69 protein-coding genes and 1 tRNA gene (2 of these 70 only partly in view) are annotated in these 53,512 nt (G+C 62.2%); 20 read left to right on the forward strand and 50 right to left on the reverse strand.

Annotated elements, in window-relative coordinates; genetic code table 11:
- Window positions 1-125, reverse strand: partial view of a glutaminase A gene (gene glsA, locus EP376_RS16685; protein ID WP_127656751.1) — the 5' end (the start) only. The gene continues 1,717 nt to the left of window position 1, outside the view; the window shows 125 of its 1,842 coding nt (coding positions 1-125); it begins with the start codon at window positions 123-125; its stop codon lies off the left edge, out of view.
- 393 nt (window positions 126-518) lie between these two features.
- Here glsA and EP376_RS16690 point away from each other — a divergent pair, with 393 nt between their 5' ends.
- Window positions 519-1,817, forward strand: a complete 1,299-nt coding sequence (locus EP376_RS16690; protein WP_127656752.1) for an OmpA family protein — start codon at window positions 519-521, stop codon at window positions 1,815-1,817.
- 14 nt (window positions 1,818-1,831) lie between these two features.
- Here EP376_RS16690 and EP376_RS16695 read toward each other — a convergent pair whose 3' ends face one another.
- The 5 genes from EP376_RS16695 to pyk all read right to left on the reverse strand — a co-directional run bounded on the left by EP376_RS16695 (window position 1,832) and on the right by pyk (window position 5,089).
- A complete protein-coding gene (locus tag EP376_RS16695; RefSeq protein ID WP_127656753.1) occupies window positions 1,832-2,551 on the reverse strand; it encodes a gamma-glutamylcyclotransferase in 720 nt (239 codons plus the stop codon).
- 132 nt (window positions 2,552-2,683) lie between these two features.
- Window positions 2,684-3,046 (reverse strand): 50S ribosomal protein L20, encoded by a 363-nt coding sequence (gene rplT / locus EP376_RS16700; RefSeq protein WP_127656754.1) that lies wholly within the window; start codon window positions 3,044-3,046, stop codon window positions 2,684-2,686.
- Window positions 3,047-3,059: 13 nt separating this feature from the next.
- A complete protein-coding gene (rpmI, locus tag EP376_RS16705) occupies window positions 3,060-3,260 on the reverse strand; it encodes a 50S ribosomal protein L35 (protein WP_127656755.1) in 201 nt (66 codons plus the stop codon).
- A 122-nt stretch (window positions 3,261-3,382) separates the two neighbouring features.
- The gene (locus EP376_RS16710; RefSeq protein ID WP_127656756.1) at window positions 3,383-3,607 is read right to left on the reverse strand and encodes a hypothetical protein; all 225 of its coding nucleotides are present in this window, start codon (window positions 3,605-3,607) and stop codon (window positions 3,383-3,385) included.
- Between the two features lie 33 nt (window positions 3,608-3,640).
- Window positions 3,641-5,089, reverse strand: coding sequence for a pyruvate kinase (pyk, locus tag EP376_RS16715; protein WP_127656757.1), 1,449 nt, complete (start codon window positions 5,087-5,089; stop codon window positions 3,641-3,643).
- 135 nt (window positions 5,090-5,224) lie between these two features.
- Between pyk and EP376_RS16720 the strand changes: the two genes are divergently transcribed.
- From EP376_RS16720 to EP376_RS16730, 3 genes are read left to right on the forward strand one after another with little or no spacing between them, the layout of a single operon-like run.
- Window positions 5,225-5,968, forward strand: coding sequence for an N-formylglutamate amidohydrolase (locus EP376_RS16720; protein ID WP_127656758.1), 744 nt, complete (start codon window positions 5,225-5,227; stop codon window positions 5,966-5,968).
- Complete coding sequence (locus tag EP376_RS16725) at window positions 5,965-6,618, forward strand: HAD family hydrolase (protein ID WP_164744959.1); 654 nt, start codon at window positions 5,965-5,967, stop codon at window positions 6,616-6,618. The genes EP376_RS16720 and EP376_RS16725 overlap by 4 nt, the downstream gene beginning before the upstream one ends.
- 12 nt (window positions 6,619-6,630) lie before the next feature.
- Window positions 6,631-6,951 (forward strand): DUF1244 domain-containing protein, encoded by a 321-nt coding sequence (locus EP376_RS16730; protein ID WP_238928887.1) that lies wholly within the window; start codon window positions 6,631-6,633, stop codon window positions 6,949-6,951.
- 85 nt (window positions 6,952-7,036) lie between these two features.
- Here the strand turns inward: EP376_RS16730 and EP376_RS16735 are convergent, their stop codons facing one another.
- The 4 genes from EP376_RS16735 to dgcN all read right to left on the reverse strand — a co-directional run bounded on the left by EP376_RS16735 (window position 7,037) and on the right by dgcN (window position 12,095).
- Window positions 7,037-8,812: a M10 family metallopeptidase C-terminal domain-containing protein gene (locus tag EP376_RS16735; RefSeq protein WP_164744960.1), complete on the reverse strand. Its 1,776-nt coding sequence runs from the start codon at window positions 8,810-8,812 to the stop codon at window positions 7,037-7,039.
- Window positions 8,813-9,133: 321 nt separating this feature from the next.
- Window positions 9,134-9,997, reverse strand: coding sequence for a D-amino-acid transaminase (locus EP376_RS16740; RefSeq protein ID WP_240652475.1), 864 nt, complete (start codon window positions 9,995-9,997; stop codon window positions 9,134-9,136).
- Between the two features lie 118 nt (window positions 9,998-10,115).
- A complete protein-coding gene (gene dgcA / locus EP376_RS16745) occupies window positions 10,116-11,081 on the reverse strand; it encodes an N-acetyl-D-Glu racemase DgcA (RefSeq protein WP_127656762.1) in 966 nt (321 codons plus the stop codon).
- 12 nt (window positions 11,082-11,093) lie between these two features.
- A complete protein-coding gene (gene dgcN / locus EP376_RS16750; protein WP_127656763.1) occupies window positions 11,094-12,095 on the reverse strand; it encodes an N-acetyltransferase DgcN in 1,002 nt (333 codons plus the stop codon).
- Between the two features lie 268 nt (window positions 12,096-12,363).
- Here dgcN and EP376_RS16755 point away from each other — a divergent pair, with 268 nt between their 5' ends.
- Complete coding sequence (locus EP376_RS16755) at window positions 12,364-13,326, forward strand: L-malyl-CoA/beta-methylmalyl-CoA lyase (RefSeq protein ID WP_127656764.1); 963 nt, start codon at window positions 12,364-12,366, stop codon at window positions 13,324-13,326.
- A 46-nt stretch (window positions 13,327-13,372) separates the two neighbouring features.
- Here EP376_RS16755 and EP376_RS16760 read toward each other — a convergent pair whose 3' ends face one another.
- Complete coding sequence (locus EP376_RS16760) at window positions 13,373-14,608, reverse strand: DEAD/DEAH box helicase (protein ID WP_127656765.1); 1,236 nt, start codon at window positions 14,606-14,608, stop codon at window positions 13,373-13,375.
- 429 nt (window positions 14,609-15,037) lie between these two features.
- On the opposite strand from EP376_RS16760, the gene EP376_RS16765 reads away from it, so the two are divergent.
- Complete coding sequence (locus EP376_RS16765; protein WP_127656766.1) at window positions 15,038-15,847, forward strand: division plane positioning ATPase MipZ; 810 nt, start codon at window positions 15,038-15,040, stop codon at window positions 15,845-15,847.
- 5 nt (window positions 15,848-15,852) lie between these two features.
- Here EP376_RS16765 and EP376_RS16770 read toward each other — a convergent pair whose 3' ends face one another.
- From EP376_RS16770 to EP376_RS16790, 5 genes are all read right to left on the reverse strand, one after another.
- Window positions 15,853-16,218 (reverse strand): hypothetical protein, encoded by a 366-nt coding sequence (locus tag EP376_RS16770; RefSeq protein WP_127656767.1) that lies wholly within the window; start codon window positions 16,216-16,218, stop codon window positions 15,853-15,855.
- Between the two features lie 178 nt (window positions 16,219-16,396).
- Window positions 16,397-16,473: transfer RNA gene (locus EP376_RS16775), tRNA-Arg, on the reverse strand.
- A gap of 63 nt (window positions 16,474-16,536) precedes the next feature.
- Entirely contained in the window at window positions 16,537-17,937 is a 1,401-nt protein-coding gene (locus EP376_RS16780; RefSeq protein ID WP_127656768.1) for a sensor histidine kinase, read from the reverse strand.
- A gap of 13 nt (window positions 17,938-17,950) precedes the next feature.
- A complete protein-coding gene (locus EP376_RS16785) occupies window positions 17,951-19,372 on the reverse strand; it encodes a dihydrolipoyl dehydrogenase family protein (RefSeq protein WP_127656769.1) in 1,422 nt (473 codons plus the stop codon).
- A gap of 3 nt (window positions 19,373-19,375) precedes the next feature.
- Entirely contained in the window at window positions 19,376-20,107 is a 732-nt protein-coding gene (locus tag EP376_RS16790; protein WP_127656770.1) for a TVP38/TMEM64 family protein, read from the reverse strand.
- 285 nt (window positions 20,108-20,392) lie between these two features.
- On the opposite strand from EP376_RS16790, the gene rpmH reads away from it, so the two are divergent.
- From rpmH to EP376_RS16810, 4 genes are all read left to right on the forward strand, one after another.
- Window positions 20,393-20,527 carry a 50S ribosomal protein L34 gene (rpmH, locus tag EP376_RS16795; RefSeq protein ID WP_127656771.1) on the forward strand — a complete coding sequence of 45 codons (135 nt, stop codon included), beginning with the start codon at window positions 20,393-20,395 and terminating at the stop codon, window positions 20,525-20,527.
- A 29-nt stretch (window positions 20,528-20,556) separates the two neighbouring features.
- Complete coding sequence (gene rnpA / locus EP376_RS16800) at window positions 20,557-20,970, forward strand: ribonuclease P protein component (protein WP_127656772.1); 414 nt, start codon at window positions 20,557-20,559, stop codon at window positions 20,968-20,970.
- Window positions 20,967-21,188 carry a membrane protein insertion efficiency factor YidD gene (gene yidD / locus EP376_RS16805; protein WP_127656773.1) on the forward strand — a complete coding sequence of 74 codons (222 nt, stop codon included), beginning with the start codon at window positions 20,967-20,969 and terminating at the stop codon, window positions 21,186-21,188. The genes rnpA and yidD overlap by 4 nt, the downstream gene beginning before the upstream one ends.
- Before the next feature lie 336 nt (window positions 21,189-21,524).
- Window positions 21,525-21,740, forward strand: coding sequence for a hypothetical protein (locus tag EP376_RS16810; RefSeq protein WP_127656774.1), 216 nt, complete (start codon window positions 21,525-21,527; stop codon window positions 21,738-21,740).
- Between the two features lie 35 nt (window positions 21,741-21,775).
- On the opposite strand, the gene EP376_RS16815 is transcribed toward EP376_RS16810, so the two are convergent.
- Window positions 21,776-22,318 carry a DUF3833 domain-containing protein gene (locus EP376_RS16815; protein WP_127656775.1) on the reverse strand — a complete coding sequence of 181 codons (543 nt, stop codon included), beginning with the start codon at window positions 22,316-22,318 and terminating at the stop codon, window positions 21,776-21,778.
- Window positions 22,319-22,430: 112 nt separating this feature from the next.
- Here EP376_RS16815 and ttcA point away from each other — a divergent pair, with 112 nt between their 5' ends.
- The 7 genes from ttcA to EP376_RS16850 all read left to right on the forward strand — a co-directional run bounded on the left by ttcA (window position 22,431) and on the right by EP376_RS16850 (window position 29,691).
- Window positions 22,431-23,279, forward strand: a complete 849-nt coding sequence (gene ttcA, locus EP376_RS16820; protein WP_127656837.1) for a tRNA 2-thiocytidine(32) synthetase TtcA — start codon at window positions 22,431-22,433, stop codon at window positions 23,277-23,279.
- Between the two features lie 107 nt (window positions 23,280-23,386).
- Window positions 23,387-24,925 (forward strand): putative bifunctional diguanylate cyclase/phosphodiesterase, encoded by a 1,539-nt coding sequence (locus EP376_RS16825; protein ID WP_127656776.1) that lies wholly within the window; start codon window positions 23,387-23,389, stop codon window positions 24,923-24,925.
- Window positions 24,926-25,100: 175 nt separating this feature from the next.
- Window positions 25,101-26,927 (forward strand): membrane protein insertase YidC, encoded by a 1,827-nt coding sequence (yidC, locus tag EP376_RS16830; RefSeq protein WP_127656777.1) that lies wholly within the window; start codon window positions 25,101-25,103, stop codon window positions 26,925-26,927.
- Between the two features lie 46 nt (window positions 26,928-26,973).
- Window positions 26,974-27,627, forward strand: a complete 654-nt coding sequence (gene yihA / locus EP376_RS16835) for a ribosome biogenesis GTP-binding protein YihA/YsxC (protein WP_127656778.1) — start codon at window positions 26,974-26,976, stop codon at window positions 27,625-27,627.
- Between the two features lie 35 nt (window positions 27,628-27,662).
- Window positions 27,663-28,541 carry an acetylglutamate kinase gene (gene argB, locus EP376_RS16840; protein WP_127656779.1) on the forward strand — a complete coding sequence of 293 codons (879 nt, stop codon included), beginning with the start codon at window positions 27,663-27,665 and terminating at the stop codon, window positions 28,539-28,541.
- Window positions 28,538-29,188: a ferredoxin gene (locus EP376_RS16845; protein ID WP_127656780.1), complete on the forward strand. Its 651-nt coding sequence runs from the start codon at window positions 28,538-28,540 to the stop codon at window positions 29,186-29,188. The genes argB and EP376_RS16845 overlap by 4 nt, the downstream gene beginning before the upstream one ends.
- Window positions 29,185-29,691 (forward strand): SixA phosphatase family protein, encoded by a 507-nt coding sequence (locus tag EP376_RS16850; protein ID WP_127656781.1) that lies wholly within the window; start codon window positions 29,185-29,187, stop codon window positions 29,689-29,691. Before EP376_RS16845 ends, EP376_RS16850 begins: the two co-directional genes overlap by 4 nt.
- Window positions 29,692-29,694: 3 nt before the next feature.
- Here the strand turns inward: EP376_RS16850 and EP376_RS16855 are convergent, their stop codons facing one another.
- The 8 genes from EP376_RS16855 to EP376_RS16890 all read right to left on the reverse strand — a co-directional run bounded on the left by EP376_RS16855 (window position 29,695) and on the right by EP376_RS16890 (window position 38,601).
- The gene (locus tag EP376_RS16855) at window positions 29,695-30,486 is read right to left on the reverse strand and encodes an amino acid ABC transporter ATP-binding protein (protein ID WP_127656782.1); all 792 of its coding nucleotides are present in this window, start codon (window positions 30,484-30,486) and stop codon (window positions 29,695-29,697) included.
- Window positions 30,487-30,498: 12 nt separating this feature from the next.
- A complete protein-coding gene (locus EP376_RS16860; protein WP_420837133.1) occupies window positions 30,499-31,977 on the reverse strand; it encodes an amino acid ABC transporter permease in 1,479 nt (492 codons plus the stop codon).
- A gap of 373 nt (window positions 31,978-32,350) precedes the next feature.
- Window positions 32,351-33,565, reverse strand: coding sequence for an amino acid ABC transporter permease (locus EP376_RS16865; protein WP_127656784.1), 1,215 nt, complete (start codon window positions 33,563-33,565; stop codon window positions 32,351-32,353).
- 140 nt (window positions 33,566-33,705) lie between these two features.
- Complete coding sequence (locus EP376_RS16870) at window positions 33,706-34,725, reverse strand: amino acid ABC transporter substrate-binding protein (protein ID WP_127656785.1); 1,020 nt, start codon at window positions 34,723-34,725, stop codon at window positions 33,706-33,708.
- 212 nt (window positions 34,726-34,937) lie between these two features.
- Window positions 34,938-35,657 carry an ATP12 family chaperone protein gene (locus EP376_RS16875; RefSeq protein ID WP_127656786.1) on the reverse strand — a complete coding sequence of 240 codons (720 nt, stop codon included), beginning with the start codon at window positions 35,655-35,657 and terminating at the stop codon, window positions 34,938-34,940.
- 169 nt (window positions 35,658-35,826) lie between these two features.
- Window positions 35,827-36,867 (reverse strand): RluA family pseudouridine synthase, encoded by a 1,041-nt coding sequence (locus EP376_RS16880; RefSeq protein WP_127656787.1) that lies wholly within the window; start codon window positions 36,865-36,867, stop codon window positions 35,827-35,829.
- Window positions 36,864-37,241 carry a fluoride efflux transporter CrcB gene (gene crcB / locus EP376_RS16885; protein WP_127656788.1) on the reverse strand — a complete coding sequence of 126 codons (378 nt, stop codon included), beginning with the start codon at window positions 37,239-37,241 and terminating at the stop codon, window positions 36,864-36,866. The genes EP376_RS16880 and crcB overlap by 4 nt, the downstream gene beginning before the upstream one ends.
- A gap of 31 nt (window positions 37,242-37,272) precedes the next feature.
- Window positions 37,273-38,601, reverse strand: coding sequence for a replication-associated recombination protein A (locus EP376_RS16890; protein WP_127656789.1), 1,329 nt, complete (start codon window positions 38,599-38,601; stop codon window positions 37,273-37,275).
- Window positions 38,602-38,728: 127 nt separating this feature from the next.
- Between EP376_RS16890 and EP376_RS23035 the strand changes: the two genes are divergently transcribed.
- Window positions 38,729-38,893, forward strand: a complete 165-nt coding sequence (locus tag EP376_RS23035; protein ID WP_164744961.1) for a hypothetical protein — start codon at window positions 38,729-38,731, stop codon at window positions 38,891-38,893.
- A gap of 77 nt (window positions 38,894-38,970) precedes the next feature.
- Here EP376_RS23035 and rplQ read toward each other — a convergent pair whose 3' ends face one another.
- The 23 genes from rplQ to rpmC form a co-directional block, all read right to left on the reverse strand.
- Window positions 38,971-39,393 carry a 50S ribosomal protein L17 gene (gene rplQ, locus EP376_RS16895; RefSeq protein WP_127656790.1) on the reverse strand — a complete coding sequence of 141 codons (423 nt, stop codon included), beginning with the start codon at window positions 39,391-39,393 and terminating at the stop codon, window positions 38,971-38,973.
- A gap of 139 nt (window positions 39,394-39,532) precedes the next feature.
- Window positions 39,533-40,549: a DNA-directed RNA polymerase subunit alpha gene (locus EP376_RS16900; protein ID WP_127656791.1), complete on the reverse strand. Its 1,017-nt coding sequence runs from the start codon at window positions 40,547-40,549 to the stop codon at window positions 39,533-39,535.
- A 112-nt stretch (window positions 40,550-40,661) separates the two neighbouring features.
- Entirely contained in the window at window positions 40,662-41,051 is a 390-nt protein-coding gene (gene rpsK, locus EP376_RS16905) for a 30S ribosomal protein S11 (protein WP_127656792.1), read from the reverse strand.
- 15 nt (window positions 41,052-41,066) lie between these two features.
- Window positions 41,067-41,435: a 30S ribosomal protein S13 gene (gene rpsM / locus EP376_RS16910; protein ID WP_127656793.1), complete on the reverse strand. Its 369-nt coding sequence runs from the start codon at window positions 41,433-41,435 to the stop codon at window positions 41,067-41,069.
- A 190-nt stretch (window positions 41,436-41,625) separates the two neighbouring features.
- Entirely contained in the window at window positions 41,626-41,808 is a 183-nt protein-coding gene (locus EP376_RS16915; protein WP_164744962.1) for a hypothetical protein, read from the reverse strand.
- A 209-nt stretch (window positions 41,809-42,017) separates the two neighbouring features.
- Window positions 42,018-42,407 carry a hypothetical protein gene (locus EP376_RS16920; RefSeq protein ID WP_127656795.1) on the reverse strand — a complete coding sequence of 130 codons (390 nt, stop codon included), beginning with the start codon at window positions 42,405-42,407 and terminating at the stop codon, window positions 42,018-42,020.
- Window positions 42,407-42,817: a hypothetical protein gene (locus EP376_RS16925; RefSeq protein ID WP_127656796.1), complete on the reverse strand. Its 411-nt coding sequence runs from the start codon at window positions 42,815-42,817 to the stop codon at window positions 42,407-42,409. The genes EP376_RS16920 and EP376_RS16925 overlap by 1 nt, the downstream gene beginning before the upstream one ends.
- Window positions 42,818-43,185: 368 nt before the next feature.
- Complete coding sequence (locus EP376_RS16930) at window positions 43,186-43,605, reverse strand: hypothetical protein (protein WP_127656797.1); 420 nt, start codon at window positions 43,603-43,605, stop codon at window positions 43,186-43,188.
- Window positions 43,592-43,933 carry a hypothetical protein gene (locus EP376_RS16935; protein WP_127656798.1) on the reverse strand — a complete coding sequence of 114 codons (342 nt, stop codon included), beginning with the start codon at window positions 43,931-43,933 and terminating at the stop codon, window positions 43,592-43,594. The genes EP376_RS16930 and EP376_RS16935 overlap by 14 nt, the downstream gene beginning before the upstream one ends.
- A 117-nt stretch (window positions 43,934-44,050) precedes the next feature.
- Window positions 44,051-44,698, reverse strand: coding sequence for an adenylate kinase (locus EP376_RS16940; RefSeq protein WP_127656799.1), 648 nt, complete (start codon window positions 44,696-44,698; stop codon window positions 44,051-44,053).
- Entirely contained in the window at window positions 44,695-46,068 is a 1,374-nt protein-coding gene (gene secY, locus EP376_RS16945; RefSeq protein WP_238928886.1) for a preprotein translocase subunit SecY, read from the reverse strand. The genes EP376_RS16940 and secY overlap by 4 nt, the downstream gene beginning before the upstream one ends.
- A 106-nt stretch (window positions 46,069-46,174) precedes the next feature.
- Entirely contained in the window at window positions 46,175-46,648 is a 474-nt protein-coding gene (rplO, locus tag EP376_RS16950) for a 50S ribosomal protein L15 (protein ID WP_127656800.1), read from the reverse strand.
- 107 nt (window positions 46,649-46,755) lie between these two features.
- The gene (rpmD, locus tag EP376_RS16955) at window positions 46,756-46,944 is read right to left on the reverse strand and encodes a 50S ribosomal protein L30 (protein ID WP_127656801.1); all 189 of its coding nucleotides are present in this window, start codon (window positions 46,942-46,944) and stop codon (window positions 46,756-46,758) included.
- Between the two features lie 5 nt (window positions 46,945-46,949).
- The gene (gene rpsE / locus EP376_RS16960) at window positions 46,950-47,528 is read right to left on the reverse strand and encodes a 30S ribosomal protein S5 (protein ID WP_127656802.1); all 579 of its coding nucleotides are present in this window, start codon (window positions 47,526-47,528) and stop codon (window positions 46,950-46,952) included.
- 180 nt (window positions 47,529-47,708) lie between these two features.
- On the reverse strand, window positions 47,709-48,068 hold the full coding sequence (rplR, locus tag EP376_RS16965; protein WP_127656803.1) for a 50S ribosomal protein L18: 360 nt from the start codon (window positions 48,066-48,068) through the stop codon (window positions 47,709-47,711).
- Window positions 48,069-48,079: 11 nt separating this feature from the next.
- Entirely contained in the window at window positions 48,080-48,613 is a 534-nt protein-coding gene (gene rplF / locus EP376_RS16970; RefSeq protein WP_127656804.1) for a 50S ribosomal protein L6, read from the reverse strand.
- Window positions 48,614-48,625: 12 nt separating this feature from the next.
- On the reverse strand, window positions 48,626-49,018 hold the full coding sequence (rpsH, locus tag EP376_RS16975) for a 30S ribosomal protein S8 (protein WP_127656805.1): 393 nt from the start codon (window positions 49,016-49,018) through the stop codon (window positions 48,626-48,628).
- Between the two features lie 12 nt (window positions 49,019-49,030).
- Entirely contained in the window at window positions 49,031-49,336 is a 306-nt protein-coding gene (gene rpsN, locus EP376_RS16980) for a 30S ribosomal protein S14 (RefSeq protein ID WP_127656806.1), read from the reverse strand.
- A 22-nt stretch (window positions 49,337-49,358) separates the two neighbouring features.
- Window positions 49,359-49,922, reverse strand: a complete 564-nt coding sequence (gene rplE / locus EP376_RS16985; RefSeq protein ID WP_127656807.1) for a 50S ribosomal protein L5 — start codon at window positions 49,920-49,922, stop codon at window positions 49,359-49,361.
- Window positions 49,922-50,227 carry a 50S ribosomal protein L24 gene (rplX, locus tag EP376_RS16990; RefSeq protein ID WP_127656808.1) on the reverse strand — a complete coding sequence of 102 codons (306 nt, stop codon included), beginning with the start codon at window positions 50,225-50,227 and terminating at the stop codon, window positions 49,922-49,924. The genes rplE and rplX overlap by 1 nt, the downstream gene beginning before the upstream one ends.
- The gene (gene rplN / locus EP376_RS16995; protein ID WP_127656809.1) at window positions 50,227-50,595 is read right to left on the reverse strand and encodes a 50S ribosomal protein L14; all 369 of its coding nucleotides are present in this window, start codon (window positions 50,593-50,595) and stop codon (window positions 50,227-50,229) included. The genes rplX and rplN overlap by 1 nt, the downstream gene beginning before the upstream one ends.
- Window positions 50,596-50,659: 64 nt before the next feature.
- Window positions 50,660-50,890 (reverse strand): 30S ribosomal protein S17, encoded by a 231-nt coding sequence (gene rpsQ / locus EP376_RS17000; RefSeq protein WP_127656810.1) that lies wholly within the window; start codon window positions 50,888-50,890, stop codon window positions 50,660-50,662.
- 3 nt (window positions 50,891-50,893) lie between these two features.
- Window positions 50,894-51,100, reverse strand: coding sequence for a 50S ribosomal protein L29 (gene rpmC, locus EP376_RS17005; protein ID WP_127656811.1), 207 nt, complete (start codon window positions 51,098-51,100; stop codon window positions 50,894-50,896).
- Window positions 51,101-51,308: 208 nt separating this feature from the next.
- Between rpmC and EP376_RS17010 the strand changes: the two genes are divergently transcribed.
- Window positions 51,309-51,929, forward strand: a complete 621-nt coding sequence (locus tag EP376_RS17010; protein WP_127656812.1) for a TIGR02466 family protein — start codon at window positions 51,309-51,311, stop codon at window positions 51,927-51,929.
- 141 nt (window positions 51,930-52,070) lie between these two features.
- Window positions 52,071-52,802: a lysozyme family protein gene (locus EP376_RS17015; RefSeq protein WP_238928885.1), complete on the forward strand. Its 732-nt coding sequence runs from the start codon at window positions 52,071-52,073 to the stop codon at window positions 52,800-52,802.
- Between the two features lie 78 nt (window positions 52,803-52,880).
- On the opposite strand, the gene rplP is transcribed toward EP376_RS17015, so the two are convergent.
- Together rplP and rpsC are read right to left on the reverse strand one after the other, a co-directional pair.
- Entirely contained in the window at window positions 52,881-53,294 is a 414-nt protein-coding gene (rplP, locus tag EP376_RS17020; protein WP_127656813.1) for a 50S ribosomal protein L16, read from the reverse strand.
- 12 nt (window positions 53,295-53,306) lie between these two features.
- On the reverse strand, window positions 53,307-53,512 hold the 3' portion of the coding sequence (gene rpsC / locus EP376_RS17025; protein ID WP_127656814.1) for a 30S ribosomal protein S3. It continues 511 nt past the right edge of the window; only the last 206 of its 717 coding nucleotides appear in the window; its start codon lies off the right edge, out of view — the gene reads right to left on this strand; it ends in the stop codon at window positions 53,307-53,309.

The raw sequence follows: 53,512 nt of genomic DNA on the forward strand, positions 1-53,512 counted from the left end.
GCGAGTTCGGGAATATAGCTTGCCACCTCGCCGTCGCGGTTCTCAAGCATTCGGTCGCGAAGCCGGGCCATATAGCCCTGTATCGGGGAGGCCACCCGATTGTCGATTTCAGGTCCGGGATACACGTGACTGTCCTTCGTATTGCGAGACCGATCCTCAGCCAGCCCATCGGGATCGTCCACACCACGGCGCGCGAACCGCGCTCCACAGTCGCACAGGGAATTACAGCCGCCCGAAAAACAGTCAAAGCGCCCAATAATTGGCAAGGGGCGCAGGGCATCTGCCGAACCAACGCGCAGAGCGGACACCGAAAGCCGATCCGCCGTCACCACCGATGAGAAATCAAGCGACACATCATGCGGTATTGATTTTTTGCTGCGATCCTACACCTCGGGTGGTGACACCAATTGTCGCGGTTTGTTACACTCACCGCATATAGATTGAGCGATTCCTGGGTTCACCGACGGCTGCCAGAACCGGGCATCGCATTATTGGGTCATTTTTGGGGGACGAGTGACATGGCGGACGATTTCCAGTTGGGGCAAGGCCCCGCCATTGGCGACGCACATTCGAAATCCGGCACGGGAAAGAAGCTGCTCCTTGGCGCATTGATCGTCGCGGTATGCGGGGGCGGCGGCTTTGCGCTCGGAATGGCCTATCTCAGCGGTGCGATCACGTTCAATTCGCCGATCGAGATCGCTTCTTCGCCTGACCGCAGAACCGGAACCGACGACAGCGTCGTGGCGGAATCGGCAGTGCCGGGCGAAGCGTTTTCGGGCGCATCAGCCGATGACACCGCAACCCAGATCGCGCAGATCGTTGCGGGTCAACTACCCGCCATCGACGAACCGGATCCATCGTTGGCGGCCGCCGGAACAGGGCCGGGTCCGACGTCAGGTGAAGCGCTCGAAGACATCGTGAGCCGCGCGATCGGCGCACCGGCACAGGCCGCGATCGAGCAGCCGGCACGTGCCGCGGATGTCAGCCCGGCGCCTGTCTCGACATCCTTGTTCAACGCCTCGCCGTCGGCGATCTCCAACACTGCGCAATGCATCGAAGACCTCCGTGTCCTGAGCGCCGAAGCGCGCGTCTATTTTCCCAGCGGCGGCACGACCGGCGCCGAAGAGGGCATAGCACAGGCCCGGCTTCTTGGCCTCGTGGCGCAGGATTGCCCGGGCGTCGTGATCCAGGTCGAAGGCCATTCCGATCCCTCGGGCGATCCGGCCATCAACATGCAGCTTAGCGAACAACGCGCCCAGGCGGTCATCGACAGGGTCGCCGCGCAAGGGATCGATACTTCTGTCTTTCGGGCGGTCGGCTTTGGCGACCGGCAGCCCGCCGCGATCCGTGGCGATCAGCCGGTTGCCTTTTATGACCGGCGGGTCGAGTTCTCGGTGATCGAGACGTCGGCCCCGACGCCTGTTTCGACAAGCCCCGGCCTCGCGCCGCGGACACCGCCCGTCTGCGTCACCCGGCTTGAAGAAAGCGTGGGCCAGACCCGGATCTTCTATTCGCCCCGGTCCATCGCGGCCAGCCAATCGGAATTGTCGAATGCGATCCAGCTGGCCGCCGCGGCGGCCGCCTGCCCCGAGGCCAAGCTTCGTGTCGTGGGCCAATTCTCCGACGAACCCGGTTCGGGAGAGACGCCGGCCACCGCGCGGATGCGGGCCATCGCGATGATGAGCATGCTTGTCGCCGCCGGGTTCGAGGCCGAGGATATCATCATCGCGGCGCCGTCACGGCCCACGGCGATCCCCGGCGCGCCGGGCATCCGGAAAACCCGCGTCGATTTCGATATCATCGCCGAGTATGACTGAACCGGATCTGGCGCCTAGCCGCGATAGGCCCGCACGTCCGCCAGAAATGACGTGACATGCGGGTCATCCACCCCAAGCGCGACAAGCCCCCTTGCGAGCGCCTCGAGGTAGTCCCGGCTTGTGCCCAGAACACCTTCGCCAGTCGCACATAGCCGAACCTGTTCCTCGTGGGGCAGGTCCGCGACGATCGCGTCGGTGTCGTGATCGGCAAGGAAGGTCAGCGCCTCAATCGGGCCTTGCGCCGTTTCAACCGGAATGAAGACGGGCTGATAGGCGGCGCCCACTCTCTCGCGGTTCCACAAGCGGCGGGTTTCGGCTTCGAGCATGTCGCGCCGGATTCGGAACACGAGGCCATCACAGCCGTCGCCCAGATCAAGCGCGGCCATGACCCCCGGCCTGTCGGGCATGCCGCGCGCGCCGTTGATGTCCATCAGGATGAATCGACGTTCCACACCCGGAGCATGCGCACGGCGCAACTCCTCGAACAGAACAGCCGGATCCCACATCAGCGATCCATAGGCAAAGACCCAGAGATCCTGATCCCATCGACCCGCCATCGCGCGGGCGCGGCAGGCATCGCGCACCTCGTCAGGGATGACGAAATCGGGGTTCAGGTCGTTTTCGCGAACCTGCTCGCGCACCAATGCTGGCGTAATCTCGCGCAGGGCGGAATCCTCTGGCGGGGTGACGAGCGGAGCCAGCCCCGGATGATGACGAAACGGATCGTTGGTCATGTGCGGGCACCCCGGATCAATCCTGCAAGAATGGTCGGGATTGCGATGAAAGAACAGGGGCTGCGTGTTCGGAATGAAAAAAGCCGCGGACCAGACGGGCCGCGGCTTCGATCATTCTCGGGTGTCTCTGGCTCAGGCCAGGGCGGCCCGGGCCTTGTCGACGATCGCGCCGAACGCATCGGGCTCGTTCACGGCGAGATCGGCCAGAACCTTGCGGTCCACTTCGATCCCGGCCAGCGTCAGGCCATTGATGAAGCGGGAATAGGTCATGTCGGCGTCGAACGCACGGACACCGGCGTTGATCCGCTGGATCCAGAGCGAACGGAAATTCCGCTTGCGGACCTTGCGGTCGCGGGTCGCGTACTGGTTGGCCTTGTCGACGGCCTGACGGGCCACTTTGAACGTCGTTGACCGGCGATCATAATAACCTTTGGCCTGATCAAGAACCTTCTTGTGACGGCGATGGGTGACGGTTCCACCTTTGGTGCGGGGCATATCTCAGTCCTCCTTAGCGCGCGTACGGCATCATCGGCTTGATGATCTGTTCATCAGCCTTCGACAGCGTGGTTGTTCCGCGGGCATTGCGGAGGAACTTGTTCGTCCGCTTGATCATGCCGTGACGCTTGCCCGCCTGGGCCGCGACGACACGACCGGAGGCCGTGATCTTGAACCGCTTCTTGCAGCTCGACTTCGTCTTCATCTTGGGCATTTTCGTCTCCTTGGATCAGAGTGTACCGCGTGGGGAGGCATGCCACTGATGGCCATCCACGCGGGTGTTCGAGCGCGCCGTATACTGCCCGCCCGCCAAGCTTGCAAGGCCTTATGCGGCAATCAGTTGATGTAGCGGCCGACGACCCGGACGAATACGTCGGGAATGCTGGCGAAGGTGTAACCACTCGGCTCTGAATACAGGGCGAGCGCGATAAGCCCGCCACCGACCATCACGAGAATCGCCGCCGATCTGGGCGCGCGACCTTCGGAGAACGCGCTGATGACCGCCGGGAAGGTGAAGGCGACGAGTACGATACCCACCACCAGAGCCAGATCCCAATCCATAACCTACCCCGCAATTTTCATGACGGGAAAAATCTACTCCGGATCAGCACTGTAAATCAAACGTTCCTGACAGGGCGCGACACGCAGGATATTCGTGGAACCGGGCGTGTTGAACGGCACACCTGCCGTCACGACGATCATGTCGTCTTCGGTGGCCAGCCCTTCTGCGAGCGATGCGCGCACAGCGCTGACGACCGCGCCCTTGAACCGGTCGATGGGTCCGGTAATCACGTTGTTCGTGCCCCAGGACAGACAAAGCCGGCGCGCGGTCGAAGGTTCGGTCGTCAGCGCGATGATCGGCACGCGCGGCCGTTCCCGTGAAACGAGAAGCGCGGTTGTCCCGCTTTCGGAAAAGCAGCAGATCGCGGCGACCTTGGTCGCCTCGGCAATCTCGCGCGCGGCCGAGACGATCCCGTCGGCGACGCTCGTCCGTTCGATCTTGCGGGAGGCTTCGATGATCTCGGTATAGGTGGGATCGCTTTCCACCTCGGCTGCCACGTTGTCCATCGTGCGGACGGCCTCGATCGGGAACTGACCGGCGGCACTTTCGGCTGACAGCATGACGGCATCGGTGCCTTCGTAGATCGCGGCGGCCACGTCGGACACCTCGGCCCGCGTCGGCATCGGGCTGTCGATCATGGATTCGAGCATCTGTGTGGCAACGATCACGGGCTTGGCCACGGCCCGGCATTTGCGGATCAGGCGCTTCTGGATGGGCGGCACGTTCTGAACCGGAAGCTCGACGCCCAGATCACCCCGCGCGACCATGATCCCGTCTGACACTTCGAGAATGGCGTCGAAGGCGTTCACCGCCGCGGGCTTTTCGATCTTGGACAGGATGGCGGCGCGATCGCCGGCCAGACGGCGCGCCTCGATCACGTCGGCGGGTCGCTGGACGAAGCTCAGCGCCAGCCAGTCGACGCCCAGTTCGCAGACGAACTCCAGATCGTCGCGATCCTTTTCGGACAGGGCCGCCAGAGGCAGAACCACGTCGGGGACGTTCACGCCCTTGCGGTTCGAGATCGTGCCCCCCACGATCACCTCGCAATCGGCGAAATCCGCGCCGCAGTCCCGCACCCGCAACTTGATCTTGCCGTCATTGACCAGAAGATGTGACCCGGGTTCCAGCGCGTCGAAGATTTCCTTGTGCGGCAAGGTCACCCGCGTTGCGTCGCCGGGCTTGTCGGCAAGGTCGAGCCGGAAAGAGGCCCCCACTTCCAGTTCCTCGCCATCGGGATTTGCAAAGGTGCCGACGCGCAGCTTGGGGCCCTGCAGATCGGCAAGAATACCGATCGGCGTTCCAAGGTCCTTTTCGATCTGACGGATGATCGCATGACGTTCGCGTATCTCGTCGTGGGACCCGTGGCTCATGTTCAGACGAAACACATCTGCCCCGGCTTCCATCAGGGCGCGTATCATCTTGTAATCACTCGATGCCGGTCCAAGAGTTGCGACAATCTTTACGTTGCGATGACGTCTCATCGGGTTCCTCGATTCATTTCCTTGGCTGGCGTTACCGCTAACAGCTCTTTGTTTGCGCCCTTATTGCGCAATTCCTTTCCTCGAACAACTGGCCTAGAAGGTGCACCGGAAAGAAGTTGATCGAGCAGGTCCCTGATGCAGCACAATGCTTACGAAATCCTCGGTGAAGCAAATCCGGGCCGCTGGCTGATCACCTGCGATCACGCGACAAACCATGTTCCCGACTGGGTCGGAGGGGGCGATCTCGGTCTGCCGGCCGCAGACATGGAGCGTCACATCGCCTTTGATCCGGGTGCGGCGGGCGTGACCCGCGCGCTGGCCGAAGAACTTCGCAGCCCTGCGCTGTTGTCGAATTTCTCGCGACTTGTCATCGATCCCAATCGCGGAGAGGACGATCCCACGCTTCTGATGCGGCTTTATGACGGGACAGTGATACCCGCGAACCGCCATGCCGGCGCTGCCGAACGGGAACAGCGCCTCGACCGGCTTTACCGGCCCTATCACGAGGCCTATGCCGGGCTGGCCGGTCGCAGGAACGACACCGTGATCGCGGCAATCCACAGTTTCACGCCGAAACTTCGGGGCCGTCCGCCCCGGCCCTGGCAGATCGCCATCCTCTATTCGCACCGCGATGACAGGCTGGCCCGGCCGATGATCGACAGGCTGCGTGAAGAACCCGATCTGAGCGTTGGCGAAAACCAGCCCTATAGCGGCCATCTGCCGGGCGATTCCGTTGATCGGCATGCCCTCGCACATGGACGCCCGAACATCCTGATCGAATTGCGCAACGACGTCATCGCGACACCGGATGCCCAGCGTCACTGGGCGCGCCGTATCGCGCCTGTCATGGAGGCGGTTCTGGCCGCGTCTGGGCTGTGAGCCGGTTCGGAGCGGTCATCTTCGATCTGGACGGGACGCTTCTCGATACGGAAGCCCTGATGATCGAATCGGGCCTTGCCGCGCTGGTGGCGCTCGATCTGCCTCCGCGACGGGACGTGCTGCAATCGCTCGTCGGTATCGCCTCGGATCAGGGCGAAGGTATTCTGCGCGCGGCCTTTGGCGCGAGCTTTGATCTGCCCGCGATGGAAGTTCACTGGCAAACCGAGATGGACAGCCGGCTTGCCGCCGGCATCCCGCTGCGGCCCGGTGTCGACGCGCTCCTTGATCATCTGGACAGGCTTTCCTTGCCCCGGGCGGTCGCGACCAATTCCCAGACCTCGTGGGCCGTGACCAATCTCGACCGGGCCGGGATCGGTCACCGGTTCGAGAGGCATTTCCTCTTCGGGCGGGACAGGGTCGATGCGCCAAAGCCTGCGCCGGACCTGTTTCTTCATGCGGCACGCGCGCTGGGTCAACCGCCTGCGCGCTGCCTTGTGTTCGAGGACTCCGATACGGGCGTCGCCGCAGCCCTTGCCGCGGGCATGACCGTGGTGCAGGTTCCCGATCAAAGGCCCCCCGCGACCGAGGATGCCCACCTTGTCGCGGCCTCCCTGATCGAGGGTGCGCGGGGCATCGGCCTTATACCCTGAGAGGAGACACGAATGGATATCGACGAGGAAACCCGGATCCGCATCGAAGCCGCTGCCTTTCGGCGGCTGCGTCAGCACCTGATCGAAGATCGCCCGGATGTTCAGAACATCGACCTGATGAACCTTGGGGGCTTCTGCCGGAACTGCCTGAGCCGATGGTTTCAGGAAGCGGCCGCCGCCGAGGGAATCGAGATGACCAAGGACGAGGCGCGCGAGGATTACTACGGGATGCCCATGTCAGAGTGGAAAGCCAGACATCAGACCGAGGCAACCGAGGATCAGCAGGCCGCCTTCAAGGAGGCCTTTGCGCGCAATGTCGGCAAGGATGGCTGAAGCAGCCACTCTGCCCCGCTGTCCATGCAAAACGCCGCGCCCCGGGAACAGGGCGCGGCGTTTCGCTTTTCAATCGTGACAGATGTCAGAGCAGGAAATCGGACTCCGTCACCATATCCGTGGTGTGGATTTCGAACGCCATATCCGCGTTCGCATCCCCGTCAAGATCGACAAAGGCCAGATTGTAGGTCCAGCCTGCTTCCATCAGGACGCGAACCTCGCCGATCCCGGTTCCGCTGAAGTCCAGCCCGCCGATATACATCATCGACTGATTGCCATCGGTCGCTGCATCCCCATCCATGAAGGTGAGCATGATGCGGTCCAGTCCGACCTCGAAGTCCTGAATGATGTCCCGGTCACCCTCTACGGTGCCGCTTTCCTTGGTCCGCCGGAATTCGAACAGGTCGGCACCGGCGCCGCCGATCATGATGTCCGAGCCCACTCCGGACCACATCCAGTCCGCCCCGTCGCCGCCGTCGAGGATATCGTCCCCTTCGAAGCCGATCAGGTAATCGATTCCGCCATGGCCTGTCAGAACATTGTCGAATTCGTTCCCGATCAGGCCGTCGGTCTGCCCACTGCCGGTGGCATTCTCGATGACGACACCTGCCGCGATCGTATAGCCGCCCGCAATGGGATCGCGGTTGGAGTCGAAGGTGTTGCTGATATAGCCTCCGCCACCTTCCTCGTACTGGAGGGTCGCATCGAGCAGAAAGATGATCGACGAACTTCCGCTGGTGTTGACGATTTCATCGGTGCCGCCAGTATCCCAGATCCCGATGAACCCTTGTCCAGAGCCCTGCAGATCGGTCATCGCGTAGACGTTATCACCCGAATTGGTCGTCGTGTTTACGCCGTATTTTTCCTGGAGCATCGCGATATCAAAGGCCATCGGCCCCATCTCGTAGCCCCAGATGCTCTCCGGAGGCATCGGTGCATAGGCTTCCGCGCCCGAATTGTACGACATCATCGTATAGACGCCCTGGTTCAGGTCGAAATCGCCATAATCACCGAACGAACTCGACACACCGTCCATGACCGGTGAGCCGCCACCGGTATCATGCGGATGCGCCATGCCAAGCCCGTGACCAAGCTCGTGGATGATGGTCACGAAGCCCCAGCCGCCGGCCTCGAGGTCGCCACCGGGGTTTCGGTCCCAAAGACCCATGTTAAAGACGCCCACGCCCTCGTTCCGTTCACCGGGCGGGTTGAAATATCCATAGAAGCCCGAGGTTTCCTGTCCGTTGTCACCGACAAGGAACAAGTTGGCATCCGCACTGGACGTGACTATCTCGAACGTCACATCCGCGACCGCCGAAATCCTGTTGAACGCTTCGATGAACTGGCCCTGTTCGTAGGCGTTCAATCCTTCCGCAGTGATCCCGTCAAAGGTTTCGCCGGCAAGTGCGAAATAGACCTTGATGTTGTTGGTTCCACCCGTGTCGACGGATACGCCACCCCAATCAATGGCGTCCAGCGGGCTGGGCGGAACATATTCTCCGACCGCAAGGACGTAGTCACCGGTCCGGCTTCCGTTATTCTGGGACACCGAGATGTAATAGGTGCCGGACGCTGGCACATCGAGAACCAGTTCCGGATCTGACCCAAAGCCAGCGGTGGCCGAGTCGATCAGATTTCCGTCGCTGTCATAGACCTCGATCACGCCGCCGAAGAATGTCGCGTCAAGTGTGATGGCAACGGTCTGCCCACCGTCGAGGTCGATCGCGACCCAGTCATCGTCGCCTGCGGGGTTGATCGATCCTTCGAAGACGTCGCCGAATTCCATGACGGCATCGGTCGAAAGGTCACCGGCCGCATCGCCGTCTTCGATCACCGTCGCGGCATTAGCGCCGGGAGCCACAAAGGAAACGCCACCTGGAAAACTCAGGTCATCTGACGGCTCGCAACAGCCGCATCTCACAATGTCTTCTTCCATAATGAACCTCCACCTTAATAAAGGGGAGGCCCAACCAGAACACGTCCGCGAGGAGCAGCCTCCCTCCACTTGCGCCGATCATAGCGAATCGCGATTTCAAGACCAGACGATTCTTTCGCGACGCTACGGCGTCTGGTTCGGGGTTTCCGAATCAAGCGGGCCAAACCTTCCAGCACTGGATTGTTGCCGAAACATCAACCCTGAGACGAACGGCATGGGCATGCCATGCGGCCGAAACTAAAAGCGTCAGATCGCTGCCTTGAGGCTTTCATCGAGGTAAATTTCCCGCAGTCGTGCCGACACCGGGCCGGGCGTACCCGTCCCGACAGGCGCGCCGTCGATCTCGACCACGGGCATCACGAAGGTCGTGGCAGAGGTGATGAACGCCTCATCCGCCGATTGCGCCTCTTCGATGGAAAAGTTCCGCTCTTCGACGACCATCTGCGCCTCGGACGCGAAACGCAGGACAGCGGCCCGCGTGATGCCGTGCAGGATCTCGTTTGACAGGGCGCGTGTGACGATCGTGTTGCCCTTCACGATATAGGCGTTGTTCGATGTGCCTTCGGTCACGAAGCCATCCTCGACCATCCAGGCATCGTCGGCGCCGGCTTTCTTGGCCATCATCTTGCCCATCGAGGGATACAGAAGCTGAACCGTCTTGATGTCACGGCGGCCCCAGCGCTGATCCTCGATCGAGATCACGCGAATGCCCTTGCCAGCGGCGGGCCCATGCGCGAGCCCGGGCTTTGACTGGGTGAACAGAACGACAGTGGCCGGCGTCTCATCGGGGTCGGGGAAGACGAAATCCCGATCCCCGGGCGCGCCGCGCGTGACCTGAAGATAGACCAGCCCTTCTTCGATACCGTTCCGGGAGACAAGTTCGCGGTGGATCGTCAAAAGCTCGTCCCGGCTCATGGGCGGCGCCATGTCCAGCTCGTCAAGCGACCTCTCGAGCCGTATGGCATGGCCTTCGAAATCGATCAGCTTGCCATCCAGAACCGACGTCACTTCGTAGACGCCATCGGCCATGAGGAAGCCGCGGTCAAAGATCGAAATCCGCGCCTCTTCCTCGGGCAGATATTCTCCGTTCACATAGACAATCCGGCTCACGGCGCTCGCTCCCTTGAGGTTTGGCACGGGTTTGGCCGCAACAGGCGTCAGCGTCAAGACAGGGACGCCCTCCGGCATGGTGCGCCGCCGTCGCTGGCGTGTCGCAAGCCGGCTGCCGTCACCCCCAAAGTGCGGGTTCCGCGGGATGCGCCCCGGCCTCGTCGAAGAACAGCGGCGGATCGCGATCCTCGGCCAGCAACAACGGGCCGTCCAGATCGACGATGTCGGCACCCTGCGCCACCAGAACTGCCGGAGCCATGGCCAGCGATGTGCCCACCATGCAGCCGACCATGACGGCGTAGCCTTCCGATCGTGCGGCATCGCGGAGGGCCAACGCCTCCGTCAGCCCTCCGGTCTTGTCGAGCTTGATGTTCACCATGTCATACCTGCCCGCCAGTTCCGGCAGGGAGGCACGGTCATGGCAGCTTTCGTCGGCGCAGACGGGCAAGGGCCGGTCGATCTCGGCCAGCATGGCGTCGTCGCCCGCCGGGAGGGGCTGTTCGACCATCTCGACCCCAAGGCGGATCAGGTGCGGCGCAAGTTCGCCATAGACCTCGGCGCTCCAGCCTTCGTTGGCGTCGACGATGATCCGGGCCGCGGGCGCGCCGCGCCGCACGGCCTCCAGCCGGGGCATGTCATCTGGCGTGCCCAGCTTGATCTTGAGAAGGGGGCGATGCGCGTGCTTGCGGGCCTGCGCTTCCATCGCCTCGGGCGTATCAAGCGACAGGGTGTAGGCGGTCACCTCGGGGCGCGGCCGTTCGAGGCCCGCAAGTTGCCAGACAGGCCGGCCCTCGATCTTGGCCTCCAGATCCCAAAGTGCGCAATCCATGGCATTGCGCGCGGCACCCGGCGGCAGGGCCTCTTGCAGGTCTGCGCGGGTGATATCCTCGGGCAGCGCCGCGATCTGGTCAGACACGCTTTCAGGCGTTTCGCCATAGCGGGCATAGGGCACACATTCCCCCCAGCCGGTCACGCCGTCGCGCGACACGCGCACCGTCAGGACGCGCGCCTCGGTCCGGGAGCCCCGGCTGATGGTAAAGACCTGCGCGAGGCGAAACGCCTCCTGGGTGACCGAAATGCTCATGCCAAGTGTCTGTCAGATCGCGGCCAGCGCGTCCACCAGCCGCCCGGCCCCATGGCGAAACGGGTCCACCGTCGGCAGGCCCATCCGGTCTTCGATTTCGGCGCACAGGGCCAGTGCCTCGTCATCGCCCAGCGCCTTGGTGTTGACGGAAATGCCCGCAACGACGCAGTCAGGGTTGGCGATCCGCGCCAGCGCCAGCGCCTGATCGCGCAGCGCCTCGAGGCTGGGGAGCGCATGATCGGGCAGGCCACGCATATGGGTTCGTGTCGGTTCATGGGCCAGAATCAGGGCGTCGGGCTGACCGCCATGGATCAGCGCCATCGTCACCCCGGAATAGGAGACGTGCCACAGGCTCCCCTGCCCTTCGATGTGATCCCAATGGTCGGCGTCGTTGTCAGGTGTCAGCCATTCGACCGATCCGGCCATGAAATCGGCGATCACGGCATCAAGCGGGATGCCTTCGCCGGTGATGAGGATGCCGGTCTGCCCGGTGGGCCGGAACGAGGATTTCATGCCGCGGGCCTTCATCTCGGCATCCATCGCAAGGCCGGTATACATCTTGCCGACGGAGCAATCGGTGCCCACGGCAAGGCATCGCTTGCCAGAGCGCGGGGCGCCGTTGGCGATCGGGTAGGCCACGGTCGGGATGCGCACGTCGTGCAGCGTGCGACCCGTCCGTTCCGCGGCCTCGCGCAGCATGGGGGAGTTGCGCAGCAGGCTGTGCAGACCGCTCGCGATGTCGAAGCCGGTCTCCATCGCCTCGACCATGACATCGAGCCACGCGTCGGAAAAGACGCCGCCGCGGTTCGCCACACCGATGACAAGGGTCCGCGCCCCGGCGTCATAGGCCTCGGCAAGGGTCATGTCCTTGGCACCCACATCGGCCTTGCAGCCGGGCATGCGGAACTGGCCCACGACGTTGTCGGGGCGCCAATCCTGAATGCCCTGCGCGACCTTTGCGGCCAGCTGATCATGTGCGTCACCAAGGAACAGAAGATAGGGTGTACGAATCATCGGGGCAGACTCCTGAGGTTTCGTGGAGCCTCGCAGGACCAGCCCGACAATTCTTGCCGTTCTGGGGCACAGACAATCGAATTCCGCAAATTCATCCCGTCATTGTCCCGTGACGCACGAAAATTTCCCGTCTTGCTTGCCGATTGCGCGCGGGCCGTGCAGCGATCCAGACGCCATGCTGCGCCTGCGAGATAGCGCTTGAAGCTGTTTGCGCAATAATCTATCCGTCCAGCCGACCCTGACGACATTTCATTACCCGGAGAACCGCATGTCCTTCCGCCTTCAGCCCGCTCCGCCTGCCCGCCCCAACCGGTGCCAGCTGTTCGGACCGGGCTCTCGCCCGGCCATTTTCGAAAAGATGGCCGCCTCGGCAGCCGACGTGATCAATCTGGATCTGGAGGATTCCGTCGCTCCAACGGACAAGGACGCGGCGCGCGCCAACATCATTGCGGCCACACGCGATATCGACTGGGGCAACAAGACGCTCAGCGTTCGGATCAACGGGCTCGATACCCCGTTCTGGTATCGCGATGTGGTTGACCTGATGGAACAGGCGGGCGACAGGCTCGATCAGATCATGATCCCCAAGGTCGGCTGCGCTGCGGATGTCTATGCGGTCGATGCGCTGGTCTCTGCGATCGAGGCGGCAAAGGGCCGCGCAAAGCGGATCAGCTTCGAGGTCATCATCGAATCCGCCGCCGGCATCGCGCATGTCGAAGAAATCGCCGCGAGTTCGCCCCGGATGGCCGCCATGTCGCTGGGTGCGGCCGATTTCGCAGCCTCGATGGGGATGCAGACGACCGGGATCGGCGGCACTCAGGAAAACTACTACATGCTGCGCGACGGCGTGAAGCACTGGTCGGATCCGTGGCACTGGGCGCAGACGGCAATCGTCGCGGCCTGCCGGACCCATGGCGTCCTGCCGGTCGACGGCCCGTTCGGGGATTTCTCAGACGACGACGGGTTCCGCGCGCAGGCCCTGCGCTCCGCGACGCTGGGCATGGTCGGCAAATGGGCCATCCATCCCAAGCAGGTCGCCCTGGCCAACGAGGTCTTCACCCCGTCGGAGGAGGCCGTGGCCGAGGCGCGCGAGATCCTCGCCGCGATGGACGCGGCCAAGGCACGCGGCGAAGGCGCGACGGTCTACAAGGGACGGCTGGTCGATATCGCCTCGATCAAGCAGGCCGAGGTGATCGTGCGGCAATCGGAAATGATCGCCGAGGCTGGCTGAGCCGAGCCGGCAGGCGCCCGTCTGTCGGGCACCTGCCAAAGGCTGGTCAGGCCGCGGTCTTGGACCGGCGGGGACGACGCGACCGGTTGCCCGGGCGGGCACCGCCAGGTTTGCCACGGCCCTTGCCGCCACGCTTCGGCGCCGGGGCCTCGACCTCCCAGGGCCGGCCGGAGCCCACGGGCACGGACTGTTTCATCAGCTTTTCGATCCCGCGAAGATCGCCCATCTCGTCAGGGGCGCAGAGCGCGATCGCGGCGCCATCCGCCCCGGCACGCGCCGTCCGGCCGATGCGGTGGACATAGGTATCCGCGACATTGGGAAGCTCGTAGTTATAGACGTGCTTCACATCGGGGATATCGAGACCACGGGCCGCCACATCGGTCGCGACCAGCACCTTGATCGTGCCGGCCCGGAATTCCCGGATCGCACGATCCCGCTGCCCCTGGCTTTTCGCGCCATGGATAGAGGCGACGGAAAAGCCCTGCTTTTCAAGGCTCTTGGACAGCTTTTCCATGCCCCACTTCGTGCGACCGAAAACCAGCGCCCGTTCATCCGTATGCTTGGACAGCATCTCGGACAGCAGAGCGGGTTTTTCGGACTGGGCGACGAAATGGACGCTCTGGCGAATGCGGTCCACCGCCTGTCCCGGAGGATCGACCTCGACCCGTTCGGGTTTCGTGAGGAAAGCCGCCGCGATCTCGGCCATCTGCTTGGGCATGGTGGCGGAAAACAGCATCGTCTGCCGCTCTTCGGGCAGAAGACTGGCGATCCGGCGCAACGCGTGGATGAAGCCGAGGTCGAGCATCTGGTCGGCCTCGTCGAGGACGAGGAATCGGGTCGAGCTGAGTGATACGGCGCGCCGGTCGATCAGGTCGATCAGGCGTCCGGGCGTGGCCACCAGAAGGTGAACGCCACGCTCCATCTTGCGGATCTGGCCGGTGATGCCGGCACCCCCCACGACAAGCCCGGTGCGCAGGCCGGTATCCTTCGTATAGACCGAAAGCGCATCGACGATCTGGCGCGCCAGTTCGCGCGTCGGCGCAAGGACAAGCGCGACGGCAGAGCCATTGGGCGCCTTGGTCTGGTTCTTCAGCAGACTGTCGATCATCGGCAGACCAAATGCGGCGGTCTTGCCGGAACCGGTCTGGGCAAGGCCCATCACATCGCGGCCTTCCATCGCGGCCGGGATGGCGCGCTTCTGGATCGGGGTGGGTTCGGTCAGGCCGGCCTCCTTGAGCGAGGTCACGAGTCGGGGCGCGAGCCCCAGCATATCAAAATCCATTGCGGATCAATCCTTTCGGGCCGGGCCGCCACGATTGCGTGGCCGAACCGGCAAGATGAACCACGCCGCGCGGCCGCATCATGCGGCGCGCACCCGGCGCGGGCGTACAGGGTGGCGGCACACGCTGACCGTCGGGCGGAGTCCCGCCGGCCGTCATGCCGCGGCCCCTCGCGTGATGTTGGGAACCTCTTGGCGTCTTCGACCTGCGCCCCCGTGCGGACCCTTCAGGTCCGGGTCGGGGCGCGCTGCTCACGCGGCAGCGGTCAAAAACATTGAATGGCACATGGCGGCTCTGTCGCACAAAGTCAATGGCGCACCGATAAAGCGAACCAACGGTGACACCGGCTCTTTTCCTGCCCCGCGCCAGCCTTTACTGTCGGGCCAAAGACGGCGTCCAGAAGCGTCGCGACATCGCCGGAGGGCCGGGCAGTGGCACATATCATCGTCGTCGGAAACGAGAAGGGCGGGGCTGGAAAGTCGACCGTGTCCATGCATGTGGCGACCGCCCTTGCCCGGATGGGGCACAAGGTCGGCTGCGTCGACCTCGACCTGCGGCAGAAGTCGCTGGCCCGGTATTTCGGAAACCGGCGCAGATACATGGACGAACAGGGCGTCGACCTTCCAACGCCCAGCTATTCCGAACTGCCGGAGATCAGCGAAGGCGACCTGAAGCCCGGCGAGAACATCTATGATCACCGCCTTTCGGCCGCGGTGGCCGGACTTGACGGTGAAAGCGATTTCATCCTGATAGATTGCCCGGGATCGCATACCCGTCTCAGCCAGATCGCGCACAGTCTCGCCGATACGCTGATCACGCCGCTGAATGACAGCTTCATCGATTTCGACCTGCTGGCCCATATCGGAACCGATGGCGAAACCATCGAAGGACCAAGCGTCTATTCGGAAATGGTCTGGAATGCGCGCCAGTTGCGGGCGCAAGCCGGGCTCGACCCGATTGACTGGGTCGTGGTGCGGAACCGGCTTGGTGCCCAGAACATGGTCAACAAGCAGAAGATGGAAAAGGCGATCGCCAAGCTGTCACGCCGGATCGGATTTCGAACGGCACCCGGTTTCAATGAACGTGTGATTTTCAGGGAATTGTTCCCACGTGGCCTGACCCTTCTGGATCTGCGCGACGTGGGCGTCGAGAAGCTCAACATCTCGAATGTCGCAGCCCGACAGGAACTGCGCGATCTGATCCGTGAACTCAGGCTTCCGGGCGTGACGGTGGATTTCTGACCAGGTCAGGCCGTGCGGCGCAGAAAGTTTTCACGCAGGGATGAAAGCAGGGACCGGTCCGTCTGTTCCATATCCCGGTGCAGGCCATCAGCCGTCTCGGATTCATCGGAACGCTCGGACTTGCCGCTTTCATCGGTGCGCGCGCTGCCGTCGTCCTGAACGCCGACGAAGAGCGGAATAAGGCCAAAGAGCCCGACAAGACCACCGATCCGCGCAAAAAGACCAAAGATCGTGGAGCCGTCTGCCATCACCGGGTCTGCAGCACGAAGCTGCAGAAGGACACCAACCAGGAGGATCACAAGGCTCAATCCAAGATACGGAAGCGGTCCGATCCGGATCGTCTTGGCCAAGAGTGTCGCAACGGGTTTCATTTTCGATCTCCAACTAGGGACGAACCTGAACATGCTCCCGGATTGGGGCCATACCGTGACGATCAAAGGCGTCAATAGGGGCATTTCCACGCCGATCACAGTCAAATTGCGGCCACACGGCACCATCGAGGAACGATTGCCGAAGCCTTGTTTCGTGGATGTTTCTGGAGAGGAATAATGGCGGACTGGGAAGGATTCGAACCCTCGACCCCCTGATTCGTAGTCAGGTACTCTATCCAACTGAGCTACCAGTCCGCTGAGTTCCGTCGATCTATTACTGCTGCGATCCCAATGCAAGACCGAAATCCGGCCTGCGGATCATTCGGCGGCCGAGTCCATCGAGATACTGGATTTCGGAAGACGGATGACGAACTCCGTCCCGCCCTCGCCCGACGTCTTCAACTCGAGGCGGCCACCGTGGCCACGCACCAGCTCTGCCGAGATCGCGAGGCCGAGACCGGCGCCGCCGCGGGTCGCGCCGCCCTGAAACGGCTGGAACAGGTGATCGACGGCCTTCTTGGGCAGGCCCGGGCCACTGTCGGCGACACGTATCCACCAGGCGCCGTCATCCTCTTCTGCGCCGATCCGGATCCAACCGGGCTTGCGCGAGGCAACGATGGCCTGACGGGCATTGCGGACGAGGTTCGTCAACACGCGGTGGATCTGCTCGCCGTCGGCGCGGACTTCCAGCGACGGATCGATCTCTGCGCCAATCTCGATCTCGTAATCCCCGCTGGCCAGCTGTTCGCTTTCGGCCACGTCGGTTGCCAGCTCGGACAGGCGGACCCAGCCCAGACGGGGCGGCGGCTCTTCGGCACGACCGAAGGCAAGGGTCGATTCACACAGGTTGACGGCCCTCGTGATCGAGCCCACCAGCTTTGGCGCCATGCGGCGAACAAGCGGATCCTCGGAGGTTTCGATCCGATCCACGAACAGCTGGGCCGATGTCAGGATGTTGCGCAGGTCATGGCTGACCTTCGCCACCGCGCCGCCCAGCTGCGCCAGGCGCTCCTTCTGTTTCAGCGCGCCTGTGAGGTCGGTCTGAAGACTTGCAAGGGCGTCTTCGGCCTCGCGCAGTTCGGTCACGCGCGACGAGGGCTGGATGATCCGGCGGGCGTCTTCGGGCTCCTCGGCATATTCCTGCATCGTGGCTACGACACGTTTGATCGGCCGCACGAGCAGGCTTTGCACGGCAAGGAACAACAGCCCCGCCGTCACGATCGAGATCACGAATGACAGCACAAGAATCCGCAGGCCATAGTCGATCATCGCAGCGCGAAGAGGGGCGGTTTCCAGTGTGACCTCGATCAGCAGACCGCCTTCCTGAACCGGGTTGCCCATCACCCGGATGATCCTGTTTTCAGGATCCGCCAACCGCACCATCGCGTCCGCGATCAGCGTCAGGCTCGAGGCATCCCTGAGGTCATATGTTCCCGTGATCGGCGACGGAATCGGCGAGGACAGCGCAAGCTGGCGGATCTCGTCGCGACGAAGAACGACGTTAAGAACCTCTGCATTCTCAAGCAATTCCCGTTCAAGATCGGCATCCAGCATGTCGTCGGCCAGAAGCGCGAGCGAGGCGATCTGCGCCCGTTCAAGACGTGCCAGAAGGTAATCCTCGCGGAACCGCGCGACCGAGGGCACGAAGATCATGATCTCTGCAAGCATGACAAAGACCGTGGTCAGGATCAGGAACCGGCCCGAAAGGGAATTCAACATCGCCGCACCGGCCTCACGGTAGATACTTCTGCACGAATCGGACGACCCGCTTGACCGTATCGCTTTCGAACAGGCGGGGAGAGAAATAGGCGCTTGCCGCGCGTTTGTTCATCTCGCCGAGCGTCGGATAAGGCAACACGGTTCCGGCAATGGCCGACATCTTCATGTTGTTGGCGATGGCCATGGCCCATGTTCCGATCAGCTCCCCGGCCAATGGCCCCACAATAGAGGCACCCACCGGCCGGCCCTTCACGATCATAACCTTGACCAGACCCTTTGTCTTGCCTTCCGCGACGGCCCGGTCGTTATGGGCGAACTCCGCCCGAACGACCTCGAGTGCCTTGCCATGCTTCTTGCGGGCCTCGGCCTCGGTGAGGCCGACCTGCGCCAGCTCGGGGTCGGTATAGGTGGCCCAGGGGATATGCGACGTCTTGGCCTTGGCCGGAAGGCCGAACAGGATCGACCGGGCGATCACGCCGGCATGATATCCCGCGACATGGGTGAATTGCAGGCCGCCGGCCGCATCGCCGATGGCGTAGACGCGCTTGTTGGTGGTCGATCGCAGACCTGCGTCGACTCGCACGCCCCCACGATCATGGGCGACACGCGCCTGATCGAGATCGAGTTTGTCGACATTCACCTTGCGGCCCACGGCCATCAACAGGTGGGAGCCGGTGAAGTCGCCCTTGTCGGTGTGAACCGTCACGGCGCCATTCTTGTTGCCCGAAACCTTCTCGGCCATCGCGCCTTCGACGATCTCCACCCCCTCGGCACGAAGGTTGTCGAGCACGATCCGAGCCAGTTCGGGATCGTCCTTGCCCATGGCCTTCGCCCCTTCGAGGACGGTCACCCTGGAGCCAAGCCGGACATGGGCCTGCGCCATTTCCATTCCGATCGGCCCTCCGCCCACGATGATCAGGTGATCGGGCCGGTCGCGCAGATCAAAGATCGTCTCGTTGGTATGAACCGTCACGTCCTCGAGCCCGGGGATCGGCGGGACCAGCGGTCCGGAGCCGGTCGCGATGACGAAACGGCGCGCCTTGATCACGGTGTCGCCGGCCTGAACCTCGCGGTCCGAGATGAACCTTCCGAATTCGCGGATCACCGTGATGCCGAAGCCTTCGAATCGTTCCTGGCTGTCCATCGGTTCGATCGTCTCGATGACCCTGCGCACGTGGTCCTTGGCGGCGGCATAGTCGACCGACGGCGCGACAGGTGCCACGCCCAGCGCAGCGCCGCTTTCCATCGCGTGAGCCTGCTTGGCCGAGGCGATCAGCGCCTTTGACGGAACACAGCCGTAGTTCAGGCAATCGCCCCCCATCTTGTGACCTTCGAGCAGGACGACACGCGCACCCATCTGGGCCGCACCCGCCGCCACCGAAAGACCACCAGACCCGGCGCCGATGATGCAGATATCCGTTTCAATCCGGGGCATGGCTCACAGACCCTTTCTGCCGCGCACGGCCTTCATGATGATCGGCAGCACCGCAAGTGCACACAGACCGAGGATGGGCAACAGGATCTGCGGCTCGAAGATGATGCCCAGATTGGGCGTCTCGCCACGGGCGAAGACTTCGCCCAGACCGGCGCCCACGGAAGTATAGACGATGGCCCCCGGCATGATCCCGAAGAAGGTGGATACCGCAAAGCGATAGAGCGGCACCTCGAGGAACGACGGGATCAGGTTGGCCAGAAAGAACGGCACCGCGGGAACAAGCCGGATCAGGAACAGCATCGACCACTGGTTTTCGTCGATGCCGTCTTTGATCTTCCTGACCATCCCGTCAGCCCCCTCGAGCCGTTTTGCAAGCTGCTCTCCGAATCCCCAGCGCGCGGCCAGAAAGATGCCGATGGCACCCAGCGTGGCGCCGGTGATGTTGAACAGCGCCCCGGGGAATGTCGCGAACAGAAATCCGCCCGTCAGCGTCGCGATCGTTGCACCGGGCAGGGAAAAGGCCACGATCACCACGTAGGCGAGGATGAATGCCGTCACCGTCAGCAGGTAATTCGCATCCCGAAACGCGATCAGTGCCTCGCGATTGTCGCGCAACGTCTCGAACGTGAGGATATCCCGCAAGAAATACGCCCCCGTCAGGGCCACGATCACGATCACGATCAAAGGCAGGCGCCGTGCGATCGGTCCGGCGGAGGTCTGGGTCATTTCGGTCATATCCTCGTCCTCGCAACAAGTCGTGCTGCAACGCTAGATGGCCTGCGAAGGGGGGTGGAGGTAAGGGTGTTCACGCCGGGTTGATGGAAAACGACCGCTTTGCAGGCCCGCGGCACGAAGCTGTAACATTTCTCGTGAAGGTCGGATGCGGATTGTTGCAAGAAACCGCACCTGCCCGCGTTGACAGGTGATCTGCTCCCCCTTAAAGGACGGGCTTCGAACAATTATGGGCGACGAATCCGGTCAGAGCGACCGTGACCCGCCTCAACGAGTGGAGACAGCGCGATGAAACGCACGTTCCAACCCTCCAACCGGGTGCGCAAGGCGCGTCACGGCTTCCGCGCGCGCATGGCCACCAAGGCCGGCCGCAAGATCCTGAACGCCCGCCGCGTCCGCGGTCGGAAGAAGCTCAGCGCCTGAGGCCTCGCGCCTCAGCCTGACTGAGAGCGATGACACCGCCAGCAGCCCCTACGGACAGCGACAACGCCCTGTCCGAACGTGGGCAGCGGGCGGTTTTTTCGTGTCTTGAGATCCTGCGCAAGCGGTCGGATTTCATCAAGGCCTCCCATGCGCGCCGACAGGGCACAACGGGATTTCACCTTCAGGCCCGCCAACGCGGACAGGATGAGCCTGCGTCCGGCATCCGCATCGGCTACACCTGTTCCAAGAAGGTCGGCAATGCCGTCGCCCGCAACCGGGCCAAGCGGCGCCTTCGCGAAGTGGCCCGCAAGGTTCTGCCCCACCACGGTCGCCCCGGCTGGGATTACGTTCTGGTCGGCCGGCGTGACGTGACCGCGACCCACAATTTCGCCCAGATGTGCACGGATCTCGAGTCGGCCCTTGCACGGGTGCATGGCGCATGACCCCACTTGCCTACATCCTCTCCCTGCCGGTTCGGGGCTACCGGCTCCTGTTTTCGCCATGGGTCGGGCATGGCTGCCGCTATCACCCCACATGTTCGGCCTACGCTCTTGAGGCACTTCAGAAGCATGGCGGGATCAAGGGGGGCTGGCTTGCCGCCCGCCGGATCGCGCGTTGCCATCCATGGGGCGGATCGGGCATCGACAACGTGCCCGACTGACCGCAACACCCCTGTTGCAGGAAAACCGCCCTTCCCCGACGTCTGGAAATTACGTCTTGGTGGAATCACAGGCAGGCCCTAAAGGACTGCCATCGCAACGCCAGCACCGAAAGGAGGGCGCAATGAACATGTTGAACTGCTTCCTCTATCGTGGGCGAGCGAACCGGGTCCTCGGCAGCACTTACCTGTACTGAGCCCCACTTCTGACCTTCTGGTCAGAGCCTTCGACCACATTCTGACATCGCAAACCGCCCTTTCGGCAACGGTCTGATCCCGGGATCCGTCCGTCTTCCGGACGGGCCCCAATAAGGGACCGGCCAATTCGGCCGGAATCACATGTCCGATACAGCCACGATCGACCAGACCGACCTGATCGCCGCAGCGATCGCACGCCACGGGCCGCGCAAGGTCATCCTCGCGGCCCTGCGCACCCTGATGCGTCCGCGCACCGCGAATGCCGCCGGCATTGGCGTGCCCGCAAACGCCCATCTGAGACGGGATGTCGGGCTTGCGCCCGAACAGCCTCCCCCAACGTGGGAGTTGATGCGGTAACTTCTCCGGCGCGGCCTGAACCGTCGCGCCGGATCCTACAGCCGTTCGAAACTGATGATCACTTCGCCCACATCGACGCCCCAGCGCTGCATGTAGGCGCGGTTCAGCAGCCGATCGTCAGACTGAAGCCACATCCAGTCATCGAAGGTGACGCGCACCGTTTCGATCGTGCCATCGGCATTCGGAATCGGCAGGTCGATCTCGTATTGCCAGTTGAACCGGTTGCCATCCTCGATCCCGGTCGCGACACCGATCACGCCGGGTGCCGTGCCTTCCCACGTCTCGGGGCCGGTTTTCGTCAGCGTCCAGACACGCTGTTCCGTGGCGCCGTCTTCATAGACGAAATCCTCGACCAGACGCAGCCTTTCGCCGTTCCAGTCGCCGTGGATGTTGACAACGAAGCTGCGCCGCACGGTTCCGAAAATGTCCTGGAACTGGCCCTGGGCCACGAGGCGGCCGTCGAAGAACTCCTCCAGCTCCAGCTCCCGGTCCGTCAGAAGCGGATCGTCGAGCGAGGGTTTGCCAGTGCAGGCGGTCAGGGCGAGGGCGGAGGCAGCAGCCAGGATCAGGTGTTTCATGATCTTTCTACGTTTGTCAGCGGCGACCGGATGCAGTTTGACGTGGCGCGCCGTGTGATCGGCCGAAATGCATGCTCTTGCCGGGCGCGAGAGGGGGCTGTATCCCGGCGCCATGCTCGATGATGCCGAAGATATCCACCCGCTGTTTCACGGTGCCCCGAAGACAACCGAATTCCGCAAGCTTCGCAAGCGGATCATCCGGGAAGTCAGAGAGGCCGTGGATCAATATGGCATGGTCAAGCCCGGTGCCCGGTGGCTGGTGTGTCTGTCCGGGGGAAAAGACAGCTATACCCTTCTCGCCGCACTTCATGAGCTGAAATGGCGGGGGCTTCTGCCCATCGACATCCTTGCCTGCAATCTCGATCAGGGGCAGCCCGGCTTTCCCGCGACGGTGCTGCCGGAGTTTCTGGAAAAGATGGGCGTTCCGCACCGTATCGAATACCAGGACACCTATTCCATCGTCATGGACAAGGTCCCGCAAGGGCGCACCTATTGCGCGCTGTGCTCCCGGCTGCGGCGCGGGAACCTCTACCGGATCGCGCGCGAAGAGGGCTGTTCCGCCGTCGTTCTCGGTCATCACCGCGACGACATCCTCGAGACTTTCTTCATGAACCTGTTTCACGGTGGGCGGCTGGCCACGATGCCGCCCAAGCTGGTCAACGAAGAGGGCGACCTTTTCGTCTATCGTCCGCTGGCCCATGTGGCCGAGGACGATTGCGCCCGGTTTGCCGCCGCGATGAACTATCCCATCATTCCCTGCGATCTGTGCGGAAGCCAGGACGGCCTGCAACGCCAGCAGGTCAAACAGATCCTCGACGGCTGGGAGGCCAACAGTCCCGGCCGCCGTCAGGTCATGTTCCGGGCGTTGATGAATGCCCGGCCCTCGCATCTTCTTGATCCGAAGCTGTTCGACTTCGCCGGCCTCGCCATCACGCAAGGGGATAGCGAAAATTCTAGCTGAATTTCGCACCCGCTTAACCACCGCGTCATTGTTTCGCCATAGCGTCCATTTCGGTCGGACCGGAACAGGTTCGTTCCTGCGGAAGGCGATGCGAGGGCACATCCAATATGCAAAGAGGCTATCCTTCGTTCATTTCGGCGCCGAGGCCGCAGACGATCCGGCGTGTCTTGCGGTTCCTGCTGCTGATGTTCGTCCCGGTCGGGCTTTGGGCATCGAACTGGATCGACATGATGGACGGGGTCCTTCTGGGCGTCCTGTTCCTGACGCTGATCATCGCGATGAACCTTCCCGCAAGCGCGCCCACGCCGATCCTTTGGCGCGATTCCTCGACCGGGCTGCCGCTGCGGGACGAGTTGATCGACTATCTTGACGACGGTCTTGCCGATACCGGGCAGCCCGGATGCTCGACCTGCGTGATGGTGGTCGGGATCGACCGGTTCCGCATCGTCGAAGAGCGGTTTTCCCATGATGAGACGCGACAGATCCTCGCGATCGCGGCCCGTCGGATCGCCGGCTGCCTGCGGGAAACCGATATGACGGCCCGGCTCGACGGCCCCGTGTTCGGCGTCGGGATCAGGTCGGGCGAGACGCTTGAGCTGGATACGATGCTCAGGCTTGCCGGCCGCATTCAGCGAAAACTGTCGGAACGAATTCGCCTGGGCGAGATCACCGTCAACATATCCGCCTCTGTCGGGTTGTGCCTGCCGGACCGGGTCGAAGACCGGAACGCAAAGATCGTTCTGCAGGCGGCCAACGCGGCCCTGATCGAGGCGCAACGCCAGGGACCCGCCGCCATTCGGAGCTATTCCGACGCGATGCGCGAACGGGTCGTGCGGCGCAGTGGGTTGGCCCGCGAGGTCGTGCAGGCGCTCGAAGGTGGCGACCTGCTGGCCTATTTCCAGCCTCAGGTCTCGTCCGCGACGGGGCAGATCACCGGGGTCGAGACGCTGGCCCGATGGCATCACCCCGAACGGGGCCTTGTGCCGCCGGCCGAATTTCTTCCCGCGATCGAAAACGCCGGCATGATGGACAGGCTGTGCGAACTCATGGTCAGCGAGGGGTTGCGCGCGCTCAAGACATGGGACGAGCTTGATCTGGGCATCCCCCGGATCGGCATCAACTTCTCTCCCTGCGAGCTGGGCGATCCAAAGCTGGTCGACCATATTACAGGTGAACTCGACCGCTACGGTATCGCCGCCGACAGGCTGGTGATCGAAGTGCTGGAAAACGTGGTCGCCGACCGGACGGATGATATCATCATCCGCAACCTCGCCTCCCTGTCCAAGCTGGGATGCTGCCTTGATCTTGACGATTTCGGCACCGGCCACGCTTCGATCACCTCGATCCGTCGCTTTGCCGTTCAGAGGATCAAGATCGACAGAACTTTCATAACCGGCATCGACGAAGATCCCGAACAGCAGCGCATGGTCGGCGCGATTCTCACCATGGCGGGCGAGTTGAACGTGGATACGCTGGCCGAAGGCGTCGAAACCGAGGGCGAACTGACCGAACTCAAGCGGCTGGGCTGCGGACATATTCAAGGCTATGTGCTGGCGCGCCCGATGCCAATCGAGGAGACTGCGGGGTGGATCGCACGATACCGTTCGGGCGACGGCGCGATCATCCGGCAGCTTCGCGCAGTCTGAGTCGTGTCGCCAATCCGGTCGATCGGTCGCGGTGCTCGACACCTGGTCGCGGTGCGCGGCCAATGCCCGCACCAGCCGGCACTTCGCCCTTGAAATATGGCAAAACCGCTTGACCTTTGAGCCCGCCCCCTGTTGAACCGGCGTCACCTGAAACGCCGGTACCAAGGGGCCGCCGATGGACGATCAGAACAGAAATCTCATACTCGCGACCGCGCTGAGTTTCCTCGTCATCCTGACCTGGTTCATCCTCTTTCCACCCGAGGAACAGACACCGCTGCCCTCGGCGGAGGAAATTTCCACGACCGGAGCGACCCCGGTTGCCGATGCGCCCGAGGGCGTCGTCGAACAGGGCGCGGCCCCGCAAGTCGAGGCGGCCCCGGAGGCTGCACGACTTGATATCGCGACCTCTCACCTGACGGGCTCGATCTCGCTGCAGGGCGGACGGATCGACGACCTTCTGCTGGCGACCTACCGCGAGACGCTGGACCCGAATTCCGACCTTGTGCGCCTCCTGTCGCCCGTTGGAAGCAATCTGGCCTATTATGCGCTTTACGGCTGGGCCCCGACCGCAGGGATGGATCCCGACATGGTGCCGGGCCCCAACACGATCTGGTCCGTCGAAGCGGGTGAAACCCTTACAGCCGACAGCCCCGTTACCCTGGTTTGGGACAATGGGGAGGGCCTCGTTTTCCGCCGCACGATGTCGGTCGACGAGGATTACCTCTTCACGATCAGCCAATCCGTCGAGAACACGACCGGCGAGTCCGTGGCCATCGCTCCCTATGGCCTTATCGCCCGCCATGGACAGCCCGACAGCCGCCCCTTCTTCATCCTGCATGAGGGCGTGGTCCGCATGTCGGACGGCGAATTGCAGGAAATCACCTACAAGAACCTGCCCGACATGGACCCGGATCCCCGCGGCCTCGGCCAGTCGGACATCATCGAAGTATCGGAGAATGGCTGGATCGGCTTTACCGACAAATACTGGATGACGACGCTGGTTCCCGAGCCGGGCACGGCCTTCCGGTCGACGGTCCGCTACAACGCCACCAGCAACATCTTCCAATCCGAAACCGTGATGCCGACCCGGACCATTGGCCCGGGTGAAACCGTATCGGCCGAAAGCCAGCTGTTTGCCGGCGCCAAGGAATGGGAGATCATCCGCGAATATGAAACCGAGGGCGGCATCGAAGGCTTCCTCGATTCGATCGACTGGGGCTGGTTTTTCTTCCTGACCAAGCCGATCTTCGCCCTTCTGCACTGGCTCAACATCTATATCGGCAACATGGGCTGGTCGATCATCGTGCTGACGCTGATCATCAAGGCCGTCCTGCTGCCGCTGGCCTACAAATCCTACGTCTCGATGGCGAAGATGAAGGAACTTCAGCCCGAGATGGAAAAGCTGAAGGAACAGGCCGGCGACGACCGCCAGAAGATGCAGCAGGGCATGATGGAGCTCTACAAGAAGAACAAGGTAAACCCGGCCTCGGGCTGTCTGCCGATCCTGATGCAGATCCCGATCTTCTTTTCGCTCTACAAGGTGATCTTCGTCACGATCGAATTGCGGCATGCGCCGTGGATCGGCTGGATCAAGGACCTTTCGGCACCCGATCCCTCCTCGATCCTGAACCTGTTCGGACTGCTGCCCTGGGGCACGCCTGACCAGGGGTCGATCTTCTTCATTTTCTCTCTGGGCGTTCTGCCGATCTTCCTCGGCATCTCGATGTGGCTTCAGCAAAAACTGAACCCGGCGCCCACGGATGCGACGCAGAAGATGATTTTTGCCTGGATGCCCTGGGTGTTCATGTTCATGCTGGGCAGCTTTGCCAGCGGTCTTGTTCTCTACTGGATCGCGAACAACACGATCACCTTCACCCAGCAGTACCTGATCATGCGCAGCCACGGGCACAAACCGGACGTTTTCGGCAATATCCTGTCCGGCTTCAAACGCGACAAGAAGGCCGCGGCCAATTCCGCCGATGCGCCCAAGAAGGGCAAATGATGGCGTCAGCTGTCCTGACAGACACCCGGGCTGACAGGCGGCCCGGATGAATGCGCTGCCCTTCCCTGTCGTCGAGGACCCGGAGCCGGAGGCGATCGAGGCGGGCCGCAAGCTTTTTGCCGGGCCCGTCGATTTCGTCAAAGGCGTGGTCGCGATGGATGGCCTGCCGCCCGGCGACCGCCCCGAGATATGCTTTGCCGGGCGGTCGAATGTCGGCAAGTCGAGCCTGATCAACGCGGTCACCGGCCGCAAGGCGCTGGCCCGGGCGTCGAACACGCCGGGCCGGACACAGGAAATCAACTTCTTCACCATGGGTGAAAGCCGCTACCTCGTCGATTTGCCGGGCTATGGCTTTGCGAATGCGCCGGTCAAGGTCGTCGAGAAATGGCAGAGATTGCTCAAGGCCTATCTGTCGGGCCGGCAGACTCTGCGGCGGGCCTTCGTCCTGATCGACGCGCGGCACGGGGTGAAATCGGTCGATGACGAGATCATGGCCCTTCTGGACCGGGCCGCCGTCACGTTCCAATGCGTGTTGACCAAGACCGACAAGGTCAAGGGCGCCGATCTGGACCGCAGTCTTGCGCGCACCCGCGAAGCGCTTGCGAAACATCCCGCCGCCTTTCCCGAACTTGTTCTGACATCGTCGGAAAAGGGCGACGGCATCGCGACGCTTCGGGCGATCATCGCCGGGATCGACTAGAGACCGGAGATCGCCACGTGAGGAGGAGAGAGGACATGAACCGCGACTGGATCACCACCGCACGGACCCTCGCCGAAGCCCTGCCCTTCATGCAGCGCTATGCCGGGGCGGTCGTCGTCGTGAAATTCGGCGGCAATGCCATGGGAGATGCGGCAGCAATGGCGGATTTCGCCCGTGACATCGTCCTGATGCGGCAGGTGGGGGTGAACCCCGTCGTGGTCCATGGCGGCGGGCCGATGATCAACGACATGCTGGATCGGCTGGGCATCGAGTCGCGCTTTGTCCGGGGCAAGCGCGTCACCGACAAGGCCACGATCGAAGTGGTCGAGATGGTTCTGACCGGCCTTGTGAACAAGCGGATCGTTCAGGCGATCATGGATGAAGGCGGGCGGGCCGTCGGCCTGTCGGGCAAGGACGACGATCTTCTTGTGGCCGAGGCTGACGATCCGGAACTGGGGTTTGTCGGCCGCCCGGTCGAGATGAACGTCCAGGTGCTGCGTGACCTGTTTACCGCCGGCATCATTCCCGTCGTCGCACCCGTGGCCACCGGAATGGGCGACAACGAGACATTCAACGTCAATGGCGACACCGCAGCGGGCGCGATCGCGGGCGCGCTGCAGGCCGATCGCCTGCTTCTTCTGACGGATGTCCCGGGCGTCAAGGATGACAGCGGCGAGGTCGTCACCCAGCTGAGTGCGGCTCAGGTCCGCGAGATGATCGGCAACGGCACCATCGCCGGCGGCATGATCCCCAAGACGGAAACGGCGCTCGATGCGATCGAGGCTGGCGTGCGCGCGGTCGTGATCCTGGACGGTCGTCTGCCGAACGCGACATTGCTGGAGCTGTTCACCGAACATGGTGCAGGCTCGATCATCAGGGCCGATCTGAACGCGCCCACCCTAACCAAGAAGTGAACCGGCTCGACGACATCGAACGTCAGGCGGCCGAACAGGGCCTTCGGATTCTCGGGGTCGCGCCGGTGGCACCGGGCGATGATCTGCCCGACCGGATCAAGAGCCTGATCCTCCTGGGCCCGGATGAGCCGCGCTTCTGGCCGATGTTCAAGGCCTCGGACGAGGCCGGGGACGGTGAGCCCGACGCGCTCGACCGCTGGTCGCGCAGGGTGATCGGCCGGATCGCCTGCGATCTCAGCGGCAAGGCCTATTTCCCCTTCGGCGGCCCGCCATGGCGGCCGTTCCTCGATTGGGCACTGAGAACAGGTCGTTGCTGGTCGTCGCCGGTCGGGCTCCTGATCCACGAAGAGATGGGGTTGTTCGTCTCGTTCCGGGGCGCGATCGGTATCGAAGACGCCGTGACAACCGACACCGGCGCACGCCCCTGTGACACCTGTGTCGACAAACCCTGCCTTGAGGCCTGCCCCGCCGGTGCGATGGGGGCCGACGGATACGACGTGCCCGCCTGCAAGACATGGCTCGACAGCGCGCCCGGCGCGATCTGCATGACAGGTGGTTGCCTTGTGCGCCGATCCTGCCCCGTCGGCGCCGGACGACGCCTTGCCGAGCAATCGGCCTTTCACATGGAGGCATTCAGAGGCCCATGACACTCAGGCTCATCATCATCCGCCATGCGAAATCAAGCTGGGGCGACCCCACCGCCGACGACCACGACCGCGTTCTGAACGAACGTGGCCGTATCTCTGCGGATGCGCTTGGCGATTGGCTGGCCGCAAAAGGCTATGTGCCCGACGAGGCCCTCTGCTCCACCGCGTCGCGCACCGTCGAGACGCTCGACCGCATCTCGGCCCGCCTGCCCGCACGCCCCCCGATCAGCTATGAGCGGCGGCTCTACCATGCCGATCCGGGCACGATCCTCGATGTGGTGCGCGGGGGGAGCGGAGCGACGCTGGCCGTGATCGGCCACAATCCCGGGATTGGCGGTTTTGCCGATGCGATGACCGAGACACCACCAGACCATCCGGAGTTTCATCGCTATCCGACGGGGGCGACGACGATCCTCGAATTCGACGATGCCTCATGGCAAAACGTCCGGCCCAAGACGGGCCGGACGCTTGATTTCGTGGTGCCAAGAGACCTTGGCGCCTGAAGCCTAGTGGCCGAGGATCTGGCTCAGGAACAGCTTGGTCCGATCCGATTGCGGATTGTTGAAGAATTCCTCGGGCTCGTTCTGCTCCACGATCTGCCCCTGGTCCATGAAGATGACGCGGTTGGCGACCTGACGGGCAAAGCCCATCTCGTGCGTCACACAAAGCATCGTCATCCCCTCTTCGGCCAGCTCGATCATGGTATCGAGCACTTCCTTGATCATCTCGGGGTCAAGCGCTGATGTCGGCTCGTCGAACAGCATGATCCGCGGCTTCATGCAAAGCGACCGGGCGATGGCCACACGCTGCTGCTGACCGCCCGAAAGCTGCCCGGGATATTTCAGCGCCTGTTCCGGGATCTTCACCTTCTCGAGGAAATGCATCGCCGTTTCCTCGGCCTCTTTCTTGGGCGTCTTGCGCACCCAGATCGGGGCCAGCGTACAATTCTCGAGGATCGTCAGATGCGGAAAGAGGTTGAAGTGCTGAAAGCACATCCCGACCTCGGACCGGATCTTGTCGATATTCTTGAGATCGGAAGACAGCTCAGTCCCGTCGACGATGATCTGGCCCGCCTGATGTTCCTCAAGCCGGTTGATACAACGGATGAGCGTCGACTTCCCCGACCCGGACGGACCACAGATGACGATCCGTTCGCCCCTGTAAACCGTCAGGTTGATGTCGCGCAGGACGTGGAACGTCCCGTACCACTTGTTCATCTCGGTGATCTGGATGGCCACCTCGTCGGAAACCTTCATCTGGCTCCGGTCGATTTCGCGTTCTGTTGCGAGTTCGGACATGTTCAGGTCTCCTTAGCGGTGTTCACGCTGGAGTTTCTTCTCCAGGTAGAGTGAGTAACGGCCCATCGAGAAACAGAAGGCAAAGAACAACAGCCCGATGAAGGCGAAAAGTTCCCAATAGATACCGTTCCAGTCGGTCGAAGCGCGGATGGCGTTCGACAGGCCCACGGGATCGAGAAGGCCGATGAAGACCACGAGGGTGGTATCCTTGAACAGGCCGATGAAGGTGTTCACGATACCGGGGATCGAGATCTTGAGTGCCTGCGGAAGAACGATCAGCCGCATCGACTTCCAGTAATCGAGACCCAGCGCATCGGCGGCCTCGTACTGACCTTTGGGCAGGGCGGCAAGGCCACCCCGGATCACCTCGGCGATGTAGGCCGCGGCAAAGAGGGTCACCATGATGATCACGCGGACAACAAGGTCGAGGTTGCTGCCCGGCGGCAGGAAGTAGTTCAGAAGGATCGACGCCGTGAACAGCCACACGATCAGCGGCACGCCCCGGATCGTTTCGATAAAGGCCACGCAGGTCTTGTTGATGATGAACAGGTCAGACTGACGGCCAAGCGCCAGCAGAATGCCCAGCGGCATCGACAGGACGATCCCCGCCACACCGATGATCACCGCCAGCATGAAGCCACCGATTTCCCGGCTGTCGACGGGCTCGAGCCCGATCCGGCCAAGTTGCTGATAGGTCGTCCTGATGCCGTCTTCGATCGTGACGACGTTATTGACCGCCGTGCCGTAGGCATCGATCTGGTCAAGCACCTCGGGCGGTGTGCCCTCGGGGGCAAGGGCCGGATTGGTCATGTTCCTCAGACCGCGCGGCAAGGCCTCACGGAGGACGTCCACCTCGGCCCGGGCGTCTGGCAGTGATGCCTCCCGCTCTTCCAGTGTCGCGAGATTGCCCAGCAGGCTGCGGGCACCGGAAAGAACCTGCCCGACCCGGAAGTGTTCCTGCGAAAGGGACGACGCTTGGTCGCGCAACGCCGTCAGGCCCTGCATCGTGGTGTCAAGCTCTCCCCTCAGGGCCGAAATGTCCCCGCTGCCCTCTTCGATCCGGGCAAGGATGGCATCCTTTTCAGCGACAGCATCCGCGATCTCGGCGGCGACGGCCTCCTGCTGTTCCTCGATCTCGGCGATGACCTGCGGCAGGGTTTCCATTTGGTTGGTCATTTCCACCTGAGCGGAATCGAACCGGCTGTTGCCAACCATGCGATACAGCCCGTCGCTCACATTGGGCGTAACGACCATCCACCAGACGACCGTCGCGACGATCGCGGCGGTGACCGCTGCGATCTGCCCCGCGATCGGGGCGATCAGGCGAAAGGCCACATAGCCCACGATAAATCCGAGGAAGACAAGCGTCGGCGTCCAGAAGGCACCGCCCCAGATCAGCCAGGCGGCCAGGAACGGATAGATCGCGGTGAAGGCCAGAAACGGACGCGGAACCTGATCGCTGTAGAGAACCGGCGCGAGTGCGACGAACATCAACAGGAACGTCAGGATCGGGCGCCAGTAGAATTCGGGCGGATAAAACCCGAACAGAAGCTGAAGCCAGCGGTCCTCGACCACCGCCCAGCAGGCGCCGGAATGCGCGTCACCGCCATTGGCCGCAAGGACCTCGCGGCATTCGTTCAGCGATCCGGCGTTCCAGACTCCGCCGAACATCCATGGCAGGAAGCCCGACAGCACCAGAAAGATCACGTAAAGCGAGACCACGGTCAGGATGATATTCATCCAGCCCGAGAACAGGTTTTCGCGGATCCACTTTACTGCGCCCTTCTCGGCGAGGGGCGGCTCCTGTTCCGGGAGCATGCTTTCCCGGACATAGCGGACGGTTTGTGCGTGTGTATCGCTCATCTCACCGCTCCCTCAGCTTGACGCGATTGTTGAAGACGTTCATCGCCCCTGAAATCGCAAGGCTCAGCAACAGGTAGAACAGGCCGACAAGCAGCATGCCCTCCAGCTCCCGGCCGGTCTGGTTGATCGTGATCCCGCCCAGCGTGGACCGCACATCCATGTAGCCCACCGCAATCGCGAGAGAGCTGTTCTTGGTGAGGTTCAGGTACTGGGAAATCAGCGGCGGCACGATCACCCGAAGAGCCTGCGGCAGGATCACGAGGCTCATCGTGCGGTTCGGGCGCAGGCCCAGCGCAAAGGCGGCCTCGGTCTGACCCTTGGACACCGCAAGGATACCAGCGCGCACGATTTCGGCGATGAAGGCCCCGGTATAAAGCGACAGGGCAAGCCAGAGCGCGATCAGGGAGTTCCGCAGGTGTATCCCGCCCGAGAAGTTGAAGCCCCCGAGTTCGGGGTTTTCCAGCCCGATCGGGCGCCCCATGATGAAGAAGACCAGGATCGCCGGCACAAAGGCGATCACGATTGCCGGCCACACCATGGGAAGCAGACGGCCGGTATCGAACAAAAGCTTTTTCGCATAGCCGCGATAGGCAAAGGCGCCGATCACGGACAGGACAAAGACGATCACGACGATCAAGGAGCCGTCGCCCCAGACAGGGGCCGGCACATAGACGCCGCGGTTGGTAATGGCCACCGAATCGCCAAGGACCATCGACGCCGAACCACCCTCACGGAAATCGCGCGGTTGCGGCGTGCCCTCGGTCATCAGTGCAAATATCAGGAGGATCCACAGCAGCAGGGGGACGTTCCGGAACCCTTCGACATAGGCTGCCATCAGCTTGTTCACGATCCAGTTCTTCGACAGACGAAGAACACCCGCGATCACGCCGAGAACGGTCGCAAGCGCACATCCGAGGAACGCGACAAGGATCGTGTTGAGGATACCGACAAGCGCCGCTCGCCCATGGGTGGACTGGCTGTCATATTCAACAAGGCGCTGGTTGATGTCATAGCCGGCAGGCTGCCACAGGAATCCGAAGTCGAAATCCTTTCCCAGCGCCTGAAGGTTTTGAACCGTGTTGGAAACAAGCCAGCTGATCGACAGGACAAGCAGGATCATCGCGACGACCTGAATCGTCATCGAGCGATAGCGCGTGTCATAGATTAGCTGATTGAGCCGGAAGCCCTCTTTGGGCGGATCCGTTATTGTCGTCATCTGTGGTCTCCCCGGTCAGTTGACGTCCGCCTGTGAGCCGGTTTGCCCGGCTTTCGGTTTGCAGCGTAATGACTGCAACTCTGGCGGTCCGTTATTGGAAAAGGGCGCGGCGATGATCGCCGCGCCCTCTCCTTTGGGTCTTAGCGGAAAGGCGGCGAGTAGATCAGGCCACCTTCGGTCCACTGTGCGTTCAGACCGCGGGCAAGACCGATCGGCGTGTTTTCACCGATCGTCTGCTCGAACAATTCACCGTAGTTCCCCACCGCGGAGATGACCGCGACAGCCCAGTCGGCCTCGAGGCCGAGCATGGCGCCCAGTTCACCTTCGGTGCCCAGAAGACGATTGATCTCGGGGTTGTCGGTGGCAGCAGCGGCAAGCTCGCTGACGTTGGCCGAGGTCACGCCAAGCTCTTCGGCGGCGATCATCGCATTGAGGGTCCAGCGAACGATGTCGCCCCACTCATTGTCGCCGTGGCGAACGAGCGGGCCAAGCGGCTCTTTCGAGATGATTTCGGGCAGAATGACGTGATCGCCCGGGTTCTCGAAGGTTGCGCGCGTGGCAGCAAGGCCCGACGCGTCGGTGGTGTAGACGTCGCAGGCGCGCGCAAGGTACTGCTGCTGTGCTTCTGCGTTGGTTTCGATCGGAACCGGCTCGTAGCTGATGTTGTTCACGCGGAAAAAGTCAGCAAGGTTGAGTTCGGTCGTCGTGCCGGTCTGGATGCAGACAGTCGCGCCGTCCAGATCCTTGGCCGACGTCACGCCGATATCGCGCGGAACCATGAAGCCCTGGCCATCATAGTAGTTGATGCCGGTGAATTCCATTTTTAGGTCGACATCGCGCGAGAAAGTCCAGGTCGTGTTCCGGGCCAGCATGTCGACTTCGCCGGAGGCGAGCGCGGTAAAGCGGGTCTGCGTGGTCAGCGGCACGAAGTTCACGGCCTCGGGATCGCCAAGCGCCGCGGCGGCGACAGCACGGCACACACCGACGTCGAAACCTTCCCAAACACCATTCGCGTCGGGAGCAGCGAAGCCGACCAGACCGGTGGACACGCCGCAGTTCAGCGTCCCGCGGGCGGTCACATCGTCAAGCGTTGCTGCAGACGCAGCGCCTGCAGCAATACCGGCGACGGTCAGTGCGCCGAAAAAGACGGTTTTATTCATGTGTACCTCTTCCTGAGTTTATCTGGCCTTGCCCGACCAGAAATCTATTCTTGCGATCCGTTTCCGGATCCGGGCGATGACACCTCGCTCAGATCAAGCAAGACGTCAGTGGATAACTTGGGTTGATAGGTATGGCAGGTCAAGTCGCTTGGCCGACAAGACAAGTGCAAAAGCTGAAAAAACAGGCAAAGACCCCTGCTATCGCGTCGAATTCAACGTGATGCAAAACGCGCAGCCTGCATAAAGCTATGCGCATCTAGGAATGCCAAACGCTTTTGTGCTGCTGCGGCATCGGCCTCGTCGTCGCGTCCCCATTGCGAAAACTGCCATTCTTCATCGATTCGCGACAGTTCCCAGGCCCGCTCGGGGGGGAGAGTGTCGTGCACAACGGCCAGCCCGAGAACCAGCGATCCGGTCAGGCTCACGAGATCATGCATCGCGGTCAGACCGAATGCATCGAGCGCATCGACCTCGGCCCGCAGCCGGGCAAGAGCGGCGTTGTCCTGCGCCACCGGAATGATGCCGGTCGCCACGGACAGGCGCGCGTCGAACCTGTCCGAAACCCAGTCGAGCAGCGGATCCCACTCGCGGGCCTGCTGTTCGACCAGAAGCGTCGGCCCCTCGGCGCGGTAACACAGCAGATCGGTTTCGCCATAGGCCGCCACGACATCGACCACGCCGTCCCATTGCGGGCGGACCTTGTCGATGGCCGAGTTCGCCATGCGCGTCGCGGGCATGCGGTCGGGCCTGATCTCGGTGTCCTGCGCGTCCCATTCCGCGGCAACCATCCGGGCCAGTGCCTCTGTCGGAAGATGAAGCGCAGACTTGAACGGGGTCTTGATCGGGCGGCCGTCCAGCAAGACGCACCAGCCCTCATCGGCCCTGTCGACCGTTACATCTGTCCAGAATTTGCGGCTTTTCCACTCGGTCATGTGGCCTCCGTCGGGCTGTCGAAAAAGGGCGGCAGGAAGGCGCAGCACCCGGTCCCTCGGGCCGCGCCGGAGCGGCTGGACCGCCGATATACCGGGACCTGCCCGGTTGCGCCGATCTCGGTCTCATGGTCCGGCTGGGCAATCGGGATTTTGCGAAGTTCGTGCCGCATCACTCCTCCGGATCGAACGGATCCAGCGCGGCATCCGAGGCCGACCACCCGACGAAATCCCAGGTTCGCTGCATATGCTCGGGCAAGGGGGCGGTAACCGTAAGCATGGCACCGGTGACGGGATGTTCAAAGATCAACGTGCGCGCATGAAGGTGCAGTTTGCGGCTGATCTCGCCGCCCAGTGCAGCGCCCCAGCCATCACCAAGGTTTTCCTGACCCGATCCACCATATTTGCCATCCCCCACAATCGGATGACCGATCTCGGCCATATGGGCGCGAAGCTGATGCGTGCGGCCCGTGACTGGCACCATCGCAACCCAGGATGCCCGCCGGCCAAGCGCATCGATCACGGTGAAATCCGTGGCCGCCCGTTTTGCCCCCGGTGTCTGGGCGATCTCGTCCGGATGCAGGCAGCGCATCTTCTCGTTCTCGCCGCCGCGACCATGCCCGGGCGCCTTGACCAGTGCATATTTGATCGTGCCGGCTTTCGGGTCGGGCACGCCCGCGACAGCAGCCCAGTAAATCTTGCGCGTGGCCCTGTGGCGCAGCGCCTCTGTCAGGGATTTGGCGACCGTCCTGCTTCGCGCCAGAAGAAGCACACCCGACGTATCCCGATCGAGCCTGTGAACCAGACGCGGCTTGTCTTCGGCATCGCCCTGCAGAGCCTCGGCCAGCCCGTCCACGTGCCGGGTCACCCCGCTGCCGCCCTGCGTGGGCAGGCCCGGCGGTTTGTTGATCGCGATGATATGGCCATCCTGGTACAGGACCGCCCGGCGCATCATCTCTGCGTCGGCATCACTGATCCGGGTGCGGGTGTGGACCGGGGCCGGCCCATCGGGCAGTGGCGGGATGCGGACCTTCTGACCCGTCTCGACACGGGTCGAACTTTTGACCCGGCCGCCATCGACCCGGATCTCGCCCTTGCGGCAGAGCTTTTCGATACGCCCCTGCGCAAGCTGCGGAAAAAGGCGCCGCAGATAGCGGTCCAGCCTCTGGTCGCCCTCGTCGGGGCCGACGATCCGGGTCTGTACGCCGCTCATGACAGAAGGCTCCTTGCGAGGGCGAGGCCTGCGACCAACGCCAGAATGGATAGGGTGACCGAGCCTATGACATATAGGCCCGCGACGGCCGTCTGCCCCCGCTCCCACATTGTCACTGCATCAAGAGAGAAGGCCGAAAAGGTCGTGAACCCGCCCAGCACACCGGTCATCAGGAACGGGGCAAGGCGATTGCCGAACCTCTCGGCCAGGACGACGACCAGAACCCCCATGAGGAACGAGCCCACGACATTGACAACGGCCGTGCCCCAGGGAAAGCCGGGGCCGATCAGGCGCATTGCCCCGACATTCGTCAGATAGCGGACCGACGCGCCGATTGCCCCGCCAAGGGCCACCTGTATCAGGGTTGTGAACATGGCCCTCGGTTGCCCTGCCCGCGCGGGGAAGTCAATCGCGGGACCGTTTGGCCCTGAGCCCGGCGAAGTAATCGACCCGCTTTTTCAGCTCTCGTTCGAAGCCGCGATCAACCGGCGTGTAATAGACACCCCGCTTCATGCCGTCGGGAAAATAGTTCTGCCCCGAAAATCCATCTTCGGCATCGTGATCATAGGCATAGCCCGCGCCATATCCCTGCTCTTTCATCAAGGATGTTGGCGCGTTGAGGATATGTTTCGGCGGCGGTTCCGATCCGGTCTGCTTCGCAGCATTCATCGAGGCCTTGAACGCGGCATAGGCCGCATTCGATTTCGGTGCGAGGGCGAGGTAGGTCACGGCCTGCGCAAGCGCCAGTTCACCTTCGGGGCTGCCAAGCCGTTCATAGATTTCCCACGCGTGCAGGCAGATCGATTGCGCCTGTGGATCGGCAAGGCCGATATCCTCGACGGCCATGCGCGTGATCCGGCGCGCCAGATAGCGTGGATCCTCCCCGCCCATCAGCATGCGCGCCAGCCAGTAGAGTGCCGCATCCGGATCGGAGCCCCGCACCGATTTGTGCAGTGCCGAGATCAGGTTGTAATGCTCGTCACCCGATTTGTCGTATTTGGCGGCCCGCCGCATCAGCCGAAGGCTCAGCGCCTCGGTATCGAGCTTTGTCCCCAGGTTCCAGGCCAGGACCTGCTCGATCAGGTTCAGAAGCGCCCGGCCATCGCCATCGGCCATTTCAAGAAGGGCCTCGCGCGCGGGGCCATCAAGCGGAAGGGGCCGGTCCATCACCTGTTCGGCCCGCTGCGCCAGAAGTTCAAGATGGGCCAGCGTCAGCCGGTTGAGGACGATGACCTGCGATCGGCTCAGAAGCGCTGCATTCAACTCGAACGACGGGTTCTCGGTCGTGGCGCCCACGAGCACGATCGTGCCATCCTCCATATGGGGCAGAAAGCTGTCCTGCTGGGCCTTGTTGAAGCGGTGGATTTCATCGACGAACAAGAGCGTTCCGCGCCCCTGCTGACGCCGCAGGCGCGCCGCTTCGAACACCTTCCGAAGGTCGGGCACGCCGGTGAAGATCGCGGAAATCTGCACGAAATGCAGATCGGTTTCCTGGGCCAGAAGCCGCGCGATCGTTGTCTTTCCCACGCCCGGGGGCCCCCACAGGATCAGCGATCCAAGGCTGCCCGCCGCGAGCATCGCACCCAGTGGGCCGTCTGTGCCAAGAACCTGCTCCTGGCCGACGACCTCGGCCAGATTGGCAGGACGCAGCCTGTCGGCCAGAGGCGCGGGACGTGTCCGCCCCTCCGGTTGATCCGGATCCGTGCGTCCTGATGTGTCAAAGAGATCGGGCATTGCATGCAAAGACTAGAACCGCCGGGTTCCAAGGGAAAGGTGGAACGACATCGAAGATCTTGTGTCGCTTTACAGCTTGTGCCGAAATTTTTTAGTCTTTCAGCGTAAGAGTAGTGGGTCAGTGTTCATGTCAGCCGAAACTTTCGCTCGCGAAGACGAAGTGATCCTGAAGATGCTTCAGGAATGGCCTGATCTTCTGAAGATCATGGATATCGCCCCGAACGGCGATCACAAAGCCCCCCGGGAACGAGAGCCTTTCAGCGCAAAGCCGCGCCCATCCGACACCGGGTAGGACGGTGGCTGACGGCTGACATGCGAAGGGCCGCGTCTTGACGACACGGCCCCATCCGAATGTCCGGCAAATGCGAATCAATCTTCTGCGGTTTCGTCCATCTCTTCGAGACGGGCACGGTCCGCGGCACCCTTGGCGTCGACGTCACGATCAACGAATTCGATGATCGCCATCGGGGCCATGTCACCGTAGCGGAAGCCGGCCTTCAGGACACGGACATAGCCGCCCTGACGCTCTTTGTAGCGCGGGCCGAGAACTTCGAACAGCTTGGCGACATGTGCATCCTGCTTAAGCTGCGCGGCCGCCTGGCGACGGGCATGGAGATCGCCCCGCTTGCCCAGCGTAACGAGCTTTTCGATGACGCGGCGCAGGTCTTTCGCCTTGGGCAGCGTCGTCTTGATCTGTTCATGTTCGATAAGCGATCCGGCCATGTTGGCAAACATCGCCTTGCGATGTTCATGGGTCCGGTTGAGTTTGCGGTATCCGCTGGCGTGACGCATGGTTTGGTCTCCGTTTCGTATTAGGATGGGCCGCGTCCGCGTGTGACGCTGCTCCGTTATTGGGGCGGGATTGCCCGATGCGGTGACCCATTCCTCGAAGGAATGGGACCGGACCTTTTGAAAAGGTCCGGCGCCGCGCTCAGAACTGGTCTTCGAACTTCTTGGCGAGGTCCTCGATATTGTCCGGCGGCCAATCCTCGACATCCATGCCGAGGTGCAGCCCCATGCCCGACAGCACTTCCTTGATCTCGTTCAGAGACTTCCGGCCGAAGTTCGGCGTGCGCAGCATCTCGGCTTCGGTCTTCTGGATCAGGTCGCCGATATAGACGATGTTGTCGTTCTTCAGGCAGTTTGCAGACCGGACGGACAGCTCGAGCTCGTCGACCTTCTTCAGAAGAAGCGGGTTGAACTCCAGCCCGTCGTCTTCCGAGCCAGCCTGCGCTGCCTCGGGTTCGTCGAAGTTGACGAAGATCGACAACTGGTCCTGAAGGATGCGCGCTGCATACGCGACAGCATCCTCGGGCGTGACGGAGCCATCCGTCTCGAGCTTCATGGTCAGCTTGTCATAGTCCAGAACCTGGCCTTCACGGGTCGGCTGGACGTCGTAGGACACTTTCTTGACCGGCGAATAGATGGCGTCGATCGCCATCATGCCGATCGGCGCATCCTCGGGCTTGTTCTTGTCGGCCGCCACATAGCCCTTGCCGGTGTTGACCGTCAGTTCCATGTAAAGCGACGCGCCGTCATCGAGGTGGCAGATCACGTGATCCTTGTTGAGGATCTCGATCCCGGCGGTTTCGGAAATGTCCGCACCCGTCACGACGCCCGGGCCCTTGGCCTGAACCGTCAGACGCTTGGGTCCTTCGACTTCCATGCGGATCGCGATGCCTTTGAGGTTCAGCACGATGTCGGTGACATCTTCGCGGACACCCGGCACCGAGGAAAATTCGTGCAGGACGTTGTCGATCTGAACGCCGGTGATGGCGGCGCCCTGAAGCGACGACAGAAGAACGCGCCGCAGCGCGTTGCCGAGCGTCAGGCCAAAGCCACGCTCGAGAGGTTCGGCGACGACGGTCGCCTGACGGCTCGGGTCATTGCCCGGGCGCACGTCAAGCTGTGTCGGCTTGATCAGTTCGGCCCAATTCTTGTGGATCATGGTCCCTCCATTCCTGTTCGCCCGGCATGATCAACCATTGGCAAACGCTCGAGGTTTCTGAATCGATCTGGGGCCGCCCGAAAGCCGGCACGGCCCCGGAAATCTCCGGTTGTCAGACCCGACGACGCTTGGGCGGACGGCAACCGTTATGGGCGATCGGCGTCACATCACGGATCGAGGTGATGTTGAACCCGACGGCGGCCAGCGCACGCAGCGCGCTTTCCCGTCCCGAACCGGGGCCCTGAACCTCGACTTCGAGGGTCTTCACGCCATGTTCCTGCGCCTTTCGGCCCGCATCTTCGGCGGCCATCTGCGCGGCATAGGGCGTCGACTTCCGCGACCCCTTGAAGCCCATCGTGCCGGCGGACGACCATGCGATCGCATTGCCCTGCACGTCGGAAATCAGGATCTTGGTGTTGTTGAACGACGAATTCACATGCGCCACACCTGCGGCGATGTTCTTGGAGACCTTGCGCTTCGTGCGACGGGTATCACGTGCCATTGCTGCTGCCCTCCCTTATTTCTTCTTGCCGGCGATAGCTTTCGCCGGGCCTTTGCGCGTGCGCGCATTGGTGTGGGTCCGCTGGCCGCGGACGGGCAGATTGCGACGATGGCGGAGACCGCGATAGCAGCCCAGATCCATCAGACGCTTGACGTTCATCTGAACTTCGCGGCGCAGATCGCCCTCGACGGTCAGGTTCTGGTCGATATGCTCGCGGATGGAGAGCACTTCGGTGTCAGAGAGTTCGTTGACCCGGCGGCTGTGATCGATGCCCACGGCGTCGCAGATTTCACGCGCGGTGGAGTTGCCGATTCCGGTGATATAGGTGAGGGCGATGGGAACCCGCTTTGCAGTCGGGATGTTTACGCCGGCGATACGTGCCACGTTCGATGTCCTTTCGTTGCGAGCCCGTGATCCCAGGCCCTTTTTTCACAACGTAAGCCCGAGCTGTCCGGCCCGGGCTTCGCTCTTGATTCTCTCGCGAGATGGCGGTGAATATGACTTAACGCGACCCGGGTCAAGTGCCCGGAACGCGCTTTTGTCAAGCCATTTATTCGCGGCCAATCCGTGTTGATCACAATGTCGGACGATCAGGCCGCGTCTGGCTTGAATAGTCTATGCTGATCGGGTTCGGTTCCCCATCCGGTTTCTTTTGAAAGATGAGGAAATCACCTTGTTGCAGCAGGTCGATATTGCCCGGTGTGATGCCGGTGACGGCGGGGCTGTCCTGGATGATAAGCCTCTGCCGGAGCGACATGTCGGGGGTGTTCTCTGCAATGGCGGGGGCACTCGTAGCGCCCGCCTCATCGAAGCTGGCCCGATCGGACATGGCTCTGGCGTGGAGGGTCGAACGTGGCGTCTATCATCTGGCCACGGCAGGACAAAATCTGAATTTTTGGCGCCATGTTTTCGGCGGGGCCAGCGGTTATGCGCGATCAGGTATCGGCTTGATGACGAGTAGTTGCGCTATTCGCAGGCGAAAAATCGCGTCGCCTCGCCGGTCTGGTTCGAAGACGACCACATCAGGATCACGTCGGGCTCGGACTCGCTCATCCCGAAGACGAAAACCTCGGGATAGATGAATTCACCGGGCTCGGCGCAATAGCCGGGCCGGATCTGCGTCGTGGTCTCTGACCAGTCAAAGCGGATCTCTTCGTCCCACGAACAGCCGTATTCGATCGTCTCCGCCCCGGTCGCATAAAGCGCCATGACCCCGTCTTCATAGGCGGCCGAGATCGTGCCGCCACAATATTCGGGATCGGACAGATAGGGCTCTGCCAGGGCCGAGACCGGGATCAACGCGATCGCCATGACCGAAAGGCCGATCCGCGCCCTCTGCGCGAAACGCCCGGCCATCAGCGCGGTGCCTCGCAGACTTCGAAGGTCATCGGCTCGTCAACGCCCTGCTCCCAGACCTGAACCACTCCGGGCAACTCGGGAAACATCTGAAGCGCAAAGATCGTCGGTTGAACCCGATCGGCAACATAGCAGGCCGCCATCGTCATCTGCGTGGACGGCACGCTCCAGGAGAATTCGATCTCTGTCTCGAACCAGCAATCGAGTTCTTCCGACGCCGTGCCCCAAGCACCCAGTGTCGACCCGCCGGCCTGCACGACGTTCCAGACATGCAATTCGAGGTCGACATCAACCATCTGGTCGCAATGGATCACATCATCGACAAGGAACCCCGAGGCCAGTTGCTCGTGCATTTCTGCCGACAGGGCGCCGGGTGACAGGGCCAGAAGCAAGGCCGAACGTTTGATCATGCATACCTCCAGAAACGGATCAGCCCGAGCGTCGACGCTTGGGCTGTCAGGGTCAAGTCGTACCAGGTTAGGTCAGGCATCAAAGCGAAGCGCGCGATGAAGGGCCCTCAGCATATGTGGCTATCCGGTGCACAGTATCGCTTGGTGATTACTTGGTCCTACCGGTAGCTATCACCGCTTTCATGGCCCAAAAAATACCGAATAGCATCATGCCAAGAATTGGATATTGGACAATTTTCTCTAAATCCTCAGGAACCGCAAAAGTAATCGACAAAAGGAAGATCGCAACTGCTGAGAGCGCGCCACCCGTCAAGACACCCCCCGCGCCATTCGATTGTAGGACGGCCTTGGCAATTGTATCCGGCAGCTTAGGAGGAGGCGTTTCGTTCGACATTAATGCGATCGTACCACGCTGCGGAGAGAATGAATGAGGCGGCTAGTAGTAACGCGCCAGCCGCACCAACAAATGGCGTCTCTGTGACGTTCGCTACTACGCTGAAAACCACGCTGCCAACTAAACACCAGAGCGCGAGCCAAAAAAGGCGATGTGCCAACTCGCTAAACACAAGTAATTTATCAGTCCCAGTCACTTCTTTTTCGTCAACTTCGAGGACCATGCGCGCGTGTCTTCCAAGATCGCGAGAGATGTTGCTCCCAACCCAGGGAACCTGCCGTTCAGAACCAGCACGGATTGATGCATCAGTATACCCATTAATCCTTTCTCGTTCAGAAACGAGACGCGGCTTCTTGATCTCTGCCGGCTTAACATAGAGTTCAGCTGCCGTCACTTTTGACCTCCCCATCTTCGCCTTCAAACAACTCTGGATGTGCATCCTTGAACTGGCCGATCTTCTCATCCAGCCAATTTCGGAGAGCGATTGCGGTATTTATGTCGAAGTAAAGCGTCGCAGTGACATTCCTGACAATCCCATCTTTCGACTCTCGCGCTTCCTCCGTCCCCTCGCCGTCAAACTCGATAACACGCGGCAGGGGGGCTCTTTCTGAAAACACCGAAAGCGCCAACTGACCATTGCTCGTATTTATCCCCCCGTACCCGCCATGCACGGGCAACTCAACGAGTGACTGCGACTTAATATAGTGGACTTTCTCAACCATCAGATCACACGCCTTCCACCGGAAAGCAGTCCATGTGAACCGGGAAGCACACAGCCATAGAGTCACATAGATTCTTTGATTGCAACAACATCTAGCGTGAACCTCTCGAATTTGTATCTAACCGTTCAGAAGGTCAGAAATCTCGGCCGCGACGGCATCCATTTCGCCCATCCCGTCGACCGTCTCCAGATCACCCTTGGCATAATAATAGCCGATCAGGGGAGAGGTCTGCTTGTAATAGGCCAGGAGCCGGGTGCGGAGGCTTTCCTCGTTGTCATCGGAGCGGCGCTTGAATTCGGTGCCGCCGCAATTCGAGCATTTGCCATCCGCCGGGATCGGCTTGGTATGGTCGTTATACACCTCGCCACAGGAGCCGCAGGTCGAGCGTGCCGTGATCCGCTGAACAAGCGCTTCGTCATTGACCCGCATTTCGATCACCGCATCGAGCGGCTCGTTCAGATCACCAAGAAGGCTGCCAAGCGCGTCGGCCTGAGCCAGCGTCCGGGGAAACCCGTCGAAGATATAACCACCGCCGGAATTCCCGGCCTCGAGCTTTTCGCGGATCAGGCCGATCACGATCTCGTCGGTCACCAGATCGCCGCGCGCCATGACGTCGGCCACGATTTTGCCCATTTCGGTTCCGCTGTCTTTTGCTTCGCGCAGCATGTCACCAGTCGAAAGCTGGATCATCTTGCGCTCGTCGACGAGCTTTCGGGCCTGGGTGCCCTTGCCGGCCCCCGGGGGGCCCAAGAGTATTATATTCATCGACGCGCGGGTCCTTTGGAGCGCGGCTTGCTCCCGGATTTGCCCGAACGCTTGCCACGTAGTTGCGATTTCTCGATCAGCCCTTCGTATTGATGGGCCAACATGTGGGATTGAACCTGCTGGATGAAGTCCATCCCGACAGACACGATGATCAGGATCGATGTGCCGCCGAAGTAGAAGGTAATCGACAGTTCCGACCTGAGCATCTCGGGCAGCAGACACACCAGCGCCAGATAGCCCGACCCCAGAACGAGGATTCGCGTCACCACGTAGTCGAGGTATTCAGCCGTCCGTTTGCCCGGGCGGATGCCGGGAACAAAGCCGTTCTGGTTCTTCAGGTTGTCGGCCACATCCTCGGTCTTGAACGCCACTTCCTTGGTGTAGAAGTAGGTGAAAAAGACGATCATGCCGCCGAAGAACAGCAGGTAGAGCGGCTGGCCGGGGCCGAAATACGCCAGAAGCGTCGACATGACCGGCCCGGTTTCACCGCCCGAAAAGGTGGAGATCGTCGTCGGCAGAAGCAGCAGCGCCGAGGCAAAGATCGCCGGGATCACGCCGGCCGGGTTGACCTTGATCGGCAGGTGCGACGTGCCCCCGTCATAGACCTTCATCCCCACCTGTCGGCGCGGATACTGGATATGGATCTTCCGCAGACTGCGCTCCATGAAGACGACGAAGGTCAGGGTCCCCACGATCATCGCGATGACCAGAAGGATGGTCAGGACGTCGCCGGTTTGGCGAGTCGTCGTCAGGAATTGTGCAGTGGCCGCCGGTATCTCGGCGATGATCCCCACAAAGATGATCAGGCTGATGCCGTTGCCGATGCCGCGCGCGGTGATCTGTTCACCCAGCCACATCAGGAACATCGTGCCCCCAACCAGCGTGATGACACAGGCTGCCTGGAAATAGATGCCGGGGTTGGACGCCAGATCGCCGGCCTCGAGGGACCGGGCCAGACCATAGGCCTGGAAGGTGGCCAGGATCACGGTGAAATACCGCGTATACTGGTTGATCTTCTTGCGGCCCTGCTCACCCTCTTTCTTGAGCTGCTTGAGCGGCTCGTACATCGAGGAAAGAAGCTGGATGATGATCGAGGCCGAGATATAGGGCATGATGCCCAGAGCGAAGATGCCCATCCGGCCAAGTGCGCCCCCGGTGAACATCGAGAGGATCCCCCCGATGCCGGCGGCCGCATCCTCCATGAAGGAGCGAAGCGCGGCACCGTCGATCCCGGGAACCGGAATGAAAGTGCCCAACCGGTAAACGATCAGAAGACCTATGGTGAACAGGATGCGCTGGCGAAGCTCGGTCGCTTTGCCGAACGCGCCCCAGCTCATGTTCGAGGCCATTTGTTCTGCTGCTGATGCCATGGAGGACGGCTCTCTTTTCATGACAGCGCCGCCTGACCGGGTTTCCGGCAGGCGGCGCGAGGAAACTTGTAGATATGTAAGGGGCGATTGGCCCCGTCACAACCTGTTATTCGGGCGCAACCGCCGTGGCGACGGTCACGGAACCGCCAGCTTTCTCGACCGCCTCGATCGCGCCCTTGGACGCGCCGGTGACGTTGAAGCTTGCCTTGGTGGAGAAATCACCCTTGGCCAGAAGGCGGATACCGTCCTTCTTGCGACGCACGAGGCCGCTTGCGACCAGAACGTCTTCGGTGATTTCCGACTTGGCGTCGATCTTGCCCTCATCGATGAACTTGGCGATCAGGCCAAGGTTCACAACCGCGAAGGATTTGCGGTTCGGCTTGTTGAAGCCACGCTTCGGTAGACGCTGGTAGAGCGGCATCTGGCCGCCCTCATAGCCCTTGATGGCCACACCCGAACGGGATTTCTGACCCTTGATACCGCGACCGGCGGTCTTGCCCTTGCCGGAGCCGGGGCCACGGCCGACTCGCATCCGTTTCTTGGTCGCGCCTTCATTGTCGCGCAGTTCGTGCAGTTTCATGTCGCTTCTCCTTTGCCGGACGACCCTCCCGAAGCGATCATGGAGGGGACACGGCGTTGATTATCTGGGTGGCAGGTGGGGGCATGCCCCCACCTGGCCGAATGGTGTCAGCCGCGCTCTTCGATGATCTCGACCATGTGCGGGATCTTCGCGACCATGCCGCGGATCGAGGGGGTATCCTCAAGCTCGCGGGTGCGGTGCATCTTGTTCAGACCAAGACCCTTGAGGATCTCGCGCTGCTTGGCGGGGCGGCGGATCGGGGAGCCGATCTGCTTGACGACGATGGTCTTTGCCATGTGACTCAGGCCTCCTCGGCGACTTGGGCGGACGCGTCAGGCGCGTCTTCCCGCTTGGGAAGGATATCGGCCACCTTCTTGCCGCGCCGCTGTGCGACGTTGCGGGGCGATTGCTCCTTGCGGAGGCCGTCGATGGTGGCGCGGATCATGTTGTAGGGGTTCTGCGAACCGAGCGACTTGGCGACGACATCCTGGACGCCCAGCATCTCGAACACGGCGCGCATCGGACCACCGGCGATGATCCCGGTACCGGCCGTGGCAGTCCGCATCACGACGCGGCCCGCACCGTGGCGGCCTTCCATGTCGTGGTGCAGCGTGCGGCCTTCGCGGAGCGGCACACGGATCATCTGCCGTTTGGCCTGTTCGGTGGCCTTGCGGATGGCCTCGGGAACTTCCTTGGCCTTGCCCTTGCCGAAGCCGACACGGCCCTTCTGGTCACCGACGACGACGAGCGCCGCGAAACCAAAGCGCTTGCCGCCCTTGACTGTCTTGGAGACCCGGTTGATCGCGACCAGACGGTCGGCGAATTCGGGGGCCTCATCACGGTCGCGGCGATTGCCCCGACGATTGTCACGTTCTGCCATGTGTTGGCATCCTTCATGTCTTGGGCCCCTTGGCCCCTGGTCTCCGACCGAAGTGAGCGATCCCGCTCCCCGGTCATCGAGATGACCCGGTGGGGCCACCTGCACGTTTCAAGTCGCAAGGCGCGGTGAACCCCGCCCCACGCACAGACGGAAAAGGCGGGGACTACCCCGCCAGTCCCATCAGATTTTCAGACCGCCTTCGCGGGCTGCATCGGCGAGCGCCTTGACCTTGCCGTGGAAGAGGAACCCGCCACGATCGAAGAAGGCCTCGGTGATGCCGGCCTTCTGGGCCCGCTCGGCGATCGCTGCGCCGACCTTGGCCGCCGCTTCGACATTGTTCTTGCCGACGACGCCGAGGTCCTTCTCCATGGAGGAGGCCGCCGCGAGCGTCACGCCATTCGCATCGTCGATCAGCTGGACCGAGATGTTCTTGTTGGACCGGTGAACCGAAAGGCGCGGACGCCCGGCGTTCACCTTCTTGAGCTTGCTCCGAACGCGCATGCGGCGCTTCAGAAACAGATCTCTCTTGCTGTTTGCCATATGCCCGTTCCTTACTTCTTCTTGCCTTCCTTGCGGAAGATATACTCGTCCTTGTACTTGATCCCCTTGCCCTTGTAGGGCTCGGGAGCACGCCATTCGCGGATATTGGCCGCGACCTGGCCGACGAGCTGTTGATCGATGCCTTCGACGACGACTTCGGTCTGCTTGGGCGCCGTAACGGTCACGCCATCGGGCACTTCGAAGTTCACGTCGTGGCTGTAGCCAAGCGACAGTTTCAGGACGTTGCCCTGCATCTGGGCGCGGTAACCAACGCCCGAGATTTCAAGCTCTTTCTTGAAGCCGTCGGTCACACCGATGACGCAGTTCTGCACCTGGGTGCGGGACATGCCCCATTGCTGACGCGCCCGCTTGGACGAGCCACGCGGCGTGACGGTGACGCCATTTTCCTCGACGGTGATGGTCACATCATCCGTCGCGGTAAAGCTGCGGGTCCCTTTCGGGCCTTTGACTTCTACGGTCTGGCCGGAGACGGTCGCCGAAACGCCCGACGGCAGCTCGACCGGTCTTTTACCAATACGAGACATCTGCCAACCTCCTTAGAATACGGTGCAAAGCACTTCGCCGCCAACATTGGCCGCCCGTGCATTTGCATCCGACATCACGCCCTTCGGCGTGGAGACAATCGAAACACCGAGGCCCTGACGGACCGACGGCAGATCATTCACGCCCGAATAGACGCGGCGGCCGGGCTTGGAGACCCGCTTGACTTCGCGGATGACCGGAGTGCCCTCATAGTACTTCAGGCTGATCTCGAGGGCCGGGTGGCCGTCCTTGCCGGTCGTCTTCTCGTAACCGCGGATGTAGCCTTCGTCGGCCAGCACATCGAGAACCCAGGCACGGAGCTTGGAGGCCGGTGTTTCCACCGTGCTCTTGCCGCGCATCTGGGCGTTGCGGATGCGGGTCAGCATATCGCCGATAGGATCGTTCATTTCATACCCTCCTTACCAGCTCGACTTGACCATGCCGGGGATTTCGCCGTTGGAACCAAGGTCCCTCAGGGCGATCCGGCTGATCTTCAGCTTGCGGTAATAGGCGTGCGGACGCCCGGTCAGCTGGCACCGGTTGTGCAGCCGCGTGGGCGAGGAGTTGCGGGGAAGCTCGGCAAGCTTGAGGGACGCCTTGAAACGCTCCTCGACCGGCTTTTCCTTGTCGTTGATGATCGCTTTCAGGGCGGCACGCTTTTCAGCGTATTGAGCGACAAGGCGCTCCCGCTTCTTTTCGCGTTCGATCATGGATTTCTTGGCCATTAGACTGTTCTCCTCCCGCGCGTCACGAGTTGAAGGGCATGTTGAATTGCTTCAACAGCGCCTTGGCTTCCGCGTCGGTCTTCGCGGTGGTGCAGATAACGATGTCCATTCCCCAGACTTCGTCGACCTTGTCGAAGTTGATCTCGGGGAAAACGATATGTTCCTTGATGCCGGTGGCATAGTTGCCGCGGCCGTCGAAGCTCTTGCCCGAGACACCGCGGAAGTCGCGGATACGGGGCATGGCCACGTAGATCAGGCGCTCGAGGAATTCGTACATGCGGTCGCCGCGAAGGGTGACCTTCGCGCCCAGCGGCATGTCTTCACGGACCCGGAAGCCCGCGATCGAATTCTTGGCCTTGGTGATCACGGCGCGCTGACCGGCGATCTGGGACAGATCGTCCTGTGCCGATTTCGCCTTCTTGGAGTCGCGCACGGCTTCGGCTCCGCAGCCGATGTTCAGCACGATCTTGTCAAGGCGCGGGATCTGCATGTCGTTCTTGTAGGAGAATTCCTCCTTCAGAGCGGGGCGGACCTTGGAGTGATATTCGGCGCGCAGGCGCGGGGTGTAAGTCGCGGTATCGAGCATCAGATCGCCTCCCCGGTTGTCTTGGCGAAACGGACCTTCGCGCCGTCTTCCATGCGGAAGCCAACGCGGGTCGCCTTGCCGTTGCCATCGACGATCGCCAGGTTCGACAGGTCGATCGGCATCGCCTTGGGCGTGCGGCCGCCCTGGCTTGTCTGGCTTTGCTTCATGTGGCGGATGGCGATGTTGATGCCGGTCACCACGGCCTTGCCGGCCTTGGGATCGACGCTCTCGATCTCGCCTTCCTTGCCCTTGTCCTTGCCGGCAAGGACGACGACCTTGTCACCTTTGCGGAGTTTCGCAGCCATTACAGCACCTCCGGAGCAAGCGAGATGATCTTCATGAAGTTCTTCGAGCGAAGCTCGCGAACAACTGGCCCGAAGATACGGGTGCCGATCGGCTCGTTGTTGTTGTTGAGGATGACGGCGGCGTTGCGGTCGAACCGGATCGCGGTGCCATCTTCGCGGCGGACTTCCTTGGCAGTGCGGACGACGACGGCCTTGCGGACATCACCCTTCTTCACACGGCCACGCGGAATGGCTTCCTTGACGGAGACGACGATGATGTCGCCGACCGATGCGTAGCGGCGATGCGAGCCGCCAAGGACCTTGATGCACTGCACCCGGCGTGCGCCGGAATTGTCAGCGACATCCAGATTGGTCTGCATCTGGATCATGAGGTTTCTCCTGACCTTTGGGGTTACGACCCCAGGGTTTCATCGAAACGGGGATGTGACAGCCTCAGGAGGCAATCACCTCCCAGCGTTTTGTCTTGGACTTCGGGGCGCATTCCTGGATGCGGACGGCGTCGCCCACGTTGAATGCATTGTTCTCGTCGTGAGCCCGGTACTTCTTGGACTTACGGATCGTCTTTTTCAGAACCGGATGCGTGAAACGACGCTCGACGCTGACGGTCACGGTCTGTTCGTTCTGGTTGGAGGTGACAACACCCGAAAGGATACGCTTCGGCATGGATCAGCCCTCCTGGGCGGCCGCGGCCGCCTTCTGGTTCAGAATGGTATTCACGCGGGCCACGTCACGGCGGACCTGGCGCATACGTGCGGTATTTTCCAGCTGACCGGTGGCCTGCTGGAAGCGGAGGTTGAAGGCCTCCTTCTTGAGATTGACAAGGTCGTCGCGGAGCTGGTCCGGCGTCTTGTCACGCAGTTCATTGGCGTTCATGCGCCTTTTCCTTTCTCAACATCACCGGAGCGCCCGTGCCCATCAGGGAGGTCACGCTGATTCCGGTGGAGTGCGTGGATGAAGGGGCCGTATAGGCACGATGCGCTGTGTTGGCAAGAGATTAGTTGGCGTGCGCTGCCTCGGCGGGTTCCGCATCGCGCGAGACCACAATATAAGGTGCCCAGACGCCATCAGGAACGCTTGCGCCATGCCCCAGATCACGCCCCTTTTCGTCACGCCCCTCTATCGTGGCCGTCTGTCCGAGCATGAGCCCGCGATCGATACCGAGGAGCTCGAATCCTCCTGCTACGCGATCTATGAAGACGACGAGGCGGGCCAGAACTGGTGCGAAGAACATGGCTATCCTGGCTATACCTCCTATGCCTCGCTGACCGATCTGCCGTGGCGGTTCCCCATCTTCACCGATCTGGTGAAATCGCTGGATGCGCATGTCGCAGATTTTGCGACCAAGCTGCAACTCGATCTGGACGGGAGAGACCTGATCCTCGAGGACATCTGGATCAACATCCTGCCCGAGGGCGGGTTTCACTCCGCCCATATCCATCCGCATTCGGTGATTTCGGGCACGACCTATGTGGCGATGCCCGAAGGCGCCTCTGCCATCAAGTTCGAGGATCCCCGCCACGCCATGATGATGGCCGCCCCGCCCCGCCGGAAGGATGCCGATGAGGCCCTGCGCCAGTTCGTCTATGCAAGGCCGGTGGTCGGCGATGTCCTGCTCTGGGAAAGCTGGCTCCGGCACGAGGTGCCGATGAACGAGGCCGATGGAGAGAGGATTTCCGTCAGCTTCAACTACCGCTGGGAATGATCCCGCCCTGCCCCCGGTCCTGACGACACCGCGTGAAAAGGGCGCCTTCCGGCCGCCCCGAGCGGAAAACCGGATTGGCAAACCGCCCGTCAACCTTTGCCTGCGATACCACGGCCCGTCCCATGAGCCATGGAGTCGCCTTTGGACCACAGCATCAGACTGAGCTTTGCCCTGTTCCTCTGGGGATCGAACGTCGCGGCCGAAACCGGTTCACTCTACAGGCCAACGGCCCCCTCGGCACCGGTCGTTGTCCGCCGCGCGGGCGTCGTCGATGCCGTGGCCTCCCCCTCCCTGTTCGTGGGCGCCCGGACCGATGGGCTTTTTGCGCCGCTGCCCGATGCCGCGATCGACGCGCCACCGGGTCTGTCGGGCACAACGCAAACCGCACAGCTTCTGTCGCTGATCGCGCGGGCCGAGGCCGGATCCGCCGGATATGACGCCGTTCAATATGGAGCGCGGATTCGCCCGGCCAAACCCCCGACGCAGATGACCCTGGGCGAGATCTATCGCTGGATCGCCGACACGCCCGGGCAGCCGCATGCCATCGGCCGCTATCAGTTCATCCCCTCGACCCTGCGCGAGGTCGCAGCCACCGCGGGGATCGGCCCGGAGTACCGCTTTTCCCCCGCCGTGCAGGACAGGCTTGCCCATGTTCTGCTGGATCGTGCCGGGTTGAACGCGTTCGAGACGGGTCAGATGAGTCGTCGGACGTTCATGCGCAACCTCGCCCGCATCTGGGCCGGCCTGCCCCTGCCCTCGGGCAAATCCTATTACGAGGGCTATGCCGGCAACAGCGCCACCATGAGTTGGGCCGCCTTCGAAACCGGGATGGGGCATATCTGGCCCGCGACATCGGAACGGTCCGGTTCATAGAACGCGAAAGGCCCCCCACCTAACCGGCGAGGAGCCCTCCATTTCCATGCTGGCGGCCCGCGACGGGGCCGCAGCAGATCACCAGTCTTCGCGGACGATCGTGCGGGTCTTGATCGGCAGCTTCATCGCGGCAAGGCGCAGGGCCTCACGCGCGACAGCTTCGGTCACGCCGTCGATCTCGAACATCACGCGGCCGGGCTTGACCTTGGCGGTCCAGCGATCGACCGAACCCTTGCCTTTACCCATCCGAACTTCGATGGGCTTCGCGGTCACGGGCACGTCAGGGAAGATCCGGATCCAGACCCGGCCCTGACGCTTCATGTGGCGCGTCATGGCCCGGCGGGCGGCTTCGATCTGACGGGCGGTGATCCGCTCGGGCTCGACCGCTTTAAGGCCATAGGTTCCGAAGTTCAGGTCAGAGCCGCCTTTGGCTTCGCCCTTGATCCGGCCCTTGTGCATCTTGCGGAATTTTGTGCGCTTCGGTTGCAGCATCTGCGTTTCTCCTTAGCGATCGCGGCGGCCGCCACCGGCACCACGGGGGATTGCACCCTCCTGGAGTTCGGTGTGCTTGCGGTCACGTGCTTGGGGATCGTGCTCCATGATCTCGCCTTTGAAGATCCAGACCTTGATCCCGATGATGCCGTAGGGCGTTTCCGCCTCAGACAGCGCATAGTCGATATCGGCGCGAAGCGTGTGCAGCGGCACCCGAC

Origin of the sequence: Alexandriicola marinus (assembly GCF_004000435.1) — a bacterium.
Lineage (GTDB): Bacteria > Pseudomonadota > Alphaproteobacteria > Rhodobacterales > Rhodobacteraceae > Alexandriicola > Alexandriicola marinus.

Bases quoted from the DNA above. Each gene is read 5' to 3' on its own strand.
- rplE (WP_127656807.1), bottom strand. From the start codon at position 49,922: ATGCTCGATACCGCGACTTACACCCCGCGCCTGCGCGCCGAATATCAC.
- EP376_RS16940 (WP_127656799.1), bottom strand. From the start codon at position 44,698: ATGAATATAATACTCTTGGGCCCCCCGGGGGCCGGCAAGGGCACCCAG.
- rpmH (WP_127656771.1), top strand. From the start codon at position 20,393: ATGAAACGCACGTTCCAACCCTCCAACCGGGTGCGCAAGGCGCGTCAC.
- EP376_RS16850 (WP_127656781.1), top strand. From the start codon at position 29,185: ATGACACTCAGGCTCATCATCATCCGCCATGCGAAATCAAGCTGGGGC.
- rplF (WP_127656804.1), bottom strand. From the start codon at position 48,613: ATGTCTCGTATTGGTAAAAGACCGGTCGAGCTGCCGTCGGGCGTTTCG.
- rpmI (WP_127656755.1), bottom strand. From the start codon at position 3,260: ATGCCCAAGATGAAGACGAAGTCGAGCTGCAAGAAGCGGTTCAAGATC.
- EP376_RS16875 (WP_127656786.1), bottom strand. From the start codon at position 35,657: ATGACCGAGTGGAAAAGCCGCAAATTCTGGACAGATGTAACGGTCGAC.
- EP376_RS23035 (WP_164744961.1), top strand. From the start codon at position 38,729: ATGTCAGCCGAAACTTTCGCTCGCGAAGACGAAGTGATCCTGAAGATG.
- EP376_RS16710 (WP_127656756.1), bottom strand. From the start codon at position 3,607: ATGGATTGGGATCTGGCTCTGGTGGTGGGTATCGTACTCGTCGCCTTC.
- EP376_RS16730 (WP_238928887.1), top strand. From the start codon at position 6,631: ATGGATATCGACGAGGAAACCCGGATCCGCATCGAAGCCGCTGCCTTT.
- EP376_RS16695 (WP_127656753.1), bottom strand. From the start codon at position 2,551: ATGACCAACGATCCGTTTCGTCATCATCCGGGGCTGGCTCCGCTCGTC.
- argB (WP_127656779.1), top strand. From the start codon at position 27,663: ATGAACCGCGACTGGATCACCACCGCACGGACCCTCGCCGAAGCCCTG.
- rplO (WP_127656800.1), bottom strand. From the start codon at position 46,648: ATGAAACTGCACGAACTGCGCGACAATGAAGGCGCGACCAAGAAACGG.
- EP376_RS16690 (WP_127656752.1), top strand. From the start codon at position 519: ATGGCGGACGATTTCCAGTTGGGGCAAGGCCCCGCCATTGGCGACGCA.
- rnpA (WP_127656772.1), top strand. From the start codon at position 20,557: ATGACACCGCCAGCAGCCCCTACGGACAGCGACAACGCCCTGTCCGAA.
- rplP (WP_127656813.1), bottom strand. From the start codon at position 53,294: ATGCTGCAACCGAAGCGCACAAAATTCCGCAAGATGCACAAGGGCCGG.
- rpmD (WP_127656801.1), bottom strand. From the start codon at position 46,944: ATGGCAAAGACCATCGTCGTCAAGCAGATCGGCTCCCCGATCCGCCGC.
- rpmC (WP_127656811.1), bottom strand. From the start codon at position 51,100: ATGAACGCCAATGAACTGCGTGACAAGACGCCGGACCAGCTCCGCGAC.
- EP376_RS16810 (WP_127656774.1), top strand. From the start codon at position 21,525: ATGTCCGATACAGCCACGATCGACCAGACCGACCTGATCGCCGCAGCG.
- pyk (WP_127656757.1), bottom strand. From the start codon at position 5,089: ATGAGACGTCATCGCAACGTAAAGATTGTCGCAACTCTTGGACCGGCA.
- rplQ (WP_127656790.1), bottom strand. From the start codon at position 39,393: ATGCGTCACGCCAGCGGATACCGCAAACTCAACCGGACCCATGAACAT.
- EP376_RS16760 (WP_127656765.1), bottom strand. From the start codon at position 14,608: ATGGATTTTGATATGCTGGGGCTCGCGCCCCGACTCGTGACCTCGCTC.
- EP376_RS16860 (WP_420837133.1), bottom strand. From the start codon at position 31,977: ATGTTCGTCGCACTCGCGCCGGTTCTCTACAGCGATCAGGTTCCGCGT.
- EP376_RS16870 (WP_127656785.1), bottom strand. From the start codon at position 34,725: ATGAATAAAACCGTCTTTTTCGGCGCACTGACCGTCGCCGGTATTGCT.
- crcB (WP_127656788.1), bottom strand. From the start codon at position 37,241: ATGTTCACAACCCTGATACAGGTGGCCCTTGGCGGGGCAATCGGCGCG.
- rpsK (WP_127656792.1), bottom strand. From the start codon at position 41,051: ATGGCACGTGATACCCGTCGCACGAAGCGCAAGGTCTCCAAGAACATC.
- EP376_RS16780 (WP_127656768.1), bottom strand. From the start codon at position 17,937: ATGTTGAATTCCCTTTCGGGCCGGTTCCTGATCCTGACCACGGTCTTT.
- EP376_RS16770 (WP_127656767.1), bottom strand. From the start codon at position 16,218: ATGAAACCCGTTGCGACACTCTTGGCCAAGACGATCCGGATCGGACCG.
- EP376_RS16755 (WP_127656764.1), top strand. From the start codon at position 12,364: ATGTCCTTCCGCCTTCAGCCCGCTCCGCCTGCCCGCCCCAACCGGTGC.
- EP376_RS16790 (WP_127656770.1), bottom strand. From the start codon at position 20,107: ATGACCGAAATGACCCAGACCTCCGCCGGACCGATCGCACGGCGCCTG.
- EP376_RS16865 (WP_127656784.1), bottom strand. From the start codon at position 33,565: ATGACGACAATAACGGATCCGCCCAAAGAGGGCTTCCGGCTCAATCAG.
- rpsH (WP_127656805.1), bottom strand. From the start codon at position 49,018: ATGAACGATCCTATCGGCGATATGCTGACCCGCATCCGCAACGCCCAG.
- EP376_RS16785 (WP_127656769.1), bottom strand. From the start codon at position 19,372: ATGCCCCGGATTGAAACGGATATCTGCATCATCGGCGCCGGGTCTGGT.
- yihA (WP_127656778.1), top strand. From the start codon at position 26,974: ATGAATGCGCTGCCCTTCCCTGTCGTCGAGGACCCGGAGCCGGAGGCG.
- secY (WP_238928886.1), bottom strand. From the start codon at position 46,068: ATGGCATCAGCAGCAGAACAAATGGCCTCGAACATGAGCTGGGGCGCG.
- EP376_RS16935 (WP_127656798.1), bottom strand. From the start codon at position 43,933: ATGGTTGAGAAAGTCCACTATATTAAGTCGCAGTCACTCGTTGAGTTG.
- EP376_RS16900 (WP_127656791.1), bottom strand. From the start codon at position 40,549: ATGATCCACAAGAATTGGGCCGAACTGATCAAGCCGACACAGCTTGAC.
- dgcA (WP_127656762.1), bottom strand. From the start codon at position 11,081: ATGAGCATTTCGGTCACCCAGGAGGCGTTTCGCCTCGCGCAGGTCTTT.
- rplN (WP_127656809.1), bottom strand. From the start codon at position 50,595: ATGATCCAGATGCAGACCAATCTGGATGTCGCTGACAATTCCGGCGCA.
- ttcA (WP_127656837.1), top strand. From the start codon at position 22,431: ATGCTCGATGATGCCGAAGATATCCACCCGCTGTTTCACGGTGCCCCG.
- rplX (WP_127656808.1), bottom strand. From the start codon at position 50,227: ATGGCTGCGAAACTCCGCAAAGGTGACAAGGTCGTCGTCCTTGCCGGC.
- EP376_RS16890 (WP_127656789.1), bottom strand. From the start codon at position 38,601: ATGCCCGATCTCTTTGACACATCAGGACGCACGGATCCGGATCAACCG.
- EP376_RS16815 (WP_127656775.1), bottom strand. From the start codon at position 22,318: ATGAAACACCTGATCCTGGCTGCTGCCTCCGCCCTCGCCCTGACCGCC.
- EP376_RS16855 (WP_127656782.1), bottom strand. From the start codon at position 30,486: ATGTCCGAACTCGCAACAGAACGCGAAATCGACCGGAGCCAGATGAAG.
- EP376_RS16925 (WP_127656796.1), bottom strand. From the start codon at position 42,817: ATGATCAAACGTTCGGCCTTGCTTCTGGCCCTGTCACCCGGCGCCCTG.
- rpsE (WP_127656802.1), bottom strand. From the start codon at position 47,528: ATGGCAGAACGTGACAATCGTCGGGGCAATCGCCGCGACCGTGATGAG.
- EP376_RS17010 (WP_127656812.1), top strand. From the start codon at position 51,309: ATGCCCCAGATCACGCCCCTTTTCGTCACGCCCCTCTATCGTGGCCGT.
- EP376_RS16880 (WP_127656787.1), bottom strand. From the start codon at position 36,867: ATGAGCGGCGTACAGACCCGGATCGTCGGCCCCGACGAGGGCGACCAG.
- rplT (WP_127656754.1), bottom strand. From the start codon at position 3,046: ATGCCCCGCACCAAAGGTGGAACCGTCACCCATCGCCGTCACAAGAAG.
- EP376_RS16825 (WP_127656776.1), top strand. From the start codon at position 23,387: ATGCAAAGAGGCTATCCTTCGTTCATTTCGGCGCCGAGGCCGCAGACG.
- rpsQ (WP_127656810.1), bottom strand. From the start codon at position 50,890: ATGCCGAAGCGTATCCTTTCGGGTGTTGTCACCTCCAACCAGAACGAA.
- yidD (WP_127656773.1), top strand. From the start codon at position 20,967: ATGACCCCACTTGCCTACATCCTCTCCCTGCCGGTTCGGGGCTACCGG.
- EP376_RS16915 (WP_164744962.1), bottom strand. From the start codon at position 41,808: ATGTCGCTCCGGCAGAGGCTTATCATCCAGGACAGCCCCGCCGTCACC.
- rpsN (WP_127656806.1), bottom strand. From the start codon at position 49,336: ATGGCCAAGAAATCCATGATCGAACGCGAAAAGAAGCGGGAGCGCCTT.
- EP376_RS16720 (WP_127656758.1), top strand. From the start codon at position 5,225: ATGCAGCACAATGCTTACGAAATCCTCGGTGAAGCAAATCCGGGCCGC.
- yidC (WP_127656777.1), top strand. From the start codon at position 25,101: ATGGACGATCAGAACAGAAATCTCATACTCGCGACCGCGCTGAGTTTC.
- rplR (WP_127656803.1), bottom strand. From the start codon at position 48,068: ATGGCAAACAGCAAGAGAGATCTGTTTCTGAAGCGCCGCATGCGCGTT.
- dgcN (WP_127656763.1), bottom strand. From the start codon at position 12,095: ATGATTCGTACACCCTATCTTCTGTTCCTTGGTGACGCACATGATCAG.
- EP376_RS16920 (WP_127656795.1), bottom strand. From the start codon at position 42,407: ATGGCCGGGCGTTTCGCGCAGAGGGCGCGGATCGGCCTTTCGGTCATG.